Genomic DNA, 55734 nt, shown 5'->3' with positions numbered 1-55734 from the left:
CCACAGAAAGCTCGTCGCACGATCTATCCTTGTCTGACCGAGACAGGAGCCACCCGTATGCCTGCGATCGATCTGCACGCCGCCCAACGCGATGAACTGGAAACTATCGAGAACCTGATGCAGTTCTACACCTACGATTTCAGCGAATGGTTGCCGTTGAATCTGGGCGAACACGGTTTTTTCAATCTCCAGCCGATGTCCGACTACTGGCGAAACCCGGCCACCCGCCCCTTCTTGATCAAGGTCGACGGTGAGCTGGCCGGTTTCGTGACCGTGGATAACCAGACCCATCTGCCTGGCGCCCACTACAACATCGGCTATCTGTTTGTCATTCGACGTTGGCGTGGCCAGGGTGTCGCGCGATTTGTCATTTCCACTCTCTTGAATCAGCTCCCTGGTGAATGGCAAATTTTCCATATCGACGCCAACCAGCCCGCCCGGCTGTTCTGGGCCGGTGTGATGCCAGCGCTCTACACCGGTTCTTTCACCCTGCATCAGCAGGTGGTTGACCGTCATCCGTGCACTTTTTACCGCTTCCAGTCCTCGTCGTTATCGTCCTGAACGACACCCCTTCGCGCTTCGAGTTCTAATTCCGAACGGCTTTGTCCGACAATATGTAGTGCTCAAAAAAAATCACTACAAAACCGTTGACGCCTCCGATTTGCCCTTGCATGATGCAGACATCTCCCCGATCGGGAGTAGCAACATGTTTGAGCAAGCTCGTCTGACCGCCGAGCTGTTTTTTTCCGGATGCACGCTGCCCACAAGGCAGATTGAAGAAGCTGACCTGGCCTGAACGTCCAGTACAAGGGCGAGAAGACTTGGCGAGCAATCCTCATGAAGCTTGTGGCCGACCCTGAAAACGTCGGCAGTGGCCTGAAGGTTCTCGCCGCTTCTCTTCGTTGTGACGCTAACGCGTAGCAGTTATTCAACACGACTACATGCAACAGACGCAGGACCCCGCCCGATAAGGCGGTCGAACGCTGACGTCCTGGTTTCGGTGCCAGGGATCAACTAACCGATGGGCTACCTGTATTAGCGAATCAACTTTGAAAGATCACCAATTGGTCAAGGGGCTTTATGATGAATCTGAACAATCAACCAACTATCGATGAACTGGCTCGTATGTTCGCTGCCAAGAAAGACAGCCTCGACAGCCACATTCTCTGGATCAGCAAGTGTGGCCAGGTTCATATCGACTGCCTGTCGCCGCACGCCCATGAAGCAGAGTTCGACCAGAACAACCAGAACCTGCTGGCCCGACTGAAGATGTACCGTCGCGGCCAGGGCTATGTCGGCAAGAAGGCCGCAGCCGACAAGGACTTCATCGGTAATGTTCTGCAAACCCTGAAACAGGCTTGGGCCTCGATGCAGAACCAGAGTGAAGTTCGGGTGATTGACCGGCTCTACTAATTAAACAAGTCATTACTAACGGGTTAAAAACAAGGCCTGCTCCCAACAAGGAGCAGGCCTTTTTATGCCTGTACAGAAACCAACTGTAGGTGCGAGCCTGCTCGCGAATGCGGTGTGTCAGGTAAAACCATACCAACTGATACACCGCATTCGCGGGCAAGGCCCTGGTTCATGAGCAGTTCGGCGACGGCATCACCAGCGTGATCAACTTCAAGCTCGACATGAAAAAAGTCAAAAATCCGGAAGGCGGTTCCCGCGCCGTCATTACCTCGACGGTCACTGGCAACAACATCCTAGCGTTTGACGCCCAGATCGACCTGGGTCATGCGGCTGCGAACGGTGAACACGCCATCCCCCGAGAGAATCGCACTGCGTGCAAACAGGCGCCCGTTCTCCCAGTTCGAAAGCCCCAGTTCCGGCTTGTTCAGCGCATACTGGCCGTCGACCCAACGGGTGATCCCGTTGCCCACAAAAGGCGCGTTGACCGCGTTGTAGAAGCGCTCGTGAGCGTTGGCACTTTCACTGATCAAGGACACGGTGAATTGCGGGCTGTAGCGATTGAACAAGGCAATGGCGCTGTCCAGGTCGTCAACGATCTTCAGGCTGACTTCCGGGGTTTCTTCCCACTCCCATTCACGACCCAGTTGATCTTCCGGCAACGACTCGGCCTGCGCCTCGGACTGATAGCCTTCGGCGCGATACACCTGGACGGTTGCGTCCAGCCAGTCTTGTGGCAGGTGTGCCTCGCTGCCTTCGACGATGTGCAGTTTGCAACCCTGGCCCCGTGCGGTACCGGCCTGCGTGAGGGCGTCGAGGAACAACGGCACCAGTTCAGCGGCGCGGTCGCGATGAATCAGGCACACGTTCAGGGTGTTGCAGACCTTGCGGTCCAGGGAGTTGCGCACCACGGCGGCAAAGCGCTCGGCATCGGCGTCGTTGTTGGCGATCAGCCAGGCGCCGCCGGTGCCGTGCAGGCTGACCGCCGTGCCGGCCTGCTGGGCGATGCTGCCCAACTGGCTGACGGCGCGACCCGAACCACGGGCCACCGCCAGCGACAGGCGCCGGTCGGCGAACATCGCCCAACCGGCGGCATGATTGACGCTTTCCACCAGCGACACCGCACCCGCCGGCAGGCCGGCATCGCTCAGCGCAGGGTTTAGCGCGTGGGTGACAATCGCCTGAGCAGTGCCCAAGGCATCACTACCAATGCGCAGCACCGCCGTGTTGCCGGTGCGCAAGACACCGGCCGCATCGGCAAACACATTCGGTCGGCCTTCGAAGACGAACGCGACGATGCCCAGCGGCGAGACCACTTGTTCGACTTTCCAGCCCTCGTGCTCGACGCAACTGATGACTTTGCCGCGACTGGCCGAGGCATCACGCCAGGCGCGCAAGCCAGCGATCATGTCGCGACGCATGCGTTCATCGGCCAACAAGCGGGTGGTCGAACGACCGCGCGCCTTGGCTCGCTCGATGTCGGCGAGGTTGGCGGCTTCGATCGAGGCCCAGCACTCCGGGGTTTCCAGGCGTTGGGAAAACCGGTCGAAGAAGTCGCTGATTGCTTGATCGGACACCGCCGACAACGCGGCAAACGCCGCTTGCGCACGCTCGATCGCCACACTGGCCGCTTGCTGGTCTGCCACCGGAATCAGCAGCAATTCGCCACTGACCTGCTCCACCAGCAGGTGGTCACCGGGCTGGAAGCGTGCCGCCAGTTCGGGGCTGACGACAGAGACACGATTACCGGCGAAAGGGATCGGCGTGCCAGCGACTAGACGTTCGAGCGCAAGAGACATGAAGCGATTACACCATGCAGTGGGCGGCCGGAAAATGTATAGCAAATTACTCGGAGCGTCACGCTACGGGCCGGCGCCTACACCGAGTCGAGCACGGGTTGCGACGGCGGCTGATCACTGCAACAGATCACCCGGTTACGCCCGGTGGTCTTGGCTTGGTACAGCGCCTGGTCGGCGTCGTTGAGCCACAGGGTGGCGTCGGTGTGGGCCGGGTTGAATGCCGCCAGGCCTATGCTCAGGCTGACTTGCAGCGCCGGGTCCTGTTCATAGCCCAACGTAGCGAAGCGATCGCGCAGGGCATCCATGACGGCAGCAGCGCGGTTCAGCGGCAGGTCCGGCAGGATCACGCAAAACTCGTCACCCCCGTAGCGCCCCGCCACATCGGTGGCTCGCAGGTTCTGCTTGAGCATCTTGCTCAGCTGTCGCAATACGATGTCGCCCGCCACATGGCCGTAGGTGTCGTTGATGGATTTGAAATGGTCGATGTCGATGAGCGCGATTGCCCCGCCCTCTTGCTGACGTTTGCAACGCTGAAATTCGATCTCCAACTGGTCCTTCCAGGTGCCATGGTTAAGCAGGCCTGTCAGGCTGTCGGTGCGACTCAGTGCCAGTAATTCACGCTTGCGACGGCCGAGGCTGTGGGCCTGGCGAAAGCAGATCCAGCCCAGCGCCAGCGGATACAGGCACAGCAGGGGCAAACAGGCATAGAGTTGCATCGCACTGGTGGCAGGAATAAATGCTGGCGCGAAAATCAGCAGGCCCACACCGACGCCCAGCACTTGAACGGCCAACCCGGCCAGCAGGAAGCGCAGGCCGCCGATCGCCACGTTATTCATGGCCATCATCGACAGGGTGGTCGCGGTGGGTAGCGGGTTGAAATGCATCGCCGCAATCCAGAAGCCGCCAAGAAAGGTATCGATCAGCAGATTGCGGTATTCGGCGTGATAAGGCTTCCCGGCCCGGCGTGACCATTGATAGGCCAGGTGCGGCCAGAGCAGGCCGTTGAACAACATGAATCCCCACACCCAGGGCGGCGGATCGAGGGGGTACATCGCCGCGACCACGCACACCAGCCCGAGGGCTACCCCCAGGATTCGCGATACATAAAGCCTCCTGGCCAGTGAAAATCCCTTTCCTCCCGCGTTTTCCATACACCCTCTGTACTACTCGATGGAATTCGATTTCAGCCTGTGCCTGTGCGCTGGAGTCTATCAGGGCGAGGTTAAATAGCCATCACCGACTGGCGGCCTGAATATCTGTTCATCACGGGTGCGTAAAAGCAAAAGCCTTGCCCGCAGAACCGGCTATACATGAAAGGAGGGGTTGATCAATGACCATAAGAGGAGGCCCATGCAGACCTTTCACGTATTGATCATCGGCAGTGGATTTGGCGGCCAGTGCGCCGCGATCAATCTGCTCAAGGCCGGCATCGACGATTTTCGTCTGCTGGAGCGACGCAGCTTCTTCGGTGGCACCTGGTGCCAGAACACCTACCCTGGCGCCGCCGTCGACGTGCCCTCGCCGCTGTATTCGTTATCCTTCGCCCCGTTTCGCTGGACGCAGATGTTCGCCGAGCAGGCGGAACTGCACTGCTATACCCATCACGTGGTGGAACATTTCGGCCTGCGTGACAAGGTGCAACTGGAGGCCAACGTCGAGCGCGTCGAATGGGATGACGCCAACAAGCGCTGGACGGTGTACACCGCCGGCAAAGGTGAGTTTTGCGCGCAGTTCCTGATCAACGCCACCGGCCCGCTGAGCCAACCGGTAGTGCCGCATTTCGACGGGCAGGAGCGTTTTCAGGGCAAGACGTTTCACACCAACAACTGGGACCACTGCTACGACTACCGGCAAAAAACCGTGGCCATCGTCGGCAGTGGCGCCAGTGCGGCTCAGGTCATTCCGGCAATTGCCCCGGATGTCGGGCACTTGCACGTGTTCCAGCGCACACCGCACTGGGTCTTGCCGCGGCCCGACCGCGCGTTCGGCCGTTTCCAGCGCTGGCTGCTGGGCCTCAAACCTGCCTACAAGCTGCTGCGCTGGGGCATCTACTGGCAATTCGAGACGCGGGTGATCGCCTTCAAGTATTCGAAGCCGGCCGTGCACATGGTCCAGCGCCAGGCCCTGCGTTTTCTCAAGCGCCAAGTCCCGGACGCCGAACTGCGGCACAAACTGACACCGGACTACACCATTGGCTGCAAGCGGGTCATCCTGTCCAGCACGCTGTACCCGGCGCTCTCACGGCAGAACGTGACGTTGCACAGCCATGAACAAGGCATCGCCTCCCTCGACGAAACCGGCATCGTGACCACCGATGGCCAGCACATCGACGTCGACCTGATCGTCTGGTCCACCGGCTACGACGCCACCGACGGGGTGATTTCCTACCCGGTCACCGGCAAGAACGGCACTCGTCTCAAGGACGTCTGGGCGCAATATCCGCGAGCCTATCTCGGCACTGCCCTGCCCGACTTCCCCAACCTGTTCATCGTCACCGGGCCGAACACCGGCATCGGCCACACCTCGGCGCTGTTCATCATCGAGTCGCAGATGAATTACATCCTCGACTGCATTCGCACCCTCAAGGCGCAAGGTCTTCGCAGCATCGAAGTTCGCCATGAGGCGGAACGTACCTACACTGAAATGATCCACCGGGAAATGGAACGAACCGTGTGGAAGTCCGGTGGTTGCCACAGTTGGTATCAAAGCAAGAGCGGTCATGTGATTGCCATGTTTCCGGGGTTCAGTTTCAGCTTTCATCGCTTGACCCGAGCGCTGAAACCCGCCGATCACATTTTGTCCTGAGCAGATAGAAAGGAGACGCGTGATGCTTTTGTTGTTCGTCGTTCTCGCCGTATTCGTCGTCTGGAGTTGGCTGACCTACCCGGCCATCGGCTATTGGCTCTACGACCTGAACATGGCGGCCGAAGCCAAGCTGTATCGGCTGCACAAAATCGTTGTGCCGATCCCCGAGATGACCGTCTCGACCTGGCAAGGCGGGCCGTACGAAGCCACCAGCAATGTGCTGATGCTGCATGGCTTCAGCGCCGACAAGAACCTCTGGCTGCGTTTCGCCCGGCACTTCGTCGGCAGCCACCGGGTGATCATCCCGGACATCGCCGGCCACGGCGAAACCGGTTTCAAGGCCGGCGGCGGCTACGACATCCCGCTTCAGGCCAAACGAATGATCCAGTTGCTGGACGTGTGCGGCGTCGAGAAAGTCCATGTCATCGGCAACTCGATGGGCGGCTACATGGCCGCGTGGCTGGCCGCCACGTATCCGGAACGCATCGTTTCGGTGGCGCTGATCGACCCGGCCGGAGTCACCTCGCCCGAGCCCAGTGACCTTGAGCGGCACTTGGCCAAGGGGCACAACCCGTTTTTGATTCACTCGCGCGAAGAATTCCGGCGCTTCTACGCCATGACCATGGCTTCGCCGCCGTGGGTGCCAAAACTGGTGCTCGATGCGGTCGCCCAGCGTTACGAACAATCGCGCGAGGAACTGGAAGAAATCTTCCGAGATTTCCGCGCCAGCCCGCCGATGGAACCGCATCTGCCTGACATCACTGTGCCGGCGCTGTTGCTGTGGGGACGCAAGGACCGCTTGATCGATGTCAGCAGCGTGGCGGTCTGGAGCAAAGGCATCGCCGATTTGCGCGTGCACATCTGGGACGCGGTCGGGCACATGCCCATGGTGGAAGCGCCCTCGGGTTCGGCGCGCCTGTATCGGGAGTTTTTGGCATCACTGCGCTCGGAGAGCCCACAGGATCAACGACTGCATTGAGGAAGCAGTCCTTTGCAGAATGAAGTTCGTCAGAAACTTCGTTTGTCGGCGTCGCTGAAGGCTGCGATCTTTTGTCCATCCTTTACGTCACCGCGCCAGGAATCCTGTTCATGAACCAGACGAACTTCATCAGCCCCGACCTGATCCGCCAACGCTTCTCCAAAGCGATGTCCGACATGTACCGCGAGGAAGTGCCGTTGTATGGCGCGTTGATGGAGCTGGTGGAACAGACCAACCGCCACCTGCTGGACAGCGATCAGCAAATCCTCCAGCAGCTCACCAGCACCGGTGAAATCGAGCGCCTGGACCTGGAGCGTCATGGCGCAATCCGCGTCGGCACGGCCGAGGAACTCGCCACCCTCGCCCGCCTGTTCGCGGTGATGGGCATGCAACCGGTGGGTTACTACGACCTGACGCCGGCCGGCGTGCCGGTGCATTCCACGGCATTTCGCGCGGTGCATGAGGCCTCGTTGCAGGTCAGCCCGTTCCGCGTGTTTACCTCGCTGCTGCGTCTGGAGTTGATCGAAGATCCGGCGTTGCGCGCCTTCGCCCAATCGACACTCAATCAGCGTTCAATCTTTACCCAGACAGCGCTCAGCCTCATTCAACGCGCCGAAGCCCAGGGTGGCCTGAATGAACAGGACGCCGACGCATTCGTTGAACAGGCGCTGGAAACCTTCCGCTGGCACCACAGCGCCACCGTCACCGCCGAGCAATACCAACAGCTCAGCACACAGCATCGCCTGGTCGCCGATGTGGTGGCGTTCAAGGGCCCGCACATCAACCACCTGACCCCGCGGACCCTGGACATCGACATCGTGCAAGCGCAGATGCCGGCCCACGGCATCACCCCCAAGGCCGTGATCGAAGGCCCGCCCCGCCGCCAGTGCCCGATTCTGCTGCGCCAGACCAGCTTCAAGGCGCTGGACGAGCCGATTGCCTTTACCGATCAAAGCAAGGCTTGTGGCAGCCACAGCGCGCGGTTCGGCGAGATCGAACAGCGCGGCGCCGCCCTCACCCCCAAAGGTCGCGCCCTGTACGACCGCTTGCTCAATGCCGCCCGGGACGAACTCAAGGACTTCCCCAACGAAGCCAACGCCGCACGCTACAACGCGCTGATGACGCAGCATTTCGGCGAGTTTCCTGACACCTGGGAAGGCATGCGCCAACAAGATCTGGCTTACTTCCGCTACTTTGTGACGGACAAGGGCCTGGCGGCGAGTGACCTGAAAAACGCACCGCTGGAAGACCTGCTCAGCGGCGGTTACCTGCGGGTTGAACCGTTGGTGTACGAAGATTTCCTGCCGGTCAGTGCCGCGGGTATTTTTCAGTCGAACCTGGGGGACGCGGCGCAAACACGCTACGGTGAACACTCCAATCAGCAAGCGTTCGAACAGGCCCTGGGACGGTCGACGATTGATGAGCTGGGGTTGTATGCGCAAAGCCAGCAGCGTTCGATTGAGCAGTGTTACGCGGCGTTGGGCCGGTTGGCGCCATGAAAGTCTAGTTCCAGGTTGCGCAGCAAATCGCGAAGGTTTTAGTGCTGCAACGTTGATTTTTTACGCGCAAGACCCTGCAAGCTGGAGTGCAAACCCGCATGCAAGAACCTGCGCAACACTGAGCAGGTTCTTGCTTGAATCCTCGCGATTTTTCTCCAAAACCGCCCGAACCTTGCACATATAAATCTATAACTATTTGATTTTTTAGACTTTTAATTTTCATGGCACAGACCTTGTCATCTGTCAGGTCCCCACAGGGCAACGCTGCCTCGTGGGTAACCTCACTTCTCAACAAGGAGAGCTTGCATGGCGACCCCCGCGTACATGTCCATCACGGGCGAGCGACAAGGCTTGATCACAGCCGGCGCATTCACCGCCGACTCCGTCGGCAATATCTATCAGGAGGGTCATGAGGATCAGGTCATGGTCCAGGGCTTCAGTCACGAAGTGATCATCCCCCGTGACCCGCAATCCGGCCAGCCGACCGGACAACGCATTCACAAACCCGTGGTCATCACCAAGGTATTCGACAAGGCCTCGCCTTTGCTGCTGGCGGCGCTGTGCTCAGGTGAAAGATTGCCCAAGGTCGAACTCCAGTGGTTCCGCACCTCGGCCCAAGGCACGCAGGAACACTATTATTCAACGGTTCTCGAGGACGCAATTATCGTCAATATCAAGGACTACATGCACAACTGCCAGGACCCGGCCACCGCCCATTTCACCCATCTGCAGGACGTTCATTTTTCCTATCGGAAAATCACCTGGACCCACAATAACTCCAACACCACCGGTGAGGACGACTGGCGCACGCCGACCGTGGGAGGCTAAGTGTTCCAAGTCACCCATTTATCAATGGAATCTGCAATCCAATAAGAAGAACCGGCTCATTTACATAAAACCCGACAAAAAAACGGGCGACCTTAAAGTCGCCCGTTTTTATGTCTGGATATTCGATACAGCAAATAAAGAGTTCGCCCAGTGCAATGGCCTCGGCAATCCCTGCACTGGTAAAGAGCCCGGCACTGGGCGAACCGAAGGTATTTTAGTAGAAGCGGCTTGGGATGTCCGTGCGGCAAAGATGATTTTTATCGACACCATGTGTAACTAAATGTCGCCTCACATACTATGCCGCCAGACACTGGGCATTCACCCGTCGGGTTGATTATTCCTGTACAAAACTTGCACAAAAACAATCAGCCCGTATAGAGCATTGATTCGTTATCAATGCTTGCTGGTCACGGTCAAGATATCGGTATAAATCACGTTCACACTTTGCCCGACTTTCAAGTCCTTGAGTTTGGCCTGGACTTCAGGGCGCTTGACGTCAACGGTCTTGGAGTTGCCTTGCGGACCTTCGAAGGTCACCTGGTGTTTCTTCTGGTCGATCTTGGTGATTTTCAGCTGCACTTTCACTTGGCGGTAGGCTTCGCCGCCAGGGTTGGCACTACCCGGTGCAGCGCGTACTTCGCCGGTGGCCTCGGCGGTGCCAGGCAAGCCTTTGTCGATGTCGGTGTCGAGGTAAGCAGCCACGGCGCTGGTGACCTTGATGTCGACCTTGTCACCGGCCTTGAGGTTGTCGAGGTTTTTCGCTTTTTCGGTCAGTTGCACAGGGAACTCATTACCCTGTGGGCCTTTGAGGACGACGGAACGGTTCGCGGCATCAACCGAAACGACGGTAGTGGCGACCTGATCAACCACCACGACTTCGGACAGCGGAATATCGGCAGCCACCGCAGCAAAACTGGCGGCAGACAACAAGGTGGCGAGGGTGATGGCTTTGGTCAGTGCATGACGTTTCATAGGCGGAACTTTCCCTGTGTTGGATGGCAACAGACGGCGTTGAAGCGAGGCTCAACGCCATGTGTGCGATGAGCATAGACGCTGTTCGGCGAGTGGTCGCACCAACCCGCTGATTTTCCTGGCACACGGTACTAGTAACCGGTCATTTCCAGATAGCCGTTCCCTGCATGGCTGCCGTTCAAACGGACCGGGCCTTCCCAGTACGGAATGCGCAGATTCATCCATGCCTGCGGATTGAGGGCGGTAAGGGTGACATCAAGATTTTTTGCGGGGATTTTGATCGACCACTGAATGGGCATTTCACGCCCGGCAACGCGGGCGGTGTCCCCTGGGGTGAGTTTGATGTCGCTGGCATGCAGGGGTTGAGTCTTGCCCGCCACATCGATCCAGGTGCCGGTGAGGTAAGGCTCGCCGTTTTTTTGCCGCATGCGATACAGCATCACTTGCTCGCCGCTTTCCAGGTGCAGGGAGAACCAGTCCCAGCCAGTCTGGTTGCTCGTCAGCGGCTGGCTGCTCCATTCGCGGTCGAGCCAGGCAGGACCACTGACTTCAAACGTTTTGCCGTTGATGTCCAGCGTGCCGCGGGCCTGGAAAAACGGCTGGCTGTAGTAATACGAGGCTTGGCCCTGTTCGGATTTCTGACTGAAGCCCTGATCGCCCTGAAGCACCAGCGGACCTGTCGCGGTCAGCCGCAAACGGTAACCGAAACGCGCCTCGCGGGCGCTAAGTTGCAGGTCAGCCAGCGGGTCATCGGCCGTCGCCTGACTGCTCAGTTGCCAGTCGTCGATCCACGCCTTGAACGGGCGGACGCTGACACCGGCCTGCCCGACGCCGCCACGGGCATACCGTTCGGCCGCGTAATGCGCAGTCGCCGAGGTCACTGCGACATGGCCGAGCCAGATCGTCTGGTTCTGCCAGCCGGGCACCTCGGGAATGGCTTTCAGGGCGCTGCGAAACAACGTCCATTGCAGGCCGAAGGCATGGCCCTGCTCGTCTTTCAGGTTGGCGGTGACGTACCACCATTCGATACGAAAGCCATCGTGCGGGCCGTGATCCGCCGGAAAACTGAACAGCCGACCGGGCACCACCTGCGTGAACGCAGCGGCCTGGTTACCCAGCCCGGCAAAGCCCTTTTCTACCGGTGCCGGCTGGTCGCAACCGCTCGCCAGCAGCGCCAGCAGCAAGACGCCGAGCTTAATCTTCATGGGCAAACATCCGCAGCAAATCCGCCGGTTGTGTGCGGTACAAACGGTACAACGGCCAGGCCGAGGCCAACAATGTTGCCACCAGCTCCAGCCCCATCAGTTGCAACAACTGCACGGGGAATACTCGCAGCGGCAGCCGCCAGCCAAAGGCCTGTACGTTTATCACGGTGTCCAGGCACCACGCCAGGGCAATGCCCAACGGCAACGCCAACACCAGGGTCAGCAACGCCAACAACCAGGTTTGCCCGAGGTTGAGCAGCATCAATTGCCGGCGAGTCACACCCAGCGCCCACAGCGGCGCCAATTGCCCGAGGCGGCTCTGGCTCTGAGTCAGCAGGCTGATGAACAGCGCCACGCCGGCCACGCACAAGGTCAGGCTATTGAGCGCGGCGGTGGCGGCGAAAGTGCGTTCGAAGACTTGCGTCGACCAGCCCTTGAGCCGCGCCTGATCGACGATGCGGCTGTCGTCCAGGGCAAATCGCGCCTGCAACGCTGACACGAATGCCGGGATTGCCGACGGCTCGATGCGCAGGTTGAAGCGGCTCGGCGTCAGTTGCGGCCAGCCGCGCAACAGGTGACGGATGTTGACCAGTATGTGGCCCTTGGGGTTGCCGTAGTCGGCGTAGATTCCGACGATTCGCGGCGACCACGGGCCCGTCGGTGTCGTCAGCGTCAGGTGATCGCCCAGTTGCACCTTTAGTCTGCGGGCCAGTTGTTCGCTGAGCATCACCGCGTCATCCTTGGCCAGGCGGTCCCACGGGTTGTCGCCCAGGGCTTCGAGCAATGGCCAGTGTTGGCGATAGGTCGGGTGGTCGATGATCCCGGACAGGTCCGTCGGCCAGCCCTGCAATTGAATCGAAACCTGCCAACTGGGCAACACCGCTGCCAGCTGCGGCTGCTGGTTGAGCCAACCGCTCAGTTCCCTGGCTTGGGCCGGGTTCTGGGGGTTGAGGTAGAGTTCGGCGGTCAGGCGTTGTTCGAGCCAGTCGCTGAACGTCTGGCGAAACCCGGCGGTCATGCTCCCGGCGCCGATGTTCGCCGCCATGGCCAATAGCAGCGCCATCAACGCCAGGCTCAGGGCTGGCAATTGCTGGCGGCAATCGGCGACAAACCACTGGCCGAGCACCGAACGGCTGCGCTGCACACCCAGGCTGAGCAGCGAACTGAGCAGCACCGGCAAGGCCAATGCGGCACCGATCAACAGGGCCGCCAACAGCACGAAGCCGCTGACCAGGCTGTCACCGAAGATCAATGCAAACAGCGCGATCACCGCCGCCACGGCCGCCACCCATCCCTGTCGGCGCAACCAGCGTGCATGGGCCTGATGCCAGGCCTGTGAGTCGGCCAGCGCCAGCAACGGCAAGCGCGCCGCCCGCAGCAAACTGTTGGCACCGGCCAGCAGCGCGCCGATCAGGCTCAAGCCGATGCCGCTGAACCACCACGCCGGACTGAGGCTCAACTGCCCTGCCACTTCGGCGCCGTACAAGCCACGCAGGCTGGCGGCGACATCGGGCAGCAACACGCCAGCCAACAGGTAGCCGCTGACCACGCCGGCGACCCCGCCGATCAAGGCCAACGCGCCCAGTTCGACGGCGAGGCACACGATCAGCATCCGCGCACTGACGCCGCAGGCGCGCAGGGTTCGCAGCAAGCCTCGGCGTTGTTCCAGTGCCAAGCCGATGGCGGCGTGCACGATGAACAGGCCGACCACGAACGACAGCACGCCGAGTGCATCGAGGTTCAGGTGAAAGCTTTCGGTGAGGCGCGCCAGGTTGTTTTCTTCGCCAGCACTTTTGAATTGCAGCTGTTCCTTGAAAGCGTCGGGCAGCGGCGCGGTGAAATCCTTGGGTAGCAGCAAGCGCGACAGTTGATCCGGCAAGCCGAGAATCTGTTGGGCAAAACCGATGTCCACCAACAACACGCCGGGGGCCATGTCAGCCTGTACATGCAGCGGCGGCAATGCCGCGCCCGCCAGGGTCTGTGGCCGGTCACCTTCGTGCAATCCCAACGCCTGCAACGTCTGCGACGAAATCCAGGTACTGCCCGGCGGGCTGAAAAAATCCACCACCTGTTCAATCGCCAACGCCTGCCCGGCCACCGCCGTGCCGGCCGGTAATGACACCGGTTCGATGCCCATCAATTGCAAGCGCTGATCTTCATGGCCCTTGAGTGTGAGCCGGCCTTGCAACACCGGCGACACCGGCCAGCCTGCGCGACGCAAGTCGATAAACCATTGCTGCGCGAAGGTGCCACCGCCGGGTGCGGCGAGGCTGGCCTGGGGTTCGCCGCCGATCAATTGACTGGCGCGGGCGTAGCTGTCGCGCGCCTGGCTGTTGAGCGCCTGGACGCCGGTCAACAGACTGGTGGCCAGCCACAGCCCGGTCAGCACGCTGAAAAACTGCACCGGATGCAGCCGCCAGTGGCTAAGCAGCGCACGCAGGCTTTCGCCAAAGATGCGCATGTCAGCGCTCGCCCGCACCGGCCAGGCGACCGCCGTGCAGCAGCGCCTTTTCTGCCAGGCGCGCCGCCACGCCTGGGCTGTGGGTAACCATCAACAGGCTGGTGGGACTGTCGTCGAGCAGTTCCAGCATCAACTGCAACACCTCGGCGCTGGTGGTTTCGTCGAGGCTACCGGTGGGCTCGTCGGCCAGCAACAGTTGTGGCCGCGACGCCAACGCCCGACCCAGCGCGACCCGTTGCTGCTGGCCGCCGGACAGTTGCTCCGGATAACGCCGCAGCAACTCGCCCAAGCCCAGGCGTTGCACCAAATGGGCCTGCCAGCGCGGGTCATGGCGCCCCGCCAGCCGCGCCTGAATCGCCAGATTGTCTTCGACGCGCAGACTGCCGATCAGGTTGAACTGCTGGAACACCAGGCCGATTTCCGTGCGACGCCAGTTCGCCAGTTGCCCTTCGTTCATCTTCTCCAGGCGATGTTCTGCGCTGCGGATGCTGCCCCGATCGACCTTGTCCAGCCCAGCGATCAGGTGCAGCAAGGTGCTCTTGCCACTGCCCGACTCGCCCATCAGCGCCAGGCTGCTGCCGGGACGCAGCGTCAGGTCGACCCCTTGCAGCACCGGCAGCGGCCCTTGCGGTGTGGCGTAGCTTTTGAAAACGCCGTGGACTTCGAGCATGGGTTGACCCGTTGTAGATACGTGGCCCAAGGATAGCGGCCCTGAATGGTTCTTGTCCGCTGACGATCATGGCCCTGACCGTCCGTCACCCTACCCTCGAAGCTGGTCTGACCATAACGATAAAAACGGAGCCACCATGCCTCTCCAGTTCAAGCCAGCTCCTACAGAGACCGCGTTGGAGACCAATGCCGTGAACACCCGAGAACTTGTGGGGGCTGGCTTGCCAGCGAAGAGGCCGGGCCATTCAATATCGAGTCGTCTGTGCTGACGCCTTCGCTGGCAAGCCTGCTCCTACAGGGACGGCGTTGGAGACCAATGCCGTGAACACCCGAGAACTTGTGGGGGCTGGCTTGCCAGCGAAGAGGCCGGGCCATCCAACATTGATGTTGCCTGTGCTGACGCCTTCGCTGGCAAGCCAGCTCCTACAGGGACGGCGTTTGGACACCAATGCCGTGAACACCCAAGAACTTGTAGGAGCTGGCTTGCCAGCTCCTACAGGGACGGCGTCGGCATGTCCGGCATCGGGACTTTAGGCAGGCCGGCGTACTACGCGCACTTTGCCGCTATCGCCGCCACCGCAGAACAACCGCTCGGCGCCATCGGACTCCAGCCCCGAGACGCCGGTGCCTTCGGGCATTTTCAGGCGCTGCAGCACTTCACCCGACTGCGAGTCGATCCGGCGCAGTTCGCTTTCATCGCCTTCCCACGTACCGTGCCACAGCGCACCGTCCACCCAGGTCACGCCGGTGACGAAACGGTTGGATTCGATAGTGCGCAGGATCTTGCCGTTCTTGGGGTCGATCTGATGGATCTTGCGTTCGCGGTACTGCCCCACCCACAACGTCCCTTCTGCCCAGGTCAGCCCTGAATCGGTGCCGGCGCCGGGCGCAGGAATCGTCTTGAGGATGCGGCCAGTGCGCGGGTCAATCTTGTGGATTTGATCTTCGGCAATCTGGAACAGGTGTTCACCATCAAACGCGGTGCCAGCATGGGCGGAGACATCGATCGAGCTAAGCACTTTGCCGCTGTCCGGGTCCAGGGCGTTGATTTTGCTGTTGGTGGCAAACCAGACCTTTTCGCCGTCCCAGGTGACGCCACACACATGGTCGACATCGGCAAACGGGCCATACTCACGAATGATTTCAGCGGTTGCGTGTTTCATTGGACATTCCTCGATGGGGGTGTTGGTGGCGTTCATCCTAGCCACCGGGCAGCGGCGCCGGGAGTAACAAGGTCGTCGCGAATCCCGGCATGGGCGGCGTCATCCAGCGCCGCGCACGCCCGCGACCAAACCATTGCACCTTGCCATCGGCGGCCAGCGCATCGAGCGCCCGTTGCACCGTGCGCTGGCTGGTGCGCAGCGCCAACGCCAGGGCCGAACTCGACCACGACTCGCCATCCGCCAGGCAGGCAAACACCGCGGCAAACTTTTCTTCGACCGGTTGCGCCAGGACCACCACGTCCGGACACACCGGCGATTGCAGGGCAAAACCGCGTGCCGTCGCGACTATGCCGGCCAACGGCTTGAGGGCTTTGCGCAGCCGGCCGATTTCCACGCGAAGCCGTACACGATGGGACTCATCGGACAGCTTCAAACGGAAGGCCCGAGCGATCAGTGCCTCTCGCATCACATCGCCCGGCCAGGCCTCGGCCAGCGCACGGACCAGCACGAACAGAATCGGCCGCGAGGCGAGCGAAACCGACATCCCGCAGCCACGGACAGCGTACCGGCAGGCGTCCACCACCAGCGCCGTCGAACCGAGCACGGCTTCAACGTCGGCAAGCAGCAGCGACCGCTCCTGACCACCGGCAATCAGCCGTGCCGCGGGGGCGTCGAACAGGCGCGCGGCGTGTTCGACCTCCGCCAGCAGCGCGGCAATTCCCGTTTGACCGGCAGCCTGCGCGGCCCTCGTCAATGCATCCCGTGCGGCGTTCGATTGCAAACGCCGGATGGCGATCCCCGCCAATACCAGTTCATGGATTGCGCGCAACGTCGGCGGCAAGGGACCGGGGTCGGTTTCGCCCAGCATCTGCTGCGCCTCGTCGAGTCGACCGATCAGCAGCAAACGACGGACTTGCAGGAAGCGCGCGTGGGCGGCATTGATTCGGTCGCCATGTTGTTCGAGCGTGACCCGCGCCGTTTCGAGTGCCTTGACTGGCCAGCCAAGCTCCCGCGAGGCCAGGGCAATTTCAGCTTCGGCTACCACACAGCGCGCACGGGCCAGCGCTTCCTTTGGCGCAAAGGCCCGATGCGCACGTTTGACCAGCGCCCTCGCCCGCACCAGGTCGCCCAGCTGCGCCATGGCGATGCCGCGCAAGGCCAGCGCCGGCGCGTCATCGCGCAACGCTACGCGGTCCAGTGCGCCCAATGGATTGCCCGCCGCCAGCGCCTGGGCGGCTGCCGCGATCATCGAGTCCATGGAAATCCCGCCACGCTTGTCACTCCCCTCATTCGATACCCGGGGTTAGTCTAGGTCACGACCTTTCACCAGGAGCGCACACGATGAACACACACCAAACCGCGACCCGGGAACAATGGCTGGCGGCGCGCTTGCAACTGCTCGAAGCGGAAAAGGCCCTGACTCGGCGCAGCGATGAAGTGGCACGTCAACGCCAGGCATTACCGTGGGTGCGCCTCGACAAGACGTACCGTTTCGATACCGACACCGGCAGCGCGACACTGGCCGACCTGTTTCAAGGGCGCTCGCAGCTATTGGTCTATCACTTCATGTTCGGCCCCGACTACACCGCCGGCTGCCCTTCCTGCTCAGCCATTGCCGATGGCTTCGACCCCATCGTCATCCATCTGGCGAACCACGACGTGACCCTGATGGCGATCTCCCGCGCGCCGCTGGCAAAACTGCAGGCCTACAGGCGCCGAATGGGCTGGAGCTTTGCCTGGGCCTCGGCCGCCGACAGCGATTTCACCGCCGACTTCAACGTCTATTTCACCGAAGCGCAGCAGCGTGAAGGGTTGGTCGAGTACAACTACCAGCGCGGCGGACACGCGATGGACGACAGCCAGATCCCGGAACCGGTGAAGCAGTTCGCCGCAACCTGTGGCACCGATGCGCCGACCTATACCCGCGACAGGCCAGGACTGAGTACGTTTGTCCTGGAGGACGGCGTGATTTATCACACTTACTCCACCTATGCGCGAGGCCTGGACGGGCTGTGGAGCATGTACCCGTGGCTCGACCGCGCACCCAAGGGGCGCAATGAAACCGGGCCCTGGTGGCGCCGGCATGATGAATACCGCTGAGTGCCCGCGGCGTCACTGACGGCCGATGAAGACGTCCGCCAGTTTGTCCACCAGCGCCGGTTTGGTCTGCGAGACCCAGCGCCGAGTGGCCCATTCCTGCCATTCCTCGGCACGGTCCAGGGTGTAGCGCGGCACAAAGTCGTCGAGGAAGCGGCCGAGGTTATGCAGCGTGACTTCATGACCGGCGTCGGTGGGGATACTGCCCACCCCCAGCGGGAGGAATAGAGCGTTCAGCCTGGAACAACTACGGGTGATGGCCTACCGTGATCTTCCCTTGGCCATCGATGAAAACCAGGGTGAGTGATCACGCCGGAGGAATCGTCGCCAGCACACCGATCAAAATGGTCAACAGCAGAAAACCGCCGAGAAATATCGTCATCTTGGCCATCGGGCCTCCCACGCTATGAATTGGTGGTACAGGGGCGATGTGTGCTGCCCGACCTGTGTACCGAAGACTTATTGTGGGCTGACGGCTGTATCCGTTACAGCGGCAGATTGCGCAGAAAAATACGGATCAGATCCACTGTCAGGCTGTGGTTTCGCCCACTTTTCGGGAAAGCGTTGGCGAGCGACGTCCACAAACGGCGTGATAATCCACCCGCAGAGTCAGGCCATAAGCGACGCTGTAAGACATGCAGAGAACGGATAGACCGAGTCTGCCGTTGAAGTCGAAAATGCCCAGGAACTGCCCGGTGACCGGTTCGATCACCCAGTTCATCAGGTATTCACGCAGTAGAGAGAGAACATCCATGAAAGGCTGCCCCCGAAAAAAGGTAGGCCGGTGTAAATTACTATCGCTTGCTATGACCACCCCCCGCCCTGGGCGATTCACCCGCCCACAATCGGGCCGCGCTCGTAAAATCCGCGACTACACTAACGCCTGCACCCCGCTCGATCTTCATGAGGTAGATCATGCTTGATTACTTCGCGCTAGGCCTGCTGGTTTTCGTCGGGCTTATTCTGTTTTACGGGATCATCCTGCTGCACGATATTCCCTATGAAATCGCCGTCCACCGTAACCATCCTCACCAGGACGCGATCCACGCCACCGGCTGGGTCAGCCTGTTCACCCTGCACGCACTTTGGCCCTTCCTGTGGATCTGGGCGATGGCCTATCGAGAGGACCGAGGCTGGGGATTCAGTGACGGGCACTCGCCAAAAAGCCATGTGGTTCACCTAGAACAACAGGTTGCCGAACTGCAAGAGCGGATCGTGCGCCTGGAGGCGGCGACCGGCATTGCACACAGCAGGCTGCCAACGGACACTCCTGGCGAGGGCCTTTGATCCATGGATCTTCTACTCATCCTGACGTACGCCGCACTCTGCGTTGCCATCTTCAAGATCTTCCGTATCCCGCTGAACAAATGGACGGTGCCCACGGCGGTGCTGGGCGGGATCGTGATCATCGGCGCGCTGATTTTCACCATGAACTATAACCACCCCTACTCCGAGGTCGCGCGTTCGTATTTCGTCTCGGTGCCCGTGATACCCGTGGTCAGCGGCCAGGTGATCGATGTGCCGGTGAAGACCAACGAGCCATTGGAAAAAGGCGATGTGCTGTTTCGCATCGACCCCGCGCCCTTCGAGTTCCGGGTGAAATCCCTCAAGGCCCAACTGATTGCCGTCCAGGCCGACCGTGCGCGGATCACCGAGTTGATCAAGCGTAACTTCAGCACCCAACGGGAACTGGACATGGTGGTCGCCCGCAGCGACGACCTCAAGGCCCAGCTTGACAACGCGCAGTACGAACTCGACAACACCACGGTGCGTGCACCGAGCAAAGGCTTCGTCACGCATGTTTCGTTGCGTCCGGGCATGATGGCGACACGCTTGCCGCTGCGTCCGTCGATGGTGTTCATTCCGGCCGAAGGGCATTACTTCTCGGCGTGGATGCGCCAGAACAGCCTGTTGCGCCTGACCGAGGGTGACGAGGCGGAAGTGGCCTTCGACGGTATTCCGGGCAAGGTGTTCGAAGGCAAGGTTAAAACCGTGGTGTCGGTCATCGCCGAAGGCCAGATTCAACCGTCGGGCACGCTGATCGGCTTTACCGGCTCACCACCGGCCGGTCGCGTTCCGGTGATCATTGAGATCACCGACCCCGACTACGCCCAGTACGCCGACCAGATGCCCGGTGGGGCCTACGGTCAGGCGGCGTTGTACAGCCAGCACTTCCATCACATCGCGATGATGCGCAAAATCCTCCTGCGCATGTCCGCCTGGATGAACTACATCTTTCCGTTCCACTAACCGCCGTATCGGCAACTGGCTCAATCCTGAATTGGGCCAGTTGCCGGTTCAGCGACCCGGCCTGATCGCGCAGTTGCAACGACTGATCGAGCAGGCTGCGGTTCGCTCGATGGTTCTGCTCGAGAACAAGACTCCCCCTGGATCGCAACCCCCGCACCGAGACAGCCCAATGCGAATGACCGCTCGCCTGGTTTGAGAATTGGAAATCCGGGGATGAGGAGTGAGGCGTTCGAAGAGCATGCACTGTTGCAGCGCAAGTGTATTGCAGGCCTGAATGACGGTGCCATGATCGCGACGCTAAAGAATCCATTTGAGCAGCAGGTGCGAAGCAATCCATGGAGAGGCCTGCGCCATACCCCATTGCAGCAGCGCGCAAACGCAAAGGTAAGCCGCAAAGAACTTGATCATCGCTCCTTTTTCCATGCTCCGCTCCCGACTCAAAGCCACATTCAAGGCTCCATCGAACGCGTAACCCTTGCGACGCCCGACTGCCCGCAATGGCTTCGACGCTTGGTGTGCTTTTCAGTTCCGAACCGGTAGAGATTGACAGAATCGACCGCCCGTTATCCGACGAGCGGCCGACCTTCGTCAGGTGTCAGGCCGGATCGCGATAGAACACGTCGTCGGCGTATGGGTACCACCAGTCCTGGATCTTCGGCTGGTGGTCGATGATGACCATTTTCGAGCGGCGGAACGCTTCCAGTCCCTGGCGCCCGAGCTCGCGACCAAGGCCGGACATTTTCCAGCCACCGAACGGCAGTGCATCGTTGTCGATCAGCGGGTTGTTGACCCAGACCATGCCCGCCTCCAGGCGCTCGGCGGCTTCCATGGCTTCGGCCAGGTCGGTGGAAAACAACGAGGCACCGAGGCCGAACGGCGAGTCGTTGGCCAGTCGTACTGCTTCATCGAAATCGCTGACCCGGCAAATCGCGGCTACCGGGCCGAAGCACTCTTCCTGCAGGATCGCCATGTCGCCGGTGACCCCGGTGAGAATGGTCGGCTCATAGAACCAACCGACGTTGTGCCCAGGCGGAATCCGCCCGCCGCAGACCACTGTCACGCCCTTGGCCACGGCGTCATCGACCAGGCGCATGACTTTGTTGCGCGCCGCCTCGCTGACCATCGGCCCGATCTCCGATCGCTCCAGGCCATGACCAATGCGCAAGGCGCGGGTGCGCTCGGCGAACGTCGCGACGAACGCGTCATGGACCTCGTCCACCACATACAAGCGCTCGGCCGAGGTGCAGATCTGCCCGCTGAGGTGGAACGCCGCCGTCACTGCGCCCGCGGCCGCGACGTCCAGCGGCGCATATTTGGAGATGATCAACGGATCGCTGCCACCGGCCTCGATCACGCAGGGTTTCATCCGTTCGGCGCAGGCCACGGCCACCGCTTTGCCGGCCGCCACGCTGCCGGTGAATGCCACCGCGTGGGTTTGCGCCGATTGCACCAACAACTGCGCGGTGGCCGCATCGCCCGGCACGCAGGACAGCAGCCCCGGCAACAACCCGGTGAAATGCTCCATGAACTTGAGGGTGCACAGGGTCGTGGCTTCTGCTGGTTTGATGATGCAGGCATTGCCTGCCGCCAGCGATGCGGCAACCGTCCAGCACATCAGCAGGATCGGGAAGTTGAACGGCATGATGTGCACGCTGACGCCATACGGCTCGTAACGCACATGTTGGAACGAGCCGATCTGTGTGGTGCCGGCGACTTTGCCCGCATCGTCCCGGGCCATTTCCGCGTAGTAGCGAAAGATCGGCGCGCAGTTGGCCAGTTCGCCCATGGCTTCGGGAAACGGCTTGCCCATTTCCAGGGTCATCAGCCGTGCGACCTCACGGTTGCAGGCGACGTTCTGCTCGATGGCGTTGGCCAGCTGATGCAGGTGCGCGGCGCGGCTTTTCGCATCCACGACTCGCCATTGTTTTTGCGCGGCGGTGGCGGCATCGATGGCGGCTTGCACATCAGCCTCATTACACACACCGACCTGCCCGACCGCTTGCAGCGTCGCCGGGTCGAGCACTTCGCGCACGCGACCACCGGTCAACGGCAGAAATTCGGGGTTGATGAAGCGTGAGGCGCAATCAGAATTAAACGTGGCCATGGGGTAATCCTTGAACCAATCGATAAGGGGTTTCACGCAGGGTCGCCAGGGTCGTGGCAGGCAGTTCATCGCGCCAGCCCGGCACGTGCCGGTCGAGCCATTGGCGCAGTGGCGCAAAGGCCTGGGCCTGGAGTGCGCGAACAAACAAGCCCAAGGTGCGCGGCAGGTGCGCCAGGTAGCCGTGCTTGCCGTCACGCCCCGCCAGGCGCACGAAAATGCCCAACACCTTGGCGTGACGCTGGGCCGCCAGGCGCCGGTAATCTTCAAGAAAGCGCAACGCGTCGAGCGCCGGGCGCTGCAACAGGTAAAGGCTGAGCAGTTTCTCTCGCAACGCTTCAGGCACATCGCGCCGGGCGTCTTCAAGCAGCGACATCAGGTCATAGGCCGCCGCCCCGACCAGCGCATCCTGAAAATCCAGCAGGCCGCAGGCCGCGACACCTTCGCGGCCTTGCAGCAGCATCAGGTTGTCGACGTGGAAGTCACGCAGCACCAGGGCTTCGCGACGTTGGGCGACGTCGCGGCAGGCGTCGGCGAACAGCGCCAGGAATTCATCGCGCAGGCTCTGTGCGGCCTCTTTGCCGATCAACAACGGCACGTACCAGTCGATGAACAGCGCGTATTCGCCAGCCAATCGATCACCGTCGTACGCCGCCAGATCCGCAGGCGGTGTTGCCCGGTGCAGCGCCACCAGCGTATCGACCGCCAGGTGATACAGCCCCGCCTGCGAATACCCGGCCGCCAATAGCCGTGTGTAGGTGTCGTGACCGAAATCCTCGATCAACGCCAACCCGGCCGCTTCGTCCACCTCCAGCAAGGCCGGCGCGGAAAGACCCAGCTCCTGCAACTGCCGGGCAATGTGCACAAACGGGCCGATGGGTTCGCTGTGGGGCGGCGAATCCATCAGCAACAGACCGGCACCCTCGAGGCGGAAATAGCGTCGGGTCGACGCGTCCGCCGGCAAGGCAATCAGTACGGTGTCGGCATGACCGGCGCGGGCTAGAAAGGTCGCGCGCTGGTCTTCCCGGGTTGGCAGTGACGCCTGTGTTTGTGTCATGGCGATCACCGGATCATGTAGACCTTTTTGATGGTCTCGTGGACAGTGCACACGCCCTTCCAGTCCTTGCCGAAGAAGGCGGCGGTGTCCGGCTTGATCTCGATCACTTCGCCGGATTCATGGACGTAGGTGCAGCGGCCTTCAAGGAAGTGGCAGAACTCGTCGCTGGTGACATGGCAAAACCATTTGCCCGGGGTGCAGATCCAGATGCCGCATTCGGACTGGCCTTGCGGGCCTTTGTGCAGCACCACGCCGCTGACGCGGGATTCGCCTTCGAGCATGGTCGGGATCACGCCCCAATCCTTGACGTCGGTGATGCTCAGCGGGTCGTACAGAAACGGGGTAGTCATTGATTTTCTCCAGTAAAAAGTCGATTTCTAACCTGTAGGAGCCGGCTTGCTGGCGAAGACGATGGGCCCGTCGGCACAGGTATCGCCTGACCCACCGCCTTCGCCAGCAAGCTGGCTCCTACAGGGGTTGCGGTGTTTCGCACAGGTTCACGCCAGCATGTACACGTTGCGCAGGGTTTCGCGCACGTCACACTCACCGGTCCAGCCGGCCGGGAACAGCACCAGGGTGTTGGGGCGTACCTCAATCACCTCGCCATTGTCGTTGCGGTAAGTCGCGGCGCCCGCGATGAAGTGACACAACTCGTCCCGCGGAATCGACAGCCGCCAACGCCCGGGAGTGCACACCCACAATCCGGTTTCCGGGCTGTTGTTCGGGCCCTTGAACAGCAGGCGTCCACTGGAATGCGAGACGCCTTCGACGGCGTCGCTCTGCACGCCCCAGTCCACCAGGTCGGTGCGGCTGCTGACGGCTTCGAGGTACGGCGTGATACCCGCCGTGGTCGATAAATCAGGCATCGTTGAGCACCTTGTCGAGAATCGCGGCCGCGTCTTGCGGGCCTTTGCGCGATTGCATTTGCGCGCTGGTGCGCTGCAAACGTTGGCGCATCGCCTCGTCGTTGAGGCAAGCGTGGAGTTTTTGGGCGAGTTGTTCATCGCTCCATTCGTAGCGATCGAGCTTGAAGCCATGGCCGCTTTCTTCGGCGCGCATGGCGTTGTCGTGGCCGTCCCAGACGTAGGACATGACAATGGCCGGTTTGCCGAAGAACAGGCACTCGGTGAAGCTGTTGTTGCCGCCGTGGTGGATCACCGCGTCGACTTGGGCGATCACCGATGGCTGCGGGAACCAGTTGGAAATCTGCACGTTGTCCGGCAGGTCGGTGTACTCATCGAGGTGCTCGCCGACATTGAACAGCGCCCGATAAGGCAGCTTGCCCACTGCCTCGATCAGGCGCTTGAGCAGCTCGACATCGCCGGAGCCGAGGCTGCCGAAACTGGCGTACAGCAACGGCTTATCGTTGTGCGCACGGAACTCGGGAATTTCGTACGGCGTGTCCTGACGCACGCAACCTTGCAGGTAATGGAAACGCTCGGCCGGCAGTGGATGGCGGCGGTCGAACTTCACCGCGTCCGGGTACAGCAACAGGTTCATGAACGGCGACGCTTCGAAGAACGTCCCCAGCGGGTACGGCGCCTCGCCGTGAGCTTGCAGGAATTGATTGAAGTCCTGGTGAATCGGCCCTACCACCTCTTCAAAACGCTGGCGAAATTGTGCGTGGCCGGCCTTGTCATCGATGCTCATGCCCGACAGGTGCGGGGGGATATCCGGGTCTTCGATCTCGTTTTCCGAGCAGGAAATGATCCGCACCCACGGCTTGCCGTATTGCTTGATCGCCGGGAACAGGATCACGTTGTCGACGCAGATCAGGTCGGGCTTGACCTTGTCCAGCACCGCCGGCAAATCCTTCTGCGCCCACTTGGCGGTTTCGACGATGGCCGCCCAGCATTCCTTCACATAGTTGTCGATCTGTTCCAGTGGCGACTTGCGGAAATTCGGGATGTGACCGTTGATGAAGTCCACCCAATAGCGGGCCATCTCTTCGGCCGGCATCGGTGCCGACATGTTGACCATGTGTTCTTCAAAACCATAACCGGCGTAGACACCGCTCATGCCCGGGTCGGTCAGGAACACCGCTTTATGTCCCAAGGCTTCACAGGCCTGGGCGATACCGACTGAGTTCAGCGCCGGGCCATAGGCGGCTTCGGGGAAGAATGCGATCACTTTCTGTTTCATCGAGTGCTGCTCCTGCCTGGTCTTTTTATTGTTCAGCGAGTCAATACACGGGCATGCCGGGCTTGCCAGCCCAGGCGGATGGTCGTGTCGATTGCAAAATGGGCGAATTCAAACTGTGAGGACGGCACGCGCACGATCAGTGGTTTGTCGCTCAGCGCTGTCTGCACGTGCAGGTTGGTGTCGAGGCCGTGGTAAGCGATTTCAACAATCTTGCCGCTGACCTGATTGGCGCAATCGCTGCCCTGCTCCGTCAGCACTTGCAAGCGTTCGGGGCGCACCACCACGGCGACGGACTGGCCGCTCACCAGCGGCGCGTCGGTGTCGACGCTCAGCTCCTGGCCGTTGACCCGCACCGAGTGCTGGCCCGAGCGCCCGCCTTCGAACAGGTTGCTGACGCCGATGAAGTTGGCCACGAAGCGGCTGTTGGGGTTTTCGTAGAGTTCGGTCGGGCTGCCGCACTGGCACACCTTGCCGCCATCGAGCACCGCCATGCGGTCGGACATCACCAGCGCTTCTTCCTGGTCGTGGGTGACGATGATGAAGGTGATGCCGCTCTCGTGTTGCAGGCGCTTGAGTTCGAGCTGCATTTTTTCCCGCAGTTTTTTGTCGAGGGCACCCAATGGTTCGTCGAGCAGCAATACCCGTGGGCGTTTGACCAATGCCCGGGCCAACGCGACGCGCTGACGTTGGCCACCGGAGAGTTGATCGGGCTTGCGCTCGGCCAGTTCACCCAGTTGTGCGGTGCTCAGCACTTCGTCCACACGGCGGCGGATTTCACTTTCAGCCAAACGCTCCATTTCCAGGCCGTAGGCGATGTTCTTGCGCACCGTCATGTTGGGAAACAGCGCGTAGGACTGGAACATCAGGTTCAACGGGCGTTTGTTGGCCGGCAACGGCGAGATGTCGTTGCCATCCAGATAAATGCAGCCAGCGCTGGGGGTTTCGAAACCCGCGAGCATGCGCAACAACGTGGTCTTGCCGCAGCCGGACGGCCCGAGCAGCGCGAAGAACTCGTTTTCGCGGATGCTCAGCGACACCTCGTCGACCGCCAGGCCGTTGCCATACGACTTGCTGACCTTGTCCAGGATCAGTACCGCAGAAGAATTATTCATGGGTGCGAGGGGCCTTGTTGAGACGCTGCGAAGCCAGCAGCGCGGTGATGCTGACCAGCATCACCAGCGTCGCCAGCGCGTTGATTTCCGGGGTGACGCCGAAGCGGATCATGGCGTAGATCTGCATGGGCAACGTGGTCGAAGCCTGGCCGGAGCCTGAGTTGAAAAAGGCGATGATGAATTCGTCCACCGACAGCGTGAACGACAGCAACCCACCGGCCAGCACGCCGGGAAAAATCACCGGCAACAGCACCCGGCGCAAGGTGGTGAACCAGCTCGCGCCCAAGTCAATCGAGGCTTCGAGAATCGAATAGTCGAAGTGTTTGAGCCGGGTGCGCACCACGGCGCAGACGAAGGCAATGTTGAACACCGCGTGGCTGATGATGATCGAGTGCAGCCCCAGGCCGACCTTGAGCAGGTTGAAGAAGCTCAGCAGCGCAATCGCCAGCACGATGTCGGGAATGATCATCGGCGCCATCAGCAAGGTGTCGACCACCTGGCCTTTGTGGTTGTCCTTGCGGCGCAACTCGATGCCCAGCGCCAGGAACGTGCCGAGCACGCAGGCAATGAAGGTCGCCGACAACGCAACGATCAGCGTGTTGAGCGCCGCCGACAGAATCGCCGTGTTGTGCGCCAGTGCCGCGTACCATTTCAGCGAGACGCCGCCCCAGGCGGTGGGCAAGCCGGACTTGTTGAACGACAACAGGATCAGCACCAGGATCGGTATATAAAGGAAGGCGTACACCAGACCCAGGTGCGAACCCAGCACGGTGGTGCTGACAGAACGAGACTGACTCATGAGCGCGCCCCTTCCGCACGTCGGGCCACCAGGGCCTGGATGAACAGCAGGATCAACATGATCGCGATCAGGAAGAAGCTCAGCGCCGCACCGAACGGCCAGTCGCGCGCCGTGAGGAACTGCGAATAGATCAGGTTGCCGACCATCTGCACCTGCTTGCCGCCCAGCAGGTCGGCGGTGATGAAGTTGCCGATGCTCAACACGAAGACAAACACCGCGCCCGCCGCGATGCCCGGCACGCTCAGCGGCAGAATGATCCGGCGAAAGGTCATCCAGCCGGAGGCGCCGAGGTCTTTCGAGGCGTCCCACAGTTCATTGTTGATGCGCGACAGCGATGAGAAAATCGCCAGGATCACAAAGGGGATGTAGTTGTAGACCAGCCCCAGTACCACCGACGATTCGGTGTACAGCAAGCTGATGGGTTCACCGCTGTAGCCGAACAGTTGCAGCAACCGGTTGACCAGGCCTTCGCGGTTGAGCAACACGATCCAGGCGTACGTGCGGATCAGGTAATTGCTCCAGAACGGCAGCATCACCAGGAACAGGTACACCGCTTGGCGTCGGCGTGGCGACCGGGCAATCGCATAGGCCGCCGGGTAGCCGATCAACACCGCAAACACCGTGGCGAGCCCGGCGATCTTGGCCGATTTGAGCAGGATGCCCAGGTACAGCGGGTCGAATGCGCGCTGGTAGTTTTCCCAGGTGAACAACCAGTCGATGCCGCCATAGGCACCGCGTTCGACGAAGCTGTAGACCAGCACCAGCAGGCACGGAATCACCAGGAACATCAGCAGCCAGCCAAAGCCGGGCGCAAGAAGCCAGGCCGACAGACGCCTGTCAGCATGCAAAGCACTCATTAACCCTATCCTCCCGCCTCAGGGCAGAGGCGGCTTGCGAGCGTGGCGAGGCGTGCCGGGCACACCTCGGATCGACGTGGCGTCAGTTCTGCGCGGCCATGATTTCGGTGACGGCGCGGGTGTAGGCCTTTTGCGTGGTGCCACCCAGGTCGCGTAACTGCTCCATCTTCACCAACTCGCTCGGGGCGATGGTCAGGTTCGGGTATTGCTTGAGCAGGTCGGCGGACAACCCGGCCATTGCAGCCTGGTTGGGGATTTTGTAGAGGATGTTTTCAGCGACCCAGACGTGGTTTTCCTTGGCCAGCATGAAGTTGATGAACTTGAAGGCTTCGTCCTGATGCTTCGAACTTTTCAGCACCACCATGGTGTCGACCCACAGGTCGGAACCCTCCTTGGGCACCACGAACTTGATCGCCGCGTTGGCCTGGGTGCCGTAGTTGCACCAGCCGTCCCACGCGTGGGCCATCAGCGATTCGCCGGAGGCGAGCTTGGAATAGAACGTTGTGTCGTCGAACGAGAGGATGCGTTTCTTGGTGGCGATCAGTTGGTCGCGAACGGCGGCGATTTGCGCAGGGTCGCTGTCGTTGACTGACCAGCCCTTGGCGAGGAACCCGGCGCCGAGCATCCAGCGGTCGGTGGCGAGCATCGTCACCTTGCCCTTGAGCGCATCGCTTGGGTTGAGCAGTTCGTTCCAGCTCTGTGGCGCCGGCGTCACCTTGTCGGAGCGATAGCAGATGCCAGTGGTACCCCAGGTGTAAGGCACGGAGAACTGGTTGCCCTGGTCATATTCCAGGTGCGTGGCTTCGGGGTAGAGGTTTTTCAGATTGGGGACTTTGACCGGGTCGATGTCCGCCAGCAGCCCCTGCTTGTGCAGGACCTCGGCGAAAGGTGAGGAGACGAACACCACGTCATACCCTTCACCGCCAGAGGCCATCAGCTTGCCCATGATTTCTTCGTTGGTGGCGTGCAGCGCCTTGTCGACGTCCACACCGCTGGCCGCCTTGAACTTCTCCAGCGCATCCGGGGCCATGTAGCCGTCCCAGATGGAAATCACCATGTCCTTCGCACTTGCAGCCTGTGAAGCGATCGCCAGGGAAACGGCCAAACCCGCGCACAGAAGATCATTCAGCTTGCTCATAAATACTCACCTGACGATTGTTTATTGTTGTGTTCGAAGGCAGTACGGCAAAACGAGAAACGATTGCTTGTGTTTTTTTTTAGAAATTAGGACCAGTATCAAAAGATGTCAACGCATTTTTTCCGGCCTGACGGCTGACAGGCGCATGGCATAAGATGAGCACCTGAGCCCGACAGCGGATCACCACGAGAAAACACGCTTGAGCACGACAGCCGAAAAAAAACCGCGCACCAATCACCTGGAACTGGCCCGCCGCATCCTCGATCACACCCAGGAAAGCGGGTTGGTGGCCGGCGACCCGGTGGCCGAACAGGCCCTGGCCCGCACGTTCCAGGTCTCGCGCACACTGATTCGCGGCGCCCTGAAAGTGCTATTGGAAGAGAACCTGCTGAGCCATGAGGCGGGCAAGGGCTACACCCTGCTGGCATCCCCGGCGGGCCAGGCATTCAACACCGCCCTGCCCCAGGCCGAGGAAGAAGAATTGGCCGCCTCGGTACTGCGAGACCGCATGGCCGGACGCCTGGGTGACAGCATCAGCATCAGTGAACTGATGCGCCGCTACGACATCGGCCGCCCCGCCGCGCAAAAAGCCCTGCAACAACTGAGCGAAAGCCAGGCCATCGAGCGTGGCCCGGGGCAGTCCTGGCTGTTCCGGCCGTCGCTGAACAGCCTGGCCGCCCTCGAAGAAAGCCTGAAATTCCGCCTGATCCTCGAGCCCGAAGCCCTGCTCAGCCCGAGCTTCAACGCCGACCCGCAACGCCTTGCCCTGCTGCGCAGCGCCATGCACAGCCTGCTTTCGAGCCCGGTGGAAGATTTCGACATCCAGCAGTTTCGCGAACTCGACATCAGCTTTCACGAACTGCTGGCCCAGAGCTGCGGCAACCGCTTCATCAGCGACGCCCTGCTCCAGCATCAAGGCCTGCGCCGCCTGCCGAACCTGCTGCCCTCGGTGAGCGTGCACCGCCTGCAGGAAGCACTGCGCGAACACCTGCAAATCATCGCGCAGATCGAGCGCGGGCAGATGGAGATCGCCGCCGACTTGCTGCGCCTGCACCTGCGCCTGAGCGCCGCGCAACGCCCGCAAACCGCCAACCGTGGCATCCCGCAAAGCCATCTGTTCGGGCGTCGTTAAGCCTCGCAGAAAAACATGGTGATTTTTTTTTGAAAATAAGACAGCATCCAAATCACCTTCAGGAGCGGCGGGTCTGACCCGCCATGGACAGTGCCTCGCCATGCAAAAACAAAAACTGATCGCCCTGTTTCCGGAAGCCAGTTTCGGCGCGGCCTTGAACTGCATCGGTATCGCTCAGTCGCTGCGTGAGCTGGGCGCCAAACCGGTGTTCATTTGCCATGAGCATTTCCAGGGGCTGTTCGCCGAATACGGTTTCGACGAATACCCGATTCCGCAAGTGAGCCCCTTGTCGGCGGCGGAACACCAGCACTATTGGGAGCGCTTCATCGAGCGCAGCATCCCATACTTCGACCAAACCCCGCTGGCGCAGATCGACAGCTACGTGGCGCCAGCCTGGGAAGCCATCATCGACACCGCCATCGAGGCGGAAAAACCCTTGCAGCAGTTGCTCGGTCGCCTCAAGCCCGACGTGATCGTGCTGGACAACGTGGTGCTGTTCCCGGCCATCGCCAATGCCGGCTGCCCGTGGGTACGGATGGTGTCCTGCGCCGAAACCGAACTGCCGGATGCGCTCGTTCCGCCGTATCTGTCGGGGACCCTGGCGAGTGACACGACGGCCTGCGAGCGCTACACCGCGAACTACCTGAAGGCCGTTGCGCCGGCCCACGAACGCTTTTCGCAATTTCTCTCGAGCAACAACACCGCGCCGTGCCCGGCCGGGCAGTTCCTCACTGATTCGCCGTGGCTCAACCTGTTGTTGTCGCCGACGCCGGTGCGTTACGAACGCCAACAACCGCTCGACCCACAGCGCTACGTCTACCTCGACGGCTGCGTGCGCCGCGAAGCCCCCTACATCGTCCCGGACTTTCCGCGGCACAACGACGCGCCGCTGATCTACCTCAGCTTCGGCAGCCTGGGCGCCGCCGATACGGGGATGATGAAGCGCCTGATCAGCACCCTCTCAACCTTGCCGTACCGCTTCCTGGTCAACGTCGGCGCCTATCGCGACATGTACACCACCGTGCCGGACAACGTGTACCTCGACAGCTGGTTTGCCCAGCCCGCGGTGCTTAAGGAGTGCGACCTGTTCATCCATCACGGTGGCAACAACAGCTTCTGCGAAGCGCTGTACTTCGGCTTGCCGTCGCTGATCATCCCGTACTGCTGGGACGGCCACGACAACGCCGCCCGCGCCGAAGAAGTCGGTGTCGGCCGTTACCTGCCGCGCTTCGCCGATCCCCTGGCCGCGCTGCCCGCCGCCCTCGAACAGCTGCTGGCGGACAAACCCATGAAACAACGCCTCAACGCGTTCAGCGAACGCATGCAGGCTACCCGCGGCACCGACATTGCCGCCCGCGCCATTCTCGATCTCTAGCAAAAAACAACAAAAGCCGTCGGGCTACCGAACGCCATCGTCGCTGCCCGACACACCGCCGGAGTTTGAGCATGAATGCCCCACCGCGTATGGATTCGCTCGACCACGCCCTGCCCCATCCTTTCTGGCAGGACACCGTCACCTCACCGCCCGCCGCACCTGCCGTCACCGGCACAGTGCAATGCGACCTGGCGGTAGTCGGCGGCGGCTTCACCGGATTGTGGACGGCGTTGCTGGCGCGCCAGCGCAACCCAGGGCTGAGCATCGCCATTATCGAGGCGCGTCGTTGCGGCGCTGAGGCGAGCGGGCGCAATGGCGGTTTCTGCGCGCCGAGCATTTCCCACGGTGTATCCAACGCCCTCAAGCGCTGGCCGGATGAAGCCGAACAGTTGATTCGCCTCGGCCGGCAGAACCTCGATGAACTGGCCGCCGACCTGCAACGCTTCGGCATGCAAGTCGAGTTCGAACGCCAGGGCAAGCTCAACGTCGCCAGCCAGCCGTGGCAGGTCGATGGCTTGCGTTCCATGCAGCGCAACTACGCGCGTTTCGGCATTGACTGCGAGTGGCTGGAAGGCAGCGTCCTGGCGCAGAAGCTCGATTGCCCGGCATATGTGGCCGGTGTGTTCGAACCCAACTACGCCCTGCTCAACCCGGCGAAAATGGCTGCCGAACTGCGTCGCGTGTGCCTTGAGCATGGGATTCAACTGTTCGAAAACAGCCCTGTGCTGCAACTGGTAGCCGACAAGGACAACGTGCGCCTGCGCACCGCCAGTGGTGAAGTGATCGTCGGGCAAATCGCCCTCGCCACCAACATCGCCCCGCCGCTGATTGGGCATCTGGCGTCGAGCGTGATCCCGGTCTACGACTACTCGCTGGTCACCGAGCCTCTGAACGATGCGCAACTGGCCGCCGTCGGCTGGATCGGGCGTTATGGCATCGCCGATTCGGGCAACCAATTCCATTACCTGCGCAAGACCGCCGATAACCGCATTCTCTGGGCCGGCTATGACGCCATCTACCATTTCGGTGGGCGTCGCGACGAAGCGCTGACTCAGCGTCCGCAAAGCTTCCAGCGCCTGGCCGATCAGTTCCGGCAGACCTTCCCTGCCTTGGGCGACGTGCGCTTCAGCCACGCCTGGGGCGGCATCATCGACACTTCGGCGCGCACCACGATGTTCACCGGTTGCGAACACCAAGGCCGTGTCGCCTATGCCTTGGGCTTCACCGGGCAAGGGGTGTCCGCCAGCCGTTTTGCCGCGCAGAACATGCTCGACCTGCTGGCTGGCGAACGCACTGAGCGCACCGAGTTGCTGATGACGTCCCAGGCGCCGTTCCGCTTTCCGCCCGAGCCGTTGCGCTACATCGGTGTGAAACTGGCCCAGCGTTCATTGGCGCGAGAGGACCGTGACGGTCGCCGTGACTGGCTGCTCAAGACCTTCGATGCCCTTGGCATCGGCTTCGATTCCTGATCTGGAGCCCCCCCATGTCCACACCCCTGCCCCGGCATGTCGACGGTGCGCAAGGTTTACTTCATCCTCGGCTAAACGGCGGATGAAATCAGCAACAAACAACCTGTGGTGCTGGGGGTTCGTCCTTTGAGGGGTTACTGGCGTACCAGATTGCGGCCGTTGCGCTTGGCCTGGTACAGCGCGTCGTCGGCGCGGGTCAGCAGGCTTTCCGGGGTATCGTCGGATTGCGCATGGGCCACGCCAAACGACGCGGTGATGGTGTCCAGCACGGTGTCGGTGCCCCGGGCCTTGACCCGCAGCGACTGGATCTTCAGGCGCAGGCGCTCGGCAAACGCGCTGGCCGCGGCAAGGGTCGGGCAGCCCTTGAGCACCACACAAAACTCCTCACCGCCGTAACGTGCCGCGAAGGCGTCGTCCGGTAGCAAATCGCGCAGCACCTGGGCGACATGCTGCAGCACACGGTCGCCCAGCGGGTGGCCGTACTGGTCATTGAATTGTTTGAAGTGGTCGATATCCAGCATCACCAGTGCCACGCCGGTCGAGGCGTTGTTCATCGCCTGTTCGAGCTTGCGGTTGAAGGTGGTGCGATTGAGCAACTCGGTCAAGCCATCGAGGGTCGCCGCCAGTTGCGCACGTTCCAGCTTGTCACGCAGGCTTTTGATCTCGTGTTGGGCAGACTGCAATTGCACGAGGAAATGTTCCTGCTGGCCCTGCATCAACCGGGTGCTCTGTTGCAACTGGGTGAGGATGCTCGGCAGGCGCTCGCTGGCCGGTTCTTCGAGCATTTGCAGGTATTGGCCAAGGCTGGCCTGGAAGTTGATATTGCCCTTCACACTGCGCGAAACGTCGCGCTCCATATCGTCGACCAGGTTGATCGCTTCCTGCTGGCCGGATCGCGCATCGGCCAATTCATCGCGAATGATGTACTCGCGAAACAGCTTGGCGGCCGACTCCGGCGGAAAATAATCGAAGTCGTTGACCACCCGGTCCAGGTGCCGATTGAGTTCCGGCTCCTGGCCTTTGCTGTAGGTGTACCAAAGTGCGTAGTGCACCGGGTTGGGCGGTATGTTGTGACGAACCATCAGCGGCACCGCCTGCTTGAGCAATGCCGCCGCCTCGCGGGAGTCTTCTGGATACAGCGCTAGAACAGTCGCACGCGTGTCGGATTGGCTCATGGGTTCACTGTGGTTGTTTATCATTGGCGATTGGCAAACTCGCTGAGCATAGCCATACGCCCGACAAACGGCCATACCGGTGACGCAATCATTTCAACCCGGTACGCCTGTGCTGACAGCTTAACGCCGAAATCCCTGTAGGAGCGGGCTTGCCCGCGAAGAGGGAGGGTCAGTCGATATCGACTCAACTGACACACCGCTTTCGCTGGCAAGCCAGCTCCTACAGGGGAGTTGGCTGGACACAAAACTCGCGGCCAACCGAGAAACTTGTGGCTACACGACCGTTGTATCAGCGGGCAGCCCAGGCGTTGAAGCGCTGTTCGAGCTCTTCGCCGTGGTCGACCCAAAACTCGGCATCCACTGCACGGGCGCCGGCCAGGTTGGCTTCGGCGGTGGGCAATTGCTCCTGCACATCCTTGGGCAGCAGCGGCAAGGTCTGGCGATGCACCGGCCCGTAGGGGATGGTTTCCGAGAAGATTTTTTGCGTCTGCGGCTGGCTGGCAAAAGCGATGAAGTTTTCCGCCAGCGCCTTGTTCGGCGTGCCTTTGACCACGGCCCAGTATTCCGGGTCGTACAGGCTCTGCGGCCAGACGATGCTGAGCTTCATGCCCTCCTTTTGCGCCGAGGCGATCCGGCCGTTGTAGGCCGCGCTCATCACCACGTCGCCGGCCACCAGCCATTGCGCCGGTTGGGCGCCCGCCTCCCACCACTGGATGTTCGGCTTGATCTGGTCAAGCTTGGCGAAGGCCCGTGTCACGCCTTGCGGGGTGTTCAGGACCTTGTAGATGTCATCCGCCTTCACACCGTCAGCCAGTAAGGCGATTTCCAGGGTGTACTTGGCGCTCTTGCGCAAACCGCGCTTGCCCGGGAAGTCGGCCACGTTCCAGAAATCCGCCCACGATTGCGGCGCCTTGGCCTGCTTGCTCTGGTCGTAAGCCATGACCATCGACCAGACGTAGGTGGCCACTCCGCACTCGGTCAACGCACCGGGCACGAAGTTCGCCGCATCACCGAAGCGCCCGGCGTCGAGCTTCTCGAACAAGCCTTCCTCGCAGCCACGCAACAACTCGGGGCTTTCAACCTCCACCACGTCCCAACTGGTGTGACCGGCCGAAACCATAGCCTTGATCTTCGACAGTTCACCGTTGTATTCACCGGCAATAATGTTGCCCGCGCCGCTGGCGCTGAAGGGCTGGAAGTAGGCTTTATCCTGCGCCTGTTTAGTCGCACCACCGAACGAAATCACGGTGAGGTCCTGGGGGGTCGCCCACACGCTGGCACTCAACAGGGCCATGGCAAACGGAACGCTGCAACGCAAGGATCTGGACATGGATCGCTTCCTGGGGCCTGTTCGGCCCGTTGTTGTTAGGGGTGTTCGGATTCGCTGAGGTAAGCCGCCAGCCGATCCATCAGGCGGTCACAGGCAGCCATCTGTTCGACGCTGACAAATTCATCGGGCTTGTGCCCCTGGTCCATGCTGCCGGGACCGCAGACCACCGACGCAATGCCGGCCTGATCGAACAGCCCACCCTCGGTGCCAAAGGCCACGGTGCTGAAGTCATCGCTGCCGCACAGATGGGCAATCAGTTGCGCCGCGGCACTGTCGGCCGGTGTGGCCAACCCCGGATAAGCGGAGATTTTTTCAAAGCGGATGCGGGTATCGGCGTCCACCGCCTGCATGGCTGGCAGCAACGTCTGCTCGGCGTATTCCTGCAACTCATCGACCACCACCTGCGGGGCAAAGTCCGGCAAGGCGCGGATCTCGAAATCGAAACGGCAATCCGCCGGAACGATGTTCAGTGCCGTGCCACCCGAAATCACCCCGACCTGCACGGTCGAGAACGCCGGATCGAAGCGTGGGTCGTGCAGATTGGGCCGGGCCAGGGTCGCACCGATATCACCCAGTCGATTGATCAGCCGAGCCGCCTGTTCAATGGCATTCACCCCATAAGGCGCGTACGCCGAATGGCACGGCGCCCCGTGGACGTGGCAACGCATCGCCAACTTGCCCTTGTGGCCAAGCACGGGCTTGAGTTCGGTCGGCTCGCCGATCAAACACAAGGCCGGGGCCGGAATGCGTTGCGGCAGCACTTCCAGCAAACCGCGTACGCCGAGGCAACCGACCTCCTCGTCATAGGAAAACGCCAGATGCACCGGACGCTTCAAAGGGCTGGCAAGAAACATCGGCACCGCTGCCAGCACCGACGCCAGATAGCCTTTCATGTCCGCCGCGCCACGCCCAAAGAGCTTGCCGTTCGACTCGCTCAAACTGAACGGCTCGACCGTCCAGGCCTGGCCGTCCACCGGCACCACGTCCGTGTGCCCGGACAGCACGATGCCACCGGCCACGCTCGGGCCGACCGTGGCCAACAAGTTGGCCTTGGTCCGCTCGGCGTTGTAGATCAATTCGCACGCCACGCCGAGGCCGTGCAGGTAATCGCGCACGAACTCGATCAGCTCAAGGTTCGAATCACGGCTGACCGTGGCGAACCCGATCAACTGCGCGAGCAAGGCGCGACTGCGCAACTCACTCATCGCCCGGCACTCCGTACGCGGGGGCCAGGGTCGGATTGAGGGCGCGGGTCAGGTAGTCCTGCAGTTGCGGCTCGTAGGCCAGCCACAGTTTGCCCAACTCGCCAATCGGGTTTTCATCGGCCCAATCCACCCGCAGGTCGACGATCGGCCAGGTCAGGTCACCGACCACCGACAGCGCCGCCGAATGCACCGTGCCGGCTTCGCCACCGGCATCCTGCCCGGCCTGCAAGGCGTTCATCAGTCGGGTGGCGAGGCAGCCTTCGGCGTTTTCGAACGCCACGACCATCGCCTCGATCACCGCGCTGTTGGCCAGCAGGTTGCCGGCCGCCACGCATTGGTCACCGGCCACCGCGTTGTGGGTGCCCAGCGCATGGTTGCCGCTGAACACCGCCGTGCGCCCATGCGCATCGACCACCGCCACCTGGCGGTATTGGCTGTAGCCGTTACGGGTCAGCGAATGGTCCAGCGCCTGGGGCGGCGCCGAGCCGTTAGCCAGTTCATCGAGGATCTGCGGGCCAAGGGCCGGCAGCGTGATGTTCTGGCTCGACACCGCGCCCACCCCGGCACGCAGCCAAGGGCAGCGCGCACCGACGGCGATGCTCGACGAGCTGATGGCAATGCCCAACTGGCCGGTCTCGGCGCAGCGACCCACGATGGAAAAAGTCATGGCGAATTCCTTATTCAGGGATGACAGCGATCACATCAATTTCCATCAGCCACTGCGGCTGGCCGAGGGCACTGACCACAAGCCCGGTGGAAATCGGGAACACGCCCTTGAGCCACTTGCCGACTTCCTGGTACACCGGCTCGCGGTAGCGCGGGTCGATCAGGTAGGTGGTGGTCTTGACGATGTGGCTCAGGTCACTGCCCGCTTCTTCCAGCAGTTGCTTGACGTTGCGCATGGCCTGTTCGGCCTGGGCACGCGGATCACCGAGGCCGACCAGTTGACCGTTGAAATCGGTGCCGACCTGACCGCGCACGTACACGGTGTTGCCGGCGCGCACGGCCTGGCACAAATCGTTGTCCAGCGTCTGGTTCGGGTAGGTGTCTTTGGTGTTGAACATGCGGATGCGGGTATGAGTAGGCATTAACGAACTCCCATGAGGCTGGCTTTCTGAACAGGTGCACGGGCGGCGTCGGCTTCACGCTGGGTCGCATCCCGATAGTTGAAATAGGTGTGTTGCTTAACGATGTGATCGGCGATGTGCTTGGCGTCGTGCCAAACGCCCCAGATGAACGCGGAGCCGCGACGGGACTGCCAAGGCAAGCCGACGAAGTACACGCCCGGCTCGGCCGATACGCCGCGCTGGTGCTGCGGCTTGCCGTTGTCCTTGAAGGCATCGACCTTCAGCCAGCTGTAGTCGGTGGAATAACCGGTGGCCCAGATGATCGTAGTGACGCCGGCCTCGAGCAGGTCCAGCTCCAGGATCGGCTTCGTCACGCAATCCGGATCGGCCAGCATGGCGCGGGCCTCTGGCTCCAGCGGCAGGTCGAGGCCGTTGCGTTCGATATAGGCGTCGGCCTTGTCGAGCAGCGCGAGGTAGTTTTCATCGCCACGACGAATGTTGTCGGCAAGGTTGTTTTCAAAACTCACCCGCGCGCCGTTGAAGGCCTGGGTCAGGCCGACCAGGGTCATGCCCTGGTGAGCGAGGCGGCGGAAGTCCACGGTGTGACCGCCACGGGCACCGCTCACGGCGATGGTCACGTGTTCCTTGCCCGGTTGCATGGCTTCGGCATCCCACTCGCCGAGCACCCCCAGCCACCAGCAGAAATCGCGATGGCGATAGGCACGCGGCGGACGGTCATGGGCACCGACCGACAGATAAACCTGCTTGCCGGAGCGTTGCAGTTCATCGGCGATCTGCACGCCCGAAGAACCGGCACCGACCACCAGCACAGCGCCTTCGGCCAGTTGCTGCGGGTTGTAGTACTGCGCGGAGTGAATCTGGGTGATGCCGGCGATTTCGGGAGCAATCGGCGGGATGGCCGGACGCTGGAACGGGCCGGTGGCGACCACCACGTGCCGGGCTTCGATCACGCCCTCCGAGGTTTCCACGGTAAAGCCCGGGCGGTCGGCGTTGCGTTCTACTTTCTTGACGTCAACGCCGGTGCGGATCGGCGCATTGAATTTGCGGGCGTAGGCTTCGAAGTACTGGGCCACTTGCTCTTTGCCGGCGAAGGCATCCGGGTCCAGGCCATCGAATTCCAGGCCCGGGAAGCGGTCGTGCCATGCAGGCCCGTTGGCCACCAGCGAATCCCAGCGACCGGTGCGCCAGGCTTCGGCAATACGGTTGCGCTCCAGCACCAGGTGCGGCACACCGAGTTTGCTCAGGTGTTCACTCATGGCCACGCCGGCCTGGCCGGCGCCAACAACAAGCGTATCAATTTCGGTTTTATCAACTGTCATGGCTGTGCACTTCTGAAAGGTGGTTTGATTCAGGTCGGTCATGGCTGCCGCCTCGATGCTGATCACTGTTGTTCTTGTGCTGCGGCTATCGGTGTCAGGGTGTTGGCCGCATTCTGTTCGGAGCCGGGGATTAGCGAAATTATGTTTTTTGTGGTTGCTGGCGAGGAAAAAGCGTCGAGGCGACCGGCTGGCTGTACGAGGTTGCGGCAGGCCTGATCCCGGCCTATGGTCCTAGCGATGCAATGCCTGTGACCGACGCTCCATAGCGCGGCGCCGGTTGCTGTCCACCCCGTGCAAATTTGCGCAAGGAAGTGACGACATGCCTAGCTATTCACGCCCTGCCGTGCTCGAACTGATCGGCAATACACCCTTGGTGCGCGTCAGCCGTTTCGATACCGGCCCGTGCACACTGTTTCTCAAACTCGAATCACAGAACCCCGGCGGTTCGATCAAGGATCGCATCGGTTTGGCGATGATCGACGCCGCTGAGCGCGATGGCCGCCTCAAACCCGGCGGCACCATCGTCGAAGCCACAGCCGGCAATACCGGCCTGGGCCTGGCACTGGTGGGCCGGGCCAAGGGCTACCGCGTGGTGCTGGTGGTGCCGGATAAAATGTCCACCGAGAAGGTCTTGCACCTCAAGGCCATGGGCGCCGAGGTGCACATCACCCGGTCCGATGTCGGCAAGGGCCACCCCGAGTATTACCAGGACGTCGCCGCGCGGCTGGCGCAGGACATTCCGGATGCGTTCTTCGCCGACCAGTTCAATAACCCGGCCAACCCGCTGGCCCACGAATGCAGCACCGCGCCGGAGATCTGGGCGCAAACCCAGCATGACCTGGACGCGATCGTCGTCGGGGTCGGTTCGGCCGGCACCCTGACCGGGCTGACGCGATTCTTCCAACGGGTCCAACCGGATCTGGAAATGGTCCTGGCCGACCCGGTCGGCTCGGTGATGGCCGAATACAGCCGCAGCGGCACCCTGCCCACCCCCGGCTCCTGGGCCGTGGAAGGCATCGGCGAAGACTTCATTCCGTCGATTGCCGATCTGTCCAGCGTGCGCCACGCCTATTCGATCAGCGATGAAGAAAGCTTCGATCACGCCCGCCAGTTGCTGCGCGTCGAAGGCATTCTCGGTGGTTCTTCGACCGGCACCCTGCTGGCCGCCGCGCTGCGTTACTGCCGCGAACAGACCGAACCGAAACGGGTGGTCAGCTTCGTCTGCGACACCGGTACGCGTTACCTGTCGAAGGTCTACAACGATCAGTGGATGAACGATCAGGGTCTGCTGCAACGCAAGCATTACGGCGATTTGCGCGACCTGATCGCCCGGCGTTTCGAAGATGGCCGGGTGATCAGCGTCGGCCCCGACGACACGCTGCTCACCGCGTTCCAGCGCATGCGCCTGGCGGATGTCTCGCAATTGCCGGTGCTGGTGAAGGGCCAGCAACTGGTGGGCGTGATCGACGAATCCGACATCCTGCTGGGCGTGCACGAAGACGCTGCGCATTTTCGTAAAACCGTGTCCAGCTACATGACCGACAAACTGCAAACCCTGCCCCCCGCTGCCACGCTGGCGGAACTCGAAGCCGAACTGGGCCGGGGCCTGGTGGCGATCATCCAGGACGCCTCGGGTTTCCACGGCCTGATAACCCGAACCGACATGCTCAACCATTTGCGGAGATCCCTGCCATGAGTCCACACGACAAAAACGCCCCGCCACAGGGCTTCGCCACCCGGGTGATCCATGCCGGGCAAGTGCCGGACCCGACCACCGGGGCGCTGATGCCGCCGATCTACGCCAACTCCACTTACCTGCAACAGAGCCCCGGCGTGCACAAGGGCTTCGACTACGGCCGCTCGCACAACCCGACGCGGTTTGCCCTGGAACGCTGCGTGGCGGACCTGGAGGGCGGCACCCAGGCGTTCGCGTTTGCCTCGGGGCTGGCGACCATTTCCACGGTGCTGGAGCTGCTCGACGCCGGCTCGCACATCGTCTCCGGCAACGACCTATACGGCGGCACCTTCCGCTTGTTCGACAAGGTGCGCCAACGCAGCGCCGGGCACCGTTTCAGCTTCGTCGACCTGACCGACCTCGCCGCCTTCGAAGCCGCGTTGCAGGACGACACGCGCATGGTCATGGTCGAGACGCCGAGCAATCCGCTGCTGCGCCTCACCGACCTGGCCGCCATCGCCCGCACCTGCCGCGCCCGCGGCATCATCTGCGTGGCCGACAACACCTTCGCCAGCCCCTGGACCCAACGCCCGCTGGAGCTGGGTTTCGACATCGTGCTGCACTCGACCACCAAGTACCTCAATGGCCACTCCGACGTGATCGGCGGCATCGCCGTGGTTGGACAGAACGCCAAACTGGCCGAGCGCCTGGGCTTTTTGCAAAACGCCGTCGGCGCCATCGCCGGGCCGTTCGACGCCTTCCTCACCCTGCGCGGGGTGAAGACCCTGGCCCTGCGCATGGAGCGCCATTGCAGCAACGCGCTGGAACTGGCGCAGTGGCTGGAGCGTCAGCCACAGGTGTCGCGGGTCTACTACCCCGGCTTGCCGTCGCACCCGCAACACGAACTGGCCAAACGGCAAATGCGCGGTTTCGGCGGGATGATCTCCCTCGACCTCAACAGCGATCTGGCGGGCGCCAAGCGCTTCCTGGAGAACGTGCAGATCTTCGCATTGGCGGAAAGCCTCGGCGGCGTGGAAAGCCTGATCGAACACCCGGCGATCATGACCCACGCCACGATCCCACCGGCCACCCGCGCAGAACTGGGGATTGGTGATGGGTTGGTGCGGTTGTCGGTGGGGGTCGAGGATGTCGAGGATTTGCGCGCCGACGTGGCCCAGGCATTGGCGCGGATGTAAATCACCTGAATTGTGGGACACCGCAAAAACCTGTGGGAGCGGGCTTGCTCGCGAAGACGGCGGCACATCCAACCTCGATGTGACTGATATACCGCTTTCGCGAGCAAGCCCGCTCCCACAGGTCTTTTTTTGGGCTTAAGTCTTGTTGCAAGGCTGGTCAAGCAAACAGGAGTCCCTATAATCGCGGCGTTTTCGTCTACCCTCACGAAGCGTCGTGCAGCCATCAGTGTGTGCGGGGCGCATCGACATTTTTCCGCTATTGAACCGGAGAACTTCCATGCTCAAACGTACCCTGGCCCTGGCCGTCGGCCTGACCTTGTCCCTCTCCACTCTGCTGGCACAAGCCGCCGAGACCCTCAGGGTCAGCGCCATTCCCGATGAAGCCCCGACCGAACTGCTGCGCAAGTTCAAGCCGCTGGGCGAGTACCTGGAAAAGCAGCTGGGGATGAAGGTCGAATTCGTACCCGTGGCCGATTACCCGGCCGTGGTCGAGGCGCTGGCCACTGACCGTCTGGACATGGCCTGGCTGGGCGGCTTCACTTTTGTTCAGGCACGCCTGAAAACCGAAAACACCACGCCAGCCATTCCACTGGTGCAGCGTGAGCAGGATGCGCAGTTCACCAGCAAATTCATCACCGCCGACCCGGCCGTCAAGTCGCTGGCCGACCTCAAGGGCAAATCGTTTGCCTTCGGCTCGGTGTCTTCCACGTCCGGCAGCTTGATGCCGCGCTACTTCATGATCAAAGACGGCATCAAGCCGGAAACCTATTTCAGCCGCGTCGGCTACTCCGGCGCCCACGACGCCACCGTCGCCTGGGTGCAGGCCGGCAAAGTGGATGCCGGTGTGCTCAACGCCAGCGTCTGGGAAAAACTGGTCGCGGCCGGCAAGGTCGACACCAACAAAGTCAAGGTCTTCGCCACCACCCCGGCCTACTACGACTACAACTGGACCGTGCGTGGCACCCTCGACCCGGCGCTCGCGGCGAAAATCAAGGCAGCCTTCCTCGCGCTCGACCCGGCAAAACCCGAAGACAAGGCCATTCTGGACCTGCAAGCCGCCAGCCGTTTCATCGAGACCTCGCCTGAGAACTACAAGGGCATCGAGGAAGCCGCGCGCGCTGCCGACCTGCTGAAATGACCTTGAAACTGAACCAGGTCAGCCTGACTCACGACAATGGCGTGCGAGCACTGCATGAACTCGACTTGCACATCGGTGCCGGTGAGCAGGTGGCGATTATCGGCCCGTCCGGTGCGGGCAAGTCGAGCCTGCTCAACGTGCTGGCCACCGCCCTGCGCCCGAACCACGGCGCGGTCGAGGTGCTCGGCGAGCACGCCTGGCAACTGAGCCCGCGGCGGCGCCAGCGGTTGCGGGCGCGGATCGGCCTGGTGCATCAGGCACCGCCGCTGCCACCGCGCCAGCGGGTGGTCACGGCGGTGCTGGCCGGCAAGCTTGGGCAATGGGGTTTTGCCAAAAGCCTGCTGAGCCTGTTGCATCCGGTGGATGTCGCGGGCGCCCGGGCGGCCCTGTCGAAACTGGACCTGGGTGACAAACTGTTCGCCCAGTGCCAGCAATTGTCCGGTGGCCAGCTTCAGCGCGTGGGCATTGCCCGCGTTTTGTACCAGGCACCCGACGTGCTGCTGGCCGATGAACCGGTGTCGGCGATGGACCCGGTGCTGGCCGGGCACACGTTATCGATCCTTTGCCGCCATGCCCGTGAACACCAGGTGACGCTGGTGGCCAGCCTGCACGCGGTGGATCTGGCGCTGAGTCACTTCTCCCGCATCATCGGTTTGCGCGAAGGGCAGATTCTCTTCGATCTGCCCTCTTCCGATGTCGACCATGAATTGCTCGACAAGCTCTACGCCAACGAGCAATTGCAATCGCCGCCCGCGCCGGTGGCGCCCTTGAGCCTGCAGATTCCCCGATGCTGACCCGCGATACACGAGACCCGGCCGCCCTGCCACGCCTGTTGCTCAGCCTGTTGGCGCTGGCCTTGCTGTGGCCCGGCATCCATTACAGCGAGCTGGACCTGGGCGTGCTGCTCAAGGCTGACAGCCAGAGTGAAATGGGCCGCTTTGTGTCAGCGTTCTGGCCACCGGCCCATGGCGAAGAGTTCTTGCAACTGCTGTGGCAAGCCACCTTGCAAACACTGGCCATCGCCACCGCTGGCATGGCCCTGGCCTTGCTGTTGGCGGTGCCTGCCGGGCTGCTCGCCAGTCGCGCCTTGTCATTGTCGGCCGCCTCGCGCAGCGGTCGGCCGAGTGCCTTGGGCCGGTTGCTGCGCTGGCCGGTACGCGGGTTGTTGATCTTCCTGCGCAGCGTGCCGGAAATCGTCTGGGCCTTGCTGTTCGTGCGCGCCGTCGGTCTTGGGCCCACGGCCGGGGTGCTGGCGATTGCCATCACCTACAGCGGCATGCTCGGCAAGGTCTACGCGGAGATTTTCGAGTCGGTTGACCAGCGTCCGGCCCACGCGCTGATGCAGGCCGGCAGCGGTCGATTGTCGGCGTTCTGCTACGGCATCCTGCCCAATGTGGCGGCGGAGTTGCTGTCGTACACGGTCTATCGCTGGGAATGCGCGATTCGCGCGTCCGTGGTGATGGGTTTTGTTGGCGCTGGCGGCCTGGGCCAGCAGATCGATTTGTCGCTGCGCATGTTCGCCGGCGGTGAAGTGGCGAGCATGTTGCTGACCTTCTTCGTGTTGGTGCTGTTCGCCGACCAGATCAGCCGCCTGCTGCGCTGGAGGTTCGCATGAATCGCCTGATCAACCTGCTGCTGATCCTGCTCATCGGCGCGGCGGTCGTTGCTTCGTTCAGCTATCTGGCCATCGACCTCGGAGTGTTGGGCGCCAGCAGTAACCTCAAGCAAATGGGCGCCTACGTGCTGCGGCTTCTCAGCCCTGACCTGAGCGCCGGGCATCTGCAAGCCATCGTCCATGGCGCCGTGGAAACCCTGGCGATGTCCGCCCTGGGCACCGTGCTCGCCGCGGTGTTTGGCCTGCTGTTGGCATTGCCTGCGGCCGGGCGTTTCGGCTGGCCGTTGCAGAGCGTTTCGCGGCTGCTGCTCAATGCCCTGCGCGCCATTCCCGAACTGGTGTGGGCCGCGCTGATGGTGTTCGCCGCCGGCCTCGGCCCGAACGCCGGGACCCTGGCATTGGCCATGCACACTACGGGCGTGCTGGGCCGTTTGTTCGCCGAAGCACTGGAAAACACCCCGCCGCAACCGGCCGAAGCGATCCGCTTGCAAGGCGGCAATGTGGTGTGGGCCTTCTGCTACGGCACCCTGCCCAATCTGTTTCCGCAGTTGCTGGCGTACATCCTGTACCGCTGGGAAAACAACATCCGCATGGCCAGCGTGCTGGGGTTTGTCGGCGCTGGGGGTTTGGGGCAGATGCTGTATGTCAGCCTTAGCCTGTTTCAGGAGGCTCAGGCGAGTACGGTGATTTTGGCGATGTTGTTGTTGGTGTTTGCGGTTGATGGGTTGAGTAGTTGGAGTCGGCAGCGTTGGGTCAAGGCGTGATGGGGGTTGGACTCACACGCGTACTGTTCTACCGAAAAAACCATGGCCGACTTTTTCAATAGAATCGGCCGAAGATCCTTTCGGTCTCACCCCACACCCGTACCCATGCCATGTCCGATGGCCGATCAGGTACCTATAGATCAGGAAGCAAAAGCCAAAAAAATGAATCCAAGCGTGGCACGTTGCATGGAATGCAGGTTACAAGACCTGAGGAAGCTAGGGCGTGCAGCCCTAGCCAATATCAGATGTCACTTTTTCTTTTTCGCTGGCTTTGCGGCATTCTCTGACTTCTTAGCCTTTTCTAGCTTGCTATCCGCTTTTTTGGCAGATTTCTTGGGTTCGGCATCTTTCTTCTTGTCTTTCTTGTCTGATGACTTTGAAAGAGCCGAGGCCGAAGCTGATTTCTTTGTCGATGACGACTTTTTGTCTTTCACTTCGTTGCTGGCTTTCGAAGCGCCACCTTTGCTTTTCTTATCGTCTTTAGCCACGTTGACCACCTCTCGGAGCATGCCGGAATTGGCACATTGCCTGTGGGATTCCCCACACGCTAATCATTAGGCGAACGCGTCCCAAAGGGGTTCCAATTATTTAGATGCACTGAAGTACTCAGCGCGGAAACAACAGGGTCACGGCAAAACGAAAACCCCAACCTTGTGGGCCGTCGTCAGGGCTGTCGACCCAGTAACGTGGCCCCGCTTGCACCGTCAGTGGCTGGCCACCGATTTTCAGCAGTTGCGTAACGGTCAGGTTGACCGGTACCGACCATTCGCGTGATTGCCAGTTGTAGGTCGATTCAGTGTTCACACCCCACGTGGTCAGGGTGCTGGTCGTGTAGGAGAGGAAGGGCTGCAGGAAGGTCTGGTTGACCTTTTCCTTGTCGTCCGGTGGGCTGCCATCCAAGCCCCAGATGTGGTTGGCCAGGATGCCGTGAGTCCAGCCATTTTCCTGTTTCAGGGCGACCGCTGTCGGGCCGATGCCCCATTGCTCGTTGCCGAGCAATTCATCACTGCCTGTAGGAATCAATATCGCCGGGCCGACCCCAAGTATCCAGCCACTGTCGGTGGGTTGTTTGGGTGAGAAGAAAAAGCTCTGTGTGATATCACCGACCCCGGACTTGTCCGCCGCGCCGTTTGGCGCAAGGCCATGCTGGTCGATGACTGGCAGGATAGTGCGGGAAATCAGGTTCCAGTCATCGTTAAGGGTAAACGGCAGCACGGGCTGGATATTGGTGACGCTGTGCATGCCGTCACCGGTTGGCCCCATTTTCTGATCCCAGTTGTACTGCACCGGCAGGCTGTACATCGCCGCGACCGGGTTCAGCGCCTTCTTTGCCAGCTCTGCCGAGTCCTCGGCTTGAGCGCCTGGCACGAACCAAAGCGTGACCAATAGCGTCGCTCCCGCGCTCCAGTAATGCGTGTCAGTCCCCATATCTCTTCTTCCTTGGGTTCAGTGATCAATGAGTGACAGGTTTAGGCTCAGGCAATTTGTACTCATTGTTCTGCACGGACTTATCCGGCATGTAGACCCGGAACGCCAGCGTCCAGTTGTCAGTCGGTGCGATCAGCAGGTTTTTAGCATCCTTGCCGCAGGTTTGTGGATTGCCAAAGTGCAAGGTGAACGTCTTGGCATCCTTGTCGGGCACGATCTCATGGTTCGAAAGGCTGGAGCCTTCCTCGGTGTGAAGGTACAGATCGTCGCCGTACATCGTCATGGAATAGAAGCCTAATTGCGGATTGGTCATGCCCGGTATCGGGTAAGTCGCGGCATAGCAGATGTCTTTCTTGACCTTGTACGACTTGAAGGAATACCAGGCGTGTTGGTCGGGCAATAGTCCGGTAGCCACGGCAGCCCCCACATTGATGTCATCTTGAGAGATAGTGCCGCGAGCGCCCATGGTTTTGCTTACCCCACGGGTATCGGCCGTCTTCACGTAGTGCGCTTTGATTTGCTTGAGCTGCTCCTGATTCCAGTCAATAGCCTTGAAGGCTTTCGGTGTGTAACCGGACGGAAAGCTAACCTTGTACTCATCTTGGATGGCATTGGCCTTGGCAACATCTGCGGGGTCATTCGGATTCACTTGAGTACGGATATTGACCACCACGAAGTTGGTGACGGTCTTGGGATCGATAACGTATTCACCGCCACCGTAATAGACGTTGTCGGTGACATGATCATGCTGCATGAGGTGAACCGAGGTGTAACGTCCGTCGCCTTTGGGTACATGGATGGTGGCACCGTGCGACGCGTCAATAATGGCGAATGAATACAAAGTATCGCGATTCATCAATACGGCTGGCTGCTTATCGAGCTCCATCGGTTTACGGTGATTGTAAAATTTGTTGGTCGCTCCGAGCTTCACTTCATTTTGCATGGACTCATCCAGCACCGCGAAAGCGAAGTTTTCTGGGGTTACAGCAACGTTCTTTTCGTTAACAAGCGTCGACTCAAGTTTTCGGGCCGCGTCCAGGCTGAGCAGGGGCGTTTTTTCGTCGGCCTGCGCAACATGAACACTCGTTGCCAGTAAGCTCAACAGGAAAGCAGTGGGTGCCAGTACATTCATCGAACATCGCTCCTTGCAAAAATTCAGATACAACATTGATCAAGCAGCGCCATTGGCTGATCAACGTCGCCCCCCCATGAAACAGAAAAAGTCCCATTGCTCGGGACAGCAATTGGAAAGCGTAGGCAACTGTTACCAATACGCAATTTTTGGTTGGCCTTTTGACATTCGATAGACGGCTTTGGGGCGATTTCGGCTGGTGACGACAGGCAGCGATTGGCCGATTCTGTTGAAAAAGTCGGCCATGGTTTTTTCGGCAGAAAAGTACGCGCGTGTGATTGAAATTTTTACTTTGAGCAGAGGAGTCGGGGCCCAGATTTCGCGTAGCGACGTGCATAAAAGGCGTTTCCAGCGGTCAGCAGGGGACCCGTCTGGAGAAACCGACTTTTTCAACAGAATCGACCCAAAGCCGCCGTTCGAATCGGTTGCCCGCCCCATGAAAAAACCTGCAGCACGCGGTCACTCATAGGGGATTGGTCTGTATGTGAAGCTGCGCCGCTGTCATTCAGCGGGCAGCTTCGCAGAGGGCTACTTGACTTTTTCCAGATCTCCCGGCTTCCAACTGCCGTCTATGGCCGGCTTGGCTGGCGCATAGAGCCGCAGGATACTGAAAAAGCCCCGGCCCGGCGCCGTAGCCAGCCAGTTTTTTTCATGCCCTACTGGCGCTTTGGGGCCGATGTACAAATCGGTACTGCCGTCCGGGTTCTGCACTGGTTTGTCCAGTTTACCCAGGGATGGGAAAGGTTGGCCGTTGGCCAGGCCCGAAGCATTCTCCGCTTCATAGAGCGTCACTGACCAGAACAGCTCAGCGGGAATATTCGCCGGCAAGTTCACTTTGTAACTCTGGTCTCCATTGAGCTGGTCGCCGTCTGCATCCTCAAAGGCCATCATGTAGAACGCGCCCTTGCCGGGGGTCATTGAGACCATGCCTGGGCTGATGGAGTAGTAGTCAGTGAAAAACCAGGTGCGCACGTCCAGGTGGCGGTAGTCACCCTGTTTGGCCTGGAAGGTGAGGTCCAGAGGTGCGTTGGGCCAGCGCGAGGTGAGGTTATTGACCGGGTTCAACCATTTTCGATCCTTGTACACATGGAAATCAGCCTTGCCCACGCCTGGCTGGAAGCCGATAGCACGGCTGGTCTTATAACCAGCTTTGGCAGCGGCATCGAGCAACTCGCGGGTGCGTGCTTCAGGTGCAAACGGCTGGTTGGCGACGATTCCGATACCGGCCAGCATGCCCAGCCAGTCGGGACTGGCCAAATTCAATCCCTCGTCGTCAACGATCTGCTTGAGTTGTTCGAAAGCGCTGAAGTCGCTGTGCGGGAGCATGTTCAGATCACGACCCGAGCCATCCGGAAATTGCATCGGTTTGGCGCTCTCCTTCTGGCCCAGCGGATAAATCCGTGATTGCTTGAGTAACGCTACGGCGGGGCTGGTATCGGCCGGGTCGGTGTAGAAAGAACGCAGGAAAATAAACACGTTATTGGTAGTGGATCGGTAAACGTAATACCCTTTCGGTACTTCTTTTTTGTAGCCCGGAGGCAGGATCAGAAATTTGCCGCCGGCGCCTTTGTCCGGCCCTGGCAGACCGACATCGCCCGCATAATCGAGACCGTCCACCGGCATCGGCCGTTGCCAGAAGTCCAACAGGATGCCCTGCAATTTGGCCGGAGCCTCGAACACCAAAGGGCCTGTCTTGGCGAGGTTTTCGAATACCATGCCGTAGATCAAATCGGAATTGGGAGTAGTGATCTTGGTCTTGGCATCCAGACGTTTTGCCCAGATCGGCATAACGTTATAGCCGGTGCCAAAGGCCTGAGCCGCACCATCGCGCATGCCGGCGGTGTTCAGCAGCGGCATGGCCCAGAGATAGGTCTGCATGGCGCGCTGGAAAGTGAGTTCGTCCATCAGGGTTTGGGTGGTCGCTGCGGTAGGACGACTATTTTCCGTCGGCAGGTTTACCAGGTCCTGATAATGGTCGGTTTGGGCAAACGACATCGTCGAACTCGCTGCCAAGGCCACGACGGTGGCGAGAGCAGAAAGTGATTTCATTGCATACATCCGTGTTTACTCCTCGAAAGACAGGCGGCGTCACTCAAATTTGCTTAACGAAACCGCGACAGTTGATGGCTGAGTAAAGTCCACAGCCACGAGGGGTGCAAACGCACAAGCGGATTCGCTGTATCGAAGTCTCTGCTTGTGGGTCAGACGTATTCAGTTTGTGGCGAAGAGTCATCCGCTGATAGAAGTCCTTATAAGCGCTCTGTAAATGACTCAATTCAGGCTCTTTATTCAGCGCTGGCTTGCCCGCCTTCCTTGTAATATCACGCTCAGCATCTAGACTCCCGAGCACATAAATGAGGAGCACGGATGCTGAAAGAAAGCCTCTATAGATGGCCTTGCAGCAATCCGACGCTTCGATTGAAAACGCTTCCATGCAAGGACACCAAAGATGAGTCACGCGTTAAAGAAACTTTCAGTCGCCATGGCGCTGACCGCCTCGACGTTGGCCATCGCGCTATGCTTCACGCCAATGGTGAGTGCGGAGGAACAGGCGCCTTCTTCTGCGCTGCTCAAACAGCTCAACAATGGCAACTGGCTCGATCCGAAGGAGGCCGAATCCCTGCGTGACGAGCTGTACTACCAGCGCGCAATTCACGCTTACATGACCATGCTGCCGGCACTCAATGTCATTGGCTTGCGTGATGGATCGGAGAAAGCGTTCGGAAGCGGCTACAACGTGCTGCCGATCTGGAAGCAGCGTATGGATTCACGCGCCATGGTGCCGACGCCTAATGCTGACGTGATCTATTCCATGAGTTATCTGGATCTGAAGAAAACCGGGCCGCTAGTGGTCAAGGCGCCACCTAACGTTATTGGCATGTTCAGGACTTCTTCCAGCGAACGCTCACCGATGTCGGTGCCGTGGGGCCAGACCGCGCGCGAGGCGGCCTGTATCTGATATTGCCACCGGACTACACCGGGCCTGTGCCAGCCAGCTATTTTGCCGTCAAATCGCGCACCTATAACGTGTTTCTGTTCTTCCGCACCGTCATGGCCAAGGGCGAGGGCAAGCCTGATCCGGCGCCGGCGGTCAAGTCTGCGGAGACTACCCGTGTCTATCCTTTGTGGGCGACGGAGAAAGACGTCAAACCCATGGAGTTTCCGGACGCTAGCGGCAAGGCCTTGAACATGATGTATCCGACGGACAACGAGTATTGGACCAAGTTGAAGGCGTTTGTCGACTACGAACCGGTAGAAGCGATTGACCCGGAACTGCGCGGGGTGCTGGCGTCTATCGGTATCATCAAGGGCGAGCCGTTCAAACCCACCGAGCAGCAGCAGGCCCTTCTGAAGAAGGCGGTCGAGATGGCGCCTCGAATGATCCTCGCTAACCGCCAGTTGGGGCGCGAGGACAAACGTAATCTCTACTATGCGGATCGCCAGTACGAGAACACCTGGGCGGGTGGCACGGCGGAGTGGATGCAAGACAGTTACCTGGACGTGAACCAGCGCGCCAACTTCTTCCAGTTCGCCTATTCATCGGCACCAGCAATGGTGATGCACACCACGGGTGCAGGTTCCAAGTATCCGTTTACCGCGCGCGACAAAGACGGGAAATACCTCGAAGGTGGCGGCACCTACAAACTGCGTCTGCCGCCGAACGCTCCGGCAGCGTTGTTCTGGGCTGTTACGGCCTACAACATCACCGACGGCACCATGCCGCAAACCAAGCAACTGATGCCCTCCACCAACGGTTATTACGACATTCCCAAGCAGTCGGACGGCTCCATCGAAATCTGGTTCGGGCCGGACAAACCTGCTGATGTCGCGGACTCCGCGTTCATCCAGACCATCCCCGGTCGCAATTTCCTGGTTGCCTTACGCCTCTATGGCGCGGAGGACGCGTTTTATGACCAAACCTGGAAGCCGGATGACGTGGTCAAGGTGAAGTAACTAGATGAAGTCAGCCTTAACTGTGCTGGTGGGAAAAGGTCCCGCCAGCGCATGGTTTCCCTTCATGTCGATGTCCGCTTTTGGCCGTTCCCTGCCGGTCATGGCTACAAAACCTGCTGGTTAGATCCGACGTAATCGGTGGTCAAATGCAGTGCAATTTCTCGCCTGACGACCGATCCATTACTGCCCACGCCAAAAACCCTTCCTGCACTTGTACACAGGAAGGGTTTTTTGTTTGCGGTGGATCAGTCTTTGGCCTGGCTCAGCTTGGTGTACAGCTCGGTCGGGACTTTCTTGCCGTTGGTGGTGAATTGATTGGTGCGGTACTTGTACACCTCCCCTTCGGACAGGAAGCCGTCGCCATTGGTGTCGATCGCCTTGAATTCCTCGGCGCCGTTCGGGGCGACTGCCAGCAGTTCCTTGAGCGAGACACGGCCGTCATGGTCGGCGTCGGTGGCGGCGAAGGATGCATCGCCGCATTTGCCTTCACCGCATTTGCCTTCGGCCTGGGTCTTTTGCGCGCTGGCTTCAGCACCGCACTTGCCTTCGCCACACTTGCCTTCGCTGGTCTTTTCAGCGGTAGCCAATTGATAGCCTTGAGGCAGGGCTTCGGCGGAAAACGCCGACGACGCGAAGTTGATACCGCCGACCAGGGCAACAGCGAGCAGGCCAATGCGGGTTTTGTTCGAGTGGATACGGGACATGGTAATACTCCGGATATTTTGCGTGGCGTGACCACTCTGGGTCGTGCCACAAGGGTTAATACACTGGGTTGCGAGTGGCTGTGGGCTTCTCGCTTTGGCAGGTCTATTTGGCCCCAGCGGTGTATCCCGGGTGTATCCGTGAAGTGTGGGTTTTGTAGGGTTGTATGCGGATCGGGTGGGTTGATACAGGGCGATACATGAAGGCCGCTGTTGTGTGGATTTTGTGGCGAGGGGGCTTGCCCCCGTTGGACTGCGCAGCTGGCCCTGGTTCTTTGGGGCCGCTTTGCGACCCAACGGGGGCGAGCCCCCTCGCCACAGAAAGCTCCCTCGCCACAAGGGGTTCGGTGTCAGGCAGATACCTGAGCCTCAAGAGCGCGTGTTTAAAAGGGTTGTGGGTTATTTCCTGAAAGCTACGACACCTTGCGTCGTTGCCTACGGTTACGCCAGAATCTGCCGGCTTGTGCGCCTAGGGGCCAGGTTCTATCGTTCGCCTGTCGCTGCCAAATCAGCGACCGGGACTGGAAACCCCGAATTGAAAATGGCGCAAGTGTGCACTCCGTTATGGCGGCTGTGCGCGGGAGACCTTTGGGTCTACCGGGTTGCCGTTTCCCCGGGTTTCCAGCCTGCGTACAGCTGCCACCTCTTCGCCTGGAAACGAACGTGGCAGCTTCAATCATGAAGCGGAGATAGCCATGTTCAAGGTCACACCCAACCCGCCGGACACCGATCCGACCTCCCCGTACGAACCCGATTCAAACAAGCTCAATGAAGCCGCCGAGCGGGCGCTCGCCTTTCACTTCCCCTCGCCCGCGGACATCAAGGCCGCGCCTCATTCACCCAGCACGCTGTTCACCGTAGACCCACAGGCCACGACCGAAACCTTGATGGTTTACCTGGTCGAGACGTTGGCTTCGGTGGATGTGATGGTGCATCAGTTGGTGGATCATCTGGACGGTGGGTCACGAAATGCCCTGCTGGGGATTTCCAACAGCGTGATGTTGGCGGAGATCACCGCGAACCGGGTGCTGGATCAAATCGATCCGCCTGAATAAACACCAACACCTGTGCCTGACGGCTCTTGTGGTGAGGGGGCTTGCCCCCGTTGGACTGCGCAGCTGGCCCTGGTTCTTTGGGGCCGCTTTGCGACCCAACGGGGGCAAGCCCCCTCGCCACAACAAGCTCACTCACCAAAAATGAGTCGGTGTCAGGAAATATCCAGCAAAGCCTTAAGCCTCAAGTATTCGCCATTGATGGACGACGTAGTCCTTACCACTCAAGGAGCGTCAGATATGGATTGCAAGCATGTGGCAACGGGTTTCGGTTTGATCTTCGCACTCAATGGTGTGTGCCTGGCGACGGGTTCCATTGCGTTTGAGGGCCGTATTGTCGAGCCGGGCTGTCAGTCGGGTATGGGGTCGGATGCAAGGTTGGCGTTGTACGCCTGCCCTGCGCACAGTCGCGGGATGGGTGTTGAGGTGAAGGCCGTTATGGCGACGACAGGTGGCCGTGCTGTCAACGTAAAGTTGCTCGCGGACAGTGATCGGGAGGGCCGGTATTTCGACCGGCAGTTTGTATTGGTCGATGAGGCGGGTGTGCCGATTCGTGCTGGCCATTATCGGGTGACTCTGAGCATGCCTTGATGGGACAGTGATCCAGGTTTGATGTTGGCTGGGCTTTCGCCTTCGCGAGCTGGCTCGCTCCCACCCATTGACCGTCGCCGGGCCTGGATTTTTTGGGCACCGAAATCCTAGTGGGAGCGAGTCTGCTCGCGAAGCGGCCGGTACATCCAACATTCCGGTTTCACGCTTAGTTGGGGTCGAGCAAGCCGCCGCTCCAGTTGCGCGACACCCGGCTGCCGGTGAATTTCGCCACGCCCATGCCCTGGGCGATCAACCGGTCGCGGTAGCGCGTAACCAGGCGCCCGGCCTGTTCGGCATGCAGCACCACTTCGCTGGACGGATCGCCCGGGGTCCTCAGAATCCGCGCAAAGCGCTGGCCTTGCTCGACGAAATCCCCCAGCTCTTTTTCGAAGACCAGCACGCCGGGTTGGGGTGCGAGGATGGTTTCCATGTGGCCCATTTCCACGGCCTCGACGGGCCAGTCGGCGCAGGGCTTTTGCTCGTCAATGACGCCGCAGCCGCACAGCCAGTTGTACAGTCCTTCGGCATCCGACTCGGCGAAGTGGTCGTTGACATCGCCCTGCCCGCGCAACTCCAGGGTCGCGGCCATGCGATGCTCGGTAACGCCTTCGCGCAGCCACGGGGCAATGATGGTTTCTTCGAAGGAGCCATCGCCGCCCTCATCCCAGATGATCGCTACGTGCATCTTCATCGCCGCCGCCAAGGCGCGGCCACGGGGCCAGAAGCTGCGGTGCACGTATAAGTACGGCAGGGCTTCGTCGTCGGTGTGCAGGTCAAGCATCACGTCGGCGGTTGCGGCCAGTTGCACCAGTTTTTTCTGCCATTGCTGGACGTTGGTCGAGGTCCGTTGCATGGCCGCGGACTGATCGAACCCACGGTTGAAGTTTTGCCCGGTGGCGTCGTGATAACGGCCGAGTATCCGCCCCTGGCGGAACTGCCCGATGCCCAGCGGGTTGGCCTGGGGCACCACCGTTACCTGGCCCTTGAGCCGGCCCTGGGCGTGGGCGGTATGCAGGCGTTGCATCAGCAGGTGCAGGACCAGCATCCCGGCG

At 60.9% G+C, this 55734-nt stretch carries 55 protein-coding genes and 2 pseudogenes (1 of these 57 only partly in view); 24 read left to right on the top strand and 33 right to left on the bottom strand.

Going from position 1 to position 55734, the window contains the following annotated elements:
* Positions 1-57 precede the first annotated feature (57 nt).
* The 3 genes and pseudogenes from J1D76_RS09250 to J1D76_RS09240 form a co-directional block, all read left to right on the top strand.
* Positions 58-561 (top strand): GNAT family N-acetyltransferase, encoded by a 504-nt coding sequence (locus tag J1D76_RS09250; RefSeq protein ID WP_421138005.1) that lies wholly within the window; start codon positions 58-60, stop codon positions 559-561.
* Between the two features lie 522 nt (positions 562-1083).
* Positions 1084-1413, top strand: coding sequence for a hypothetical protein (locus tag J1D76_RS09245; RefSeq protein WP_421138004.1), 330 nt, complete (start codon positions 1084-1086; stop codon positions 1411-1413).
* A 158-nt stretch (positions 1414-1571) separates the two neighbouring features.
* A pseudogene (locus J1D76_RS09240) lies at positions 1572-1682 on the top strand (cyanate hydratase); the annotation flags it as partial.
* 24 nt (positions 1683-1706) lie between these two features.
* Here J1D76_RS09240 and J1D76_RS09235 read toward each other — a convergent pair.
* Both J1D76_RS09235 and J1D76_RS09230 read right to left on the bottom strand, forming a co-directional pair.
* Entirely contained in the window at positions 1707-3209 is a 1503-nt protein-coding gene (locus tag J1D76_RS09235) for an aldehyde dehydrogenase family protein (protein WP_421138003.1), read from the bottom strand.
* 77 nt (positions 3210-3286) lie between these two features.
* The gene (locus tag J1D76_RS09230) at positions 3287-4360 is read right to left on the bottom strand and encodes a diguanylate cyclase (protein WP_421138002.1); all 1074 of its coding nucleotides are present in this window, start codon (positions 4358-4360) and stop codon (positions 3287-3289) included.
* Between the two features lie 199 nt (positions 4361-4559).
* Between J1D76_RS09230 and J1D76_RS09225 the strand changes: the two genes are divergently transcribed.
* From J1D76_RS09225 to J1D76_RS09210, 4 genes are all read left to right on the top strand, one after another.
* Positions 4560-6014, top strand: a complete 1455-nt coding sequence (locus J1D76_RS09225; RefSeq protein WP_421138001.1) for a flavin-containing monooxygenase — start codon at positions 4560-4562, stop codon at positions 6012-6014.
* A 22-nt stretch (positions 6015-6036) separates the two neighbouring features.
* Positions 6037-6993 (top strand): alpha/beta fold hydrolase, encoded by a 957-nt coding sequence (locus tag J1D76_RS09220; protein WP_421138000.1) that lies wholly within the window; start codon positions 6037-6039, stop codon positions 6991-6993.
* A gap of 110 nt (positions 6994-7103) precedes the next feature.
* A complete protein-coding gene (locus J1D76_RS09215; protein WP_421137999.1) occupies positions 7104-8492 on the top strand; it encodes a VOC family protein in 1389 nt (462 codons plus the stop codon).
* A 306-nt stretch (positions 8493-8798) separates the two neighbouring features.
* The gene (locus J1D76_RS09210) at positions 8799-9320 is read left to right on the top strand and encodes an Hcp family type VI secretion system effector (RefSeq protein ID WP_421137998.1); all 522 of its coding nucleotides are present in this window, start codon (positions 8799-8801) and stop codon (positions 9318-9320) included.
* Positions 9321-9713: 393 nt separating this feature from the next.
* Here the strand turns inward: J1D76_RS09210 and J1D76_RS09205 are convergent, their stop codons facing one another.
* From J1D76_RS09205 to J1D76_RS09180, 6 genes are all read right to left on the bottom strand, one after another.
* Positions 9714-10292 carry a hypothetical protein gene (locus J1D76_RS09205; protein ID WP_421137997.1) on the bottom strand — a complete coding sequence of 193 codons (579 nt, stop codon included), beginning with the start codon at positions 10290-10292 and terminating at the stop codon, positions 9714-9716.
* Between the two features lie 131 nt (positions 10293-10423).
* Positions 10424-11497 carry a lipocalin-like domain-containing protein gene (locus J1D76_RS09200; RefSeq protein ID WP_421137996.1) on the bottom strand — a complete coding sequence of 358 codons (1074 nt, stop codon included), beginning with the start codon at positions 11495-11497 and terminating at the stop codon, positions 10424-10426.
* Positions 11487-13958: an ABC transporter permease gene (locus J1D76_RS09195; protein ID WP_421137995.1), complete on the bottom strand. Its 2472-nt coding sequence runs from the start codon at positions 13956-13958 to the stop codon at positions 11487-11489. Before J1D76_RS09195 ends, J1D76_RS09200 begins: the two co-directional genes overlap by 11 nt.
* Position 13959: 1 nt before the next feature.
* Positions 13960-14628, bottom strand: a complete 669-nt coding sequence (locus J1D76_RS09190; protein WP_421137994.1) for an ABC transporter ATP-binding protein — start codon at positions 14626-14628, stop codon at positions 13960-13962.
* Positions 14629-15157: 529 nt separating this feature from the next.
* Positions 15158-15790 carry a PQQ-binding-like beta-propeller repeat protein gene (locus J1D76_RS09185; protein WP_421137993.1) on the bottom strand — a complete coding sequence of 211 codons (633 nt, stop codon included), beginning with the start codon at positions 15788-15790 and terminating at the stop codon, positions 15158-15160.
* 37 nt (positions 15791-15827) lie between these two features.
* On the bottom strand, positions 15828-17048 hold the full coding sequence (locus tag J1D76_RS09180; RefSeq protein WP_421137992.1) for a helix-turn-helix domain-containing protein: 1221 nt from the start codon (positions 17046-17048) through the stop codon (positions 15828-15830).
* A gap of 83 nt (positions 17049-17131) precedes the next feature.
* Here J1D76_RS09180 and J1D76_RS09175 point away from each other — a divergent pair, with 83 nt between their 5' ends.
* Positions 17132-17890, top strand: a complete 759-nt coding sequence (locus J1D76_RS09175; RefSeq protein ID WP_421137991.1) for a DUF899 domain-containing protein — start codon at positions 17132-17134, stop codon at positions 17888-17890.
* A 12-nt stretch (positions 17891-17902) separates the two neighbouring features.
* Here J1D76_RS09175 and J1D76_RS09170 read toward each other — a convergent pair whose 3' ends face one another.
* Entirely contained in the window at positions 17903-18097 is a 195-nt protein-coding gene (locus tag J1D76_RS09170; protein ID WP_421137990.1) for a hypothetical protein, read from the bottom strand.
* Here J1D76_RS09170 and J1D76_RS09165 point away from each other — a divergent pair.
* Positions 18075-18194: pseudogene (locus tag J1D76_RS09165) on the top strand (G/U mismatch-specific DNA glycosylase); the annotation flags it as partial. The gene J1D76_RS09170 and the pseudogene J1D76_RS09165 overlap by 23 nt on opposite strands.
* Before the next feature lie 222 nt (positions 18195-18416).
* Here the strand turns inward: J1D76_RS09165 and J1D76_RS09160 are convergent.
* Positions 18417-18641 (bottom strand): hypothetical protein, encoded by a 225-nt coding sequence (locus J1D76_RS09160; RefSeq protein WP_421137989.1) that lies wholly within the window; start codon positions 18639-18641, stop codon positions 18417-18419.
* A gap of 161 nt (positions 18642-18802) precedes the next feature.
* Here J1D76_RS09160 and J1D76_RS09155 point away from each other — a divergent pair, with 161 nt between their 5' ends.
* The gene (locus J1D76_RS09155; protein WP_421137988.1) at positions 18803-19174 is read left to right on the top strand and encodes a DUF3302 domain-containing protein; all 372 of its coding nucleotides are present in this window, start codon (positions 18803-18805) and stop codon (positions 19172-19174) included.
* A gap of 3 nt (positions 19175-19177) precedes the next feature.
* Positions 19178-20137 (top strand): HlyD family secretion protein, encoded by a 960-nt coding sequence (locus tag J1D76_RS09150; protein ID WP_421137987.1) that lies wholly within the window; start codon positions 19178-19180, stop codon positions 20135-20137.
* Positions 20138-20434: 297 nt separating this feature from the next.
* Here J1D76_RS09150 and J1D76_RS09145 read toward each other — a convergent pair whose 3' ends face one another.
* The 10 genes from J1D76_RS09145 to J1D76_RS09100 all read right to left on the bottom strand — a co-directional run bounded on the left by J1D76_RS09145 (position 20435) and on the right by J1D76_RS09100 (position 29343).
* Entirely contained in the window at positions 20435-20560 is a 126-nt protein-coding gene (locus J1D76_RS09145) for a hypothetical protein (protein WP_421137986.1), read from the bottom strand.
* Positions 20561-20732: 172 nt separating this feature from the next.
* Positions 20733-22241: an aldehyde dehydrogenase family protein gene (locus J1D76_RS09140; protein WP_421137985.1), complete on the bottom strand. Its 1509-nt coding sequence runs from the start codon at positions 22239-22241 to the stop codon at positions 20733-20735.
* Positions 22228-23295: an aminoglycoside phosphotransferase family protein gene (locus J1D76_RS09135; protein WP_421137984.1), complete on the bottom strand. Its 1068-nt coding sequence runs from the start codon at positions 23293-23295 to the stop codon at positions 22228-22230. The genes J1D76_RS09140 and J1D76_RS09135 overlap by 14 nt, the downstream gene beginning before the upstream one ends.
* Before the next feature lie 5 nt (positions 23296-23300).
* Positions 23301-23645, bottom strand: a complete 345-nt coding sequence (locus tag J1D76_RS09130) for a cupin domain-containing protein (RefSeq protein WP_421137983.1) — start codon at positions 23643-23645, stop codon at positions 23301-23303.
* A gap of 147 nt (positions 23646-23792) precedes the next feature.
* Positions 23793-24161: a cupin domain-containing protein gene (locus J1D76_RS09125; RefSeq protein ID WP_421137982.1), complete on the bottom strand. Its 369-nt coding sequence runs from the start codon at positions 24159-24161 to the stop codon at positions 23793-23795.
* Positions 24154-25437, bottom strand: coding sequence for a nucleotide disphospho-sugar-binding domain-containing protein (locus J1D76_RS09120; RefSeq protein WP_421137981.1), 1284 nt, complete (start codon positions 25435-25437; stop codon positions 24154-24156). Before J1D76_RS09120 ends, J1D76_RS09125 begins: the two co-directional genes overlap by 8 nt.
* A gap of 32 nt (positions 25438-25469) precedes the next feature.
* Entirely contained in the window at positions 25470-26549 is a 1080-nt protein-coding gene (locus tag J1D76_RS09115) for an ABC transporter ATP-binding protein (protein ID WP_421137980.1), read from the bottom strand.
* Positions 26542-27348, bottom strand: a complete 807-nt coding sequence (locus J1D76_RS09110) for an ABC transporter permease (RefSeq protein ID WP_421137979.1) — start codon at positions 27346-27348, stop codon at positions 26542-26544. Before J1D76_RS09110 ends, J1D76_RS09115 begins: the two co-directional genes overlap by 8 nt.
* On the bottom strand, positions 27345-28205 hold the full coding sequence (locus J1D76_RS09105; protein WP_421137978.1) for an ABC transporter permease: 861 nt from the start codon (positions 28203-28205) through the stop codon (positions 27345-27347). The genes J1D76_RS09110 and J1D76_RS09105 overlap by 4 nt, the downstream gene beginning before the upstream one ends.
* 82 nt (positions 28206-28287) lie before the next feature.
* Entirely contained in the window at positions 28288-29343 is a 1056-nt protein-coding gene (locus J1D76_RS09100; RefSeq protein ID WP_421137977.1) for a polyamine ABC transporter substrate-binding protein, read from the bottom strand.
* Between the two features lie 199 nt (positions 29344-29542).
* Between J1D76_RS09100 and J1D76_RS09095 the strand changes: the two genes are divergently transcribed.
* The 3 genes from J1D76_RS09095 (at position 29543) to J1D76_RS09085 (ending at position 33319) form a co-directional block, all read left to right on the top strand.
* Complete coding sequence (locus J1D76_RS09095; protein WP_421137976.1) at positions 29543-30475, top strand: FCD domain-containing protein; 933 nt, start codon at positions 29543-29545, stop codon at positions 30473-30475.
* Positions 30476-30575: 100 nt separating this feature from the next.
* Positions 30576-31850, top strand: a complete 1275-nt coding sequence (locus tag J1D76_RS09090; protein WP_421137975.1) for a nucleotide disphospho-sugar-binding domain-containing protein — start codon at positions 30576-30578, stop codon at positions 31848-31850.
* Between the two features lie 71 nt (positions 31851-31921).
* Positions 31922-33319 (top strand): NAD(P)/FAD-dependent oxidoreductase, encoded by a 1398-nt coding sequence (locus J1D76_RS09085; RefSeq protein ID WP_421137974.1) that lies wholly within the window; start codon positions 31922-31924, stop codon positions 33317-33319.
* A 134-nt stretch (positions 33320-33453) separates the two neighbouring features.
* On the opposite strand, the gene J1D76_RS09080 is transcribed toward J1D76_RS09085, so the two are convergent.
* The 6 genes from J1D76_RS09080 to J1D76_RS09055 form a co-directional block, all read right to left on the bottom strand.
* Entirely contained in the window at positions 33454-34494 is a 1041-nt protein-coding gene (locus J1D76_RS09080) for a GGDEF domain-containing protein (RefSeq protein WP_421137973.1), read from the bottom strand.
* A gap of 289 nt (positions 34495-34783) precedes the next feature.
* Positions 34784-35788, bottom strand: a complete 1005-nt coding sequence (locus J1D76_RS09075; protein WP_421138098.1) for an ABC transporter substrate-binding protein — start codon at positions 35786-35788, stop codon at positions 34784-34786.
* Positions 35789-35859: 71 nt separating this feature from the next.
* Complete coding sequence (gene argE, locus J1D76_RS09070) at positions 35860-37029, bottom strand: acetylornithine deacetylase (protein ID WP_421137972.1); 1170 nt, start codon at positions 37027-37029, stop codon at positions 35860-35862.
* Positions 37022-37696 carry a DUF1028 domain-containing protein gene (locus J1D76_RS09065; RefSeq protein ID WP_421137971.1) on the bottom strand — a complete coding sequence of 225 codons (675 nt, stop codon included), beginning with the start codon at positions 37694-37696 and terminating at the stop codon, positions 37022-37024. The genes argE and J1D76_RS09065 overlap by 8 nt, the downstream gene beginning before the upstream one ends.
* Before the next feature lie 10 nt (positions 37697-37706).
* Positions 37707-38117 (bottom strand): RidA family protein, encoded by a 411-nt coding sequence (locus tag J1D76_RS09060; RefSeq protein WP_003201555.1) that lies wholly within the window; start codon positions 38115-38117, stop codon positions 37707-37709.
* Positions 38117-39478, bottom strand: coding sequence for a flavin-containing monooxygenase (locus tag J1D76_RS09055; protein ID WP_421137970.1), 1362 nt, complete (start codon positions 39476-39478; stop codon positions 38117-38119). The genes J1D76_RS09060 and J1D76_RS09055 overlap by 1 nt, the downstream gene beginning before the upstream one ends.
* A 277-nt stretch (positions 39479-39755) precedes the next feature.
* On the opposite strand from J1D76_RS09055, the gene J1D76_RS09050 reads away from it, so the two are divergent.
* The 6 genes from J1D76_RS09050 to phnE all read left to right on the top strand — a co-directional run bounded on the left by J1D76_RS09050 (position 39756) and on the right by phnE (position 45824).
* A complete protein-coding gene (locus J1D76_RS09050) occupies positions 39756-41132 on the top strand; it encodes a pyridoxal-phosphate dependent enzyme (protein WP_421137969.1) in 1377 nt (458 codons plus the stop codon).
* Positions 41129-42307 (top strand): trans-sulfuration enzyme family protein, encoded by a 1179-nt coding sequence (locus J1D76_RS09045; protein WP_421137968.1) that lies wholly within the window; start codon positions 41129-41131, stop codon positions 42305-42307. Before J1D76_RS09050 ends, J1D76_RS09045 begins: the two co-directional genes overlap by 4 nt.
* 277 nt (positions 42308-42584) lie before the next feature.
* Positions 42585-43445, top strand: a complete 861-nt coding sequence (locus tag J1D76_RS09040; RefSeq protein ID WP_421137967.1) for a putative selenate ABC transporter substrate-binding protein — start codon at positions 42585-42587, stop codon at positions 43443-43445.
* A complete protein-coding gene (locus J1D76_RS09035; protein ID WP_421137966.1) occupies positions 43442-44239 on the top strand; it encodes a phosphonate ABC transporter ATP-binding protein in 798 nt (265 codons plus the stop codon). Before J1D76_RS09040 ends, J1D76_RS09035 begins: the two co-directional genes overlap by 4 nt.
* Entirely contained in the window at positions 44233-45060 is an 828-nt protein-coding gene (locus J1D76_RS09030) for a PhnE/PtxC family ABC transporter permease (RefSeq protein ID WP_421137965.1), read from the top strand. Before J1D76_RS09035 ends, J1D76_RS09030 begins: the two co-directional genes overlap by 7 nt.
* Entirely contained in the window at positions 45057-45824 is a 768-nt protein-coding gene (gene phnE, locus J1D76_RS09025; protein WP_421137964.1) for a phosphonate ABC transporter, permease protein PhnE, read from the top strand. The genes J1D76_RS09030 and phnE overlap by 4 nt, the downstream gene beginning before the upstream one ends.
* Positions 45825-46072: 248 nt before the next feature.
* Here phnE and J1D76_RS09020 read toward each other — a convergent pair whose 3' ends face one another.
* From J1D76_RS09020 to J1D76_RS09000, 5 genes are all read right to left on the bottom strand, one after another.
* Positions 46073-46321 (bottom strand): hypothetical protein, encoded by a 249-nt coding sequence (locus J1D76_RS09020; protein WP_421138097.1) that lies wholly within the window; start codon positions 46319-46321, stop codon positions 46073-46075.
* A 109-nt stretch (positions 46322-46430) separates the two neighbouring features.
* Positions 46431-47252 (bottom strand): transporter, encoded by an 822-nt coding sequence (locus J1D76_RS09015; protein WP_421137963.1) that lies wholly within the window; start codon positions 47250-47252, stop codon positions 46431-46433.
* 25 nt (positions 47253-47277) lie between these two features.
* Positions 47278-48384 (bottom strand): DUF1254 domain-containing protein, encoded by a 1107-nt coding sequence (locus tag J1D76_RS09010; protein ID WP_421137962.1) that lies wholly within the window; start codon positions 48382-48384, stop codon positions 47278-47280.
* Between the two features lie 132 nt (positions 48385-48516).
* Positions 48517-48822: a hypothetical protein gene (locus tag J1D76_RS09005; RefSeq protein WP_421137961.1), complete on the bottom strand. Its 306-nt coding sequence runs from the start codon at positions 48820-48822 to the stop codon at positions 48517-48519.
* Between the two features lie 90 nt (positions 48823-48912).
* A complete protein-coding gene (locus J1D76_RS09000; protein WP_421137960.1) occupies positions 48913-50442 on the bottom strand; it encodes a DUF1254 domain-containing protein in 1530 nt (509 codons plus the stop codon).
* Positions 50443-50833: 391 nt separating this feature from the next.
* Between J1D76_RS09000 and J1D76_RS08995 the strand changes: the two genes are divergently transcribed.
* Positions 50834-51343 (top strand): DUF1254 domain-containing protein, encoded by a 510-nt coding sequence (locus tag J1D76_RS08995; RefSeq protein ID WP_421137959.1) that lies wholly within the window; start codon positions 50834-50836, stop codon positions 51341-51343.
* Positions 51307-52338 carry a DUF1214 domain-containing protein gene (locus tag J1D76_RS08990; protein ID WP_421137958.1) on the top strand — a complete coding sequence of 344 codons (1032 nt, stop codon included), beginning with the start codon at positions 51307-51309 and terminating at the stop codon, positions 52336-52338. Before J1D76_RS08995 ends, J1D76_RS08990 begins: the two co-directional genes overlap by 37 nt.
* 245 nt (positions 52339-52583) lie before the next feature.
* On the opposite strand, the gene J1D76_RS08985 is transcribed toward J1D76_RS08990, so the two are convergent.
* Entirely contained in the window at positions 52584-53042 is a 459-nt protein-coding gene (locus J1D76_RS08985) for a hypothetical protein (RefSeq protein WP_421137957.1), read from the bottom strand.
* A gap of 692 nt (positions 53043-53734) precedes the next feature.
* Between J1D76_RS08985 and J1D76_RS08980 the strand changes: the two genes are divergently transcribed.
* Both J1D76_RS08980 and J1D76_RS08975 read left to right on the top strand, forming a co-directional pair.
* Positions 53735-54094, top strand: coding sequence for a DUF6124 family protein (locus J1D76_RS08980; protein WP_421137956.1), 360 nt, complete (start codon positions 53735-53737; stop codon positions 54092-54094).
* Between the two features lie 237 nt (positions 54095-54331).
* Positions 54332-54682 (top strand): type 1 fimbrial protein, encoded by a 351-nt coding sequence (locus tag J1D76_RS08975; protein WP_421137955.1) that lies wholly within the window; start codon positions 54332-54334, stop codon positions 54680-54682.
* 166 nt (positions 54683-54848) lie between these two features.
* Here the strand turns inward: J1D76_RS08975 and J1D76_RS08970 are convergent, their stop codons facing one another.
* A protein-coding gene (locus J1D76_RS08970) for a M14 family zinc carboxypeptidase (RefSeq protein ID WP_421137954.1) crosses the window boundary here: on the bottom strand, positions 54849-55734 show its 3' portion. It continues 131 nt past the right edge of the window; 886 of the gene's 1017 nt are visible here — the last part of the coding sequence; its start codon lies beyond the right edge, outside the window; the stop codon is at positions 54849-54851.

The sequence above is a fragment of the Pseudomonas sp. NFX15 genome (assembly GCF_049132105.1).
Taxonomy (GTDB): domain Bacteria; phylum Pseudomonadota; class Gammaproteobacteria; order Pseudomonadales; family Pseudomonadaceae; genus Aquipseudomonas.
Note: the sequence above shows the minus strand (reverse complement) of the source record. Positions and strands in the feature narration are given on the sequence as shown.

What these genes read in the sequence shown, in the direction of transcription:
- J1D76_RS09250 (WP_421138005.1), top strand. Translation starts at nt 58, where the DNA reads ATGCCTGCGATCGATCTGCACGCCGCCCAACGCGATGAACTGGAAACT.
- J1D76_RS09245 (WP_421138004.1), top strand. Translation starts at nt 1,084, where the DNA reads ATGAATCTGAACAATCAACCAACTATCGATGAACTGGCTCGTATGTTC.
- J1D76_RS09235 (WP_421138003.1), bottom strand. Translation starts at nt 3,209, where the DNA reads ATGTCTCTTGCGCTCGAACGTCTAGTCGCTGGCACGCCGATCCCTTTC.
- J1D76_RS09230 (WP_421138002.1), bottom strand. Translation starts at nt 4,360, where the DNA reads ATGGAAAACGCGGGAGGAAAGGGATTTTCACTGGCCAGGAGGCTTTAT.
- J1D76_RS09225 (WP_421138001.1), top strand. Translation starts at nt 4,560, where the DNA reads ATGCAGACCTTTCACGTATTGATCATCGGCAGTGGATTTGGCGGCCAG.
- J1D76_RS09220 (WP_421138000.1), top strand. Translation starts at nt 6,037, where the DNA reads ATGCTTTTGTTGTTCGTCGTTCTCGCCGTATTCGTCGTCTGGAGTTGG.
- J1D76_RS09215 (WP_421137999.1), top strand. Translation starts at nt 7,104, where the DNA reads ATGAACCAGACGAACTTCATCAGCCCCGACCTGATCCGCCAACGCTTC.
- J1D76_RS09210 (WP_421137998.1), top strand. Translation starts at nt 8,799, where the DNA reads ATGGCGACCCCCGCGTACATGTCCATCACGGGCGAGCGACAAGGCTTG.
- J1D76_RS09205 (WP_421137997.1), bottom strand. Translation starts at nt 10,292, where the DNA reads ATGAAACGTCATGCACTGACCAAAGCCATCACCCTCGCCACCTTGTTG.
- J1D76_RS09200 (WP_421137996.1), bottom strand. Translation starts at nt 11,497, where the DNA reads ATGAAGATTAAGCTCGGCGTCTTGCTGCTGGCGCTGCTGGCGAGCGGT.
- J1D76_RS09195 (WP_421137995.1), bottom strand. Translation starts at nt 13,958, where the DNA reads ATGCGCATCTTTGGCGAAAGCCTGCGTGCGCTGCTTAGCCACTGGCGG.
- J1D76_RS09190 (WP_421137994.1), bottom strand. Translation starts at nt 14,628, where the DNA reads ATGCTCGAAGTCCACGGCGTTTTCAAAAGCTACGCCACACCGCAAGGG.
- J1D76_RS09185 (WP_421137993.1), bottom strand. Translation starts at nt 15,790, where the DNA reads ATGAAACACGCAACCGCTGAAATCATTCGTGAGTATGGCCCGTTTGCC.
- J1D76_RS09180 (WP_421137992.1), bottom strand. Translation starts at nt 17,048, where the DNA reads ATGGACTCGATGATCGCGGCAGCCGCCCAGGCGCTGGCGGCGGGCAAT.
- J1D76_RS09175 (WP_421137991.1), top strand. Translation starts at nt 17,132, where the DNA reads ATGAACACACACCAAACCGCGACCCGGGAACAATGGCTGGCGGCGCGC.
- J1D76_RS09160 (WP_421137989.1), bottom strand. Translation starts at nt 18,641, where the DNA reads ATGGATGTTCTCTCTCTACTGCGTGAATACCTGATGAACTGGGTGATC.
- J1D76_RS09155 (WP_421137988.1), top strand. Translation starts at nt 18,803, where the DNA reads ATGCTTGATTACTTCGCGCTAGGCCTGCTGGTTTTCGTCGGGCTTATT.
- J1D76_RS09150 (WP_421137987.1), top strand. Translation starts at nt 19,178, where the DNA reads ATGGATCTTCTACTCATCCTGACGTACGCCGCACTCTGCGTTGCCATC.
- J1D76_RS09145 (WP_421137986.1), bottom strand. Translation starts at nt 20,560, where the DNA reads ATGGAAAAAGGAGCGATGATCAAGTTCTTTGCGGCTTACCTTTGCGTT.
- J1D76_RS09140 (WP_421137985.1), bottom strand. Translation starts at nt 22,241, where the DNA reads ATGGCCACGTTTAATTCTGATTGCGCCTCACGCTTCATCAACCCCGAA.
- J1D76_RS09135 (WP_421137984.1), bottom strand. Translation starts at nt 23,295, where the DNA reads ATGACACAAACACAGGCGTCACTGCCAACCCGGGAAGACCAGCGCGCG.
- J1D76_RS09130 (WP_421137983.1), bottom strand. Translation starts at nt 23,645, where the DNA reads ATGACTACCCCGTTTCTGTACGACCCGCTGAGCATCACCGACGTCAAG.
- J1D76_RS09125 (WP_421137982.1), bottom strand. Translation starts at nt 24,161, where the DNA reads ATGCCTGATTTATCGACCACGGCGGGTATCACGCCGTACCTCGAAGCC.
- J1D76_RS09120 (WP_421137981.1), bottom strand. Translation starts at nt 25,437, where the DNA reads ATGAAACAGAAAGTGATCGCATTCTTCCCCGAAGCCGCCTATGGCCCG.
- J1D76_RS09115 (WP_421137980.1), bottom strand. Translation starts at nt 26,549, where the DNA reads ATGAATAATTCTTCTGCGGTACTGATCCTGGACAAGGTCAGCAAGTCG.
- J1D76_RS09110 (WP_421137979.1), bottom strand. Translation starts at nt 27,348, where the DNA reads ATGAGTCAGTCTCGTTCTGTCAGCACCACCGTGCTGGGTTCGCACCTG.
- J1D76_RS09105 (WP_421137978.1), bottom strand. Translation starts at nt 28,205, where the DNA reads ATGAGTGCTTTGCATGCTGACAGGCGTCTGTCGGCCTGGCTTCTTGCG.
- J1D76_RS09100 (WP_421137977.1), bottom strand. Translation starts at nt 29,343, where the DNA reads ATGAGCAAGCTGAATGATCTTCTGTGCGCGGGTTTGGCCGTTTCCCTG.
- J1D76_RS09090 (WP_421137975.1), top strand. Translation starts at nt 30,576, where the DNA reads ATGCAAAAACAAAAACTGATCGCCCTGTTTCCGGAAGCCAGTTTCGGC.
- J1D76_RS09085 (WP_421137974.1), top strand. Translation starts at nt 31,922, where the DNA reads ATGAATGCCCCACCGCGTATGGATTCGCTCGACCACGCCCTGCCCCAT.
- J1D76_RS09080 (WP_421137973.1), bottom strand. Translation starts at nt 34,494, where the DNA reads ATGAGCCAATCCGACACGCGTGCGACTGTTCTAGCGCTGTATCCAGAA.
- J1D76_RS09075 (WP_421138098.1), bottom strand. Translation starts at nt 35,788, where the DNA reads ATGGCCCTGTTGAGTGCCAGCGTGTGGGCGACCCCCCAGGACCTCACC.
- argE (WP_421137972.1), bottom strand. Translation starts at nt 37,029, where the DNA reads ATGAGTGAGTTGCGCAGTCGCGCCTTGCTCGCGCAGTTGATCGGGTTC.
- J1D76_RS09065 (WP_421137971.1), bottom strand. Translation starts at nt 37,696, where the DNA reads ATGACTTTTTCCATCGTGGGTCGCTGCGCCGAGACCGGCCAGTTGGGC.
- J1D76_RS09060 (WP_003201555.1), bottom strand. Translation starts at nt 38,117, where the DNA reads ATGCCTACTCATACCCGCATCCGCATGTTCAACACCAAAGACACCTAC.
- J1D76_RS09055 (WP_421137970.1), bottom strand. Translation starts at nt 39,478, where the DNA reads ATGACCGACCTGAATCAAACCACCTTTCAGAAGTGCACAGCCATGACA.
- J1D76_RS09050 (WP_421137969.1), top strand. Translation starts at nt 39,756, where the DNA reads ATGCCTAGCTATTCACGCCCTGCCGTGCTCGAACTGATCGGCAATACA.
- J1D76_RS09045 (WP_421137968.1), top strand. Translation starts at nt 41,129, where the DNA reads ATGAGTCCACACGACAAAAACGCCCCGCCACAGGGCTTCGCCACCCGG.
- J1D76_RS09040 (WP_421137967.1), top strand. Translation starts at nt 42,585, where the DNA reads ATGCTCAAACGTACCCTGGCCCTGGCCGTCGGCCTGACCTTGTCCCTC.
- J1D76_RS09035 (WP_421137966.1), top strand. Translation starts at nt 43,442, where the DNA reads ATGACCTTGAAACTGAACCAGGTCAGCCTGACTCACGACAATGGCGTG.
- J1D76_RS09030 (WP_421137965.1), top strand. Translation starts at nt 44,233, where the DNA reads ATGCTGACCCGCGATACACGAGACCCGGCCGCCCTGCCACGCCTGTTG.
- phnE (WP_421137964.1), top strand. Translation starts at nt 45,057, where the DNA reads ATGAATCGCCTGATCAACCTGCTGCTGATCCTGCTCATCGGCGCGGCG.
- J1D76_RS09015 (WP_421137963.1), bottom strand. Translation starts at nt 47,252, where the DNA reads ATGGGGACTGACACGCATTACTGGAGCGCGGGAGCGACGCTATTGGTC.
- J1D76_RS09010 (WP_421137962.1), bottom strand. Translation starts at nt 48,384, where the DNA reads ATGAATGTACTGGCACCCACTGCTTTCCTGTTGAGCTTACTGGCAACG.
- J1D76_RS09005 (WP_421137961.1), bottom strand. Translation starts at nt 48,822, where the DNA reads ATGGGGCGGGCAACCGATTCGAACGGCGGCTTTGGGTCGATTCTGTTG.
- J1D76_RS09000 (WP_421137960.1), bottom strand. Translation starts at nt 50,442, where the DNA reads ATGTATGCAATGAAATCACTTTCTGCTCTCGCCACCGTCGTGGCCTTG.
- J1D76_RS08995 (WP_421137959.1), top strand. Translation starts at nt 50,834, where the DNA reads ATGAGTCACGCGTTAAAGAAACTTTCAGTCGCCATGGCGCTGACCGCC.
- J1D76_RS08985 (WP_421137957.1), bottom strand. Translation starts at nt 53,042, where the DNA reads ATGTCCCGTATCCACTCGAACAAAACCCGCATTGGCCTGCTCGCTGTT.
- J1D76_RS08980 (WP_421137956.1), top strand. Translation starts at nt 53,735, where the DNA reads ATGTTCAAGGTCACACCCAACCCGCCGGACACCGATCCGACCTCCCCG.
- J1D76_RS08975 (WP_421137955.1), top strand. Translation starts at nt 54,332, where the DNA reads ATGGATTGCAAGCATGTGGCAACGGGTTTCGGTTTGATCTTCGCACTC.